The sequence below is a fragment of the Treponema sp. genome, assembly GCF_017430385.1.
Classification (GTDB): domain Bacteria; phylum Spirochaetota; class Spirochaetia; order Treponematales; family Treponemataceae; genus Treponema_D.
Map to the genome: position 1 here is coordinate 1 of NZ_JAFRNB010000105.1, position 57,671 is coordinate 57,671.

The following is a 57,671-nucleotide window of genomic DNA, read 5'->3' on the forward strand; positions in this document are numbered from 1 at the left end:
ATCTTCGTCATCATCGGCAATCAGCATGAAAGCACATGACTTATATTTTGGATTTGAAAGACAGTAATTGTGCATTGCAGCATCCCCGCCACTGTTTCCAAAAGAAAGTACCGGAACTTTTCCTATTTCCTGTGCAATCTGTTTGACCTTATTTGTCTTGAGATTTTTGATAAGGAGCGTGTCTGTTCTAAGCAATTGCTCATCAGTTGTGTAAGTGTAATTTACGCCTTCTACGTCCCCCTGATTGCTGGATTTTAAAAGAACATCCATTCCGATAACATTTTCTGGCTCTATATTAATAGAAGAAACAAGTGCACGAGCAATAAAGCGGTCTGAACCTGTAACGACATACGAAGTAAAACCTTTGCTCTTAAGATAGTCAAAGACTTCCAGCATCGGTTTATAAAATGATTGGAAATAGTTCATGCCGGTAAAGCCGTTCGGAGACTTTTCGCAATATTTTTTGACGTAAGAATCAAATTCTTCAATGCTCATTCCCGAATAGGCTTTTGCAGCGGCATGTGCATGAATCATGTCAAAATGCGGCGGCAGTTTTTTGCCACTTCTTACAAAATCCCTGATTGCATTGGCGGCCTCAAGTTCGCTTTCAGAAGCCTTTCCTTTGTAAGAAGGATCTTCAAGAACACGGTATTCAAGCATATTGTACTCTAAATATGTAGGATACAACTCGCCCAAAAAAGTTCCGTCCATATCAAATGTGGCAATCCGGTCTTTTTGAGGAATGAAGTTAGGCGATTTTTCGTTGGTGACATCTTCCACAAATTCAATCAGAGCACTTAGGGATTCACAGTCATTCCAGCAGACAAAAGACTTTTTCTCACTTCTTCTGCAGCCGGCAAAAGAAAACATAAGAATAGTCAGAATCGTTAAAAACAGAATTTTTTGAATGCGTTTCATAAAAACCTCTTTAATTAGTCTTAATTTTAACTTTATTATAATAAATAAGCGGACAATTTGCAAATTCGCAAAAAAAAGACCTGTACGAACCGGACAGTTTTCCGCTTCATACAGATCTTTTTAAACGGAGGAATTCTATGAATTAGTCTCCAGTTACGATTGTTGTTACTGATGTGTAAAGACCGAGAAATGAGAAATATTTCTGATCAACAGTGGCAATGTGCTCGATACCACCGTTCTGAGCAGCCTTGAGCATTGTGTTGTCGCTGCTCAAAGGAATGAATCCAAAGAGTTTTGCAGCAGTAGCTTCACCGTGCTTAGCTCCTACACTACCTGCCCCAGCTGAAACCGGTCGGTAAGATGAGCATGACATAAAGGCAAGTCCCAAAGCGACAGTTGCGATCGCAAAAAGTTTTTTCATTTTCTACTCCTTTTTTTTTAATGAAATGAACAGTTCCATTATAAAAAAAAAAAAAAAAGTCAATAATTTTGTCATTTCAACGCATATTCGTATCAGTATAGCTTTTTACGGACAAAAAAAAGGGCGGAGCACCGCCCTTCGTTCGCACTTCGTTGCGCCCTACCCACCCTGCGGGCTCAAACGCCGCCCGCAACGCCTGCTTAAATTATTCCTGCATTATTTTACTCTTATCTGGAGCTTTCCAGCTCGTGGGATTCCCTGAAGATTTTCCTTTTACGGTCTGGCTTTTTAAGCCGCGCTGTATTTGCCTTACATTTATTTATACAATGAGCTGATGAAAAGGACTAAAAATTTTTAGATTTTTACTATCTTGATAAGGCATCGTCATTTTTTACCCTTCATTGTCTAAGATGCCGTTTTTTACTATAATATTGAAAAATCTGAATATCAAAGGAATCTTTATGTCACGAGACCCTAAAGAATTATGCCACTGGGCTGACCAGCAGGCTGAACGAATTATCAAACAGAAGGGCGATTTGCCTTCATACACTTGTGCTTCGGGAATCACACCTTCAGGCACTGTTCATATCGGTAACTTCCGCGAGATTATCACGGTTGATCTGGTTGTACGAGCATTGCGCGACCACGGAAAAAACGTCCGCTTCATTTATTCATGGGACGACTACGATGTATTCCGAAAAGTTCCTGGAAATATGCCAAAACCAGAGATTCTTGAAAAATACCTCCGCTACCCAATCACAATGGTTCCGGACACTTTTGGCCGCGACGAAAATTATGCGCGCCACCATGAGGTCGATATTGAGACTCAGCTTCCACGAGTCGGAATTCACCCGGAATTTTTGTATCAGGCAAGCCGCTACCGTGCAAACCGCTACACAGAGGGCATGAAAATCGCCATGCAGAAGCGGGACGTTATCAAAGCTTGTCTCAACGAATACCGCGACGACGAGCACAAAATGAAGGACAGTGACGTTTACTGGCCTGTAGCCGCTTTCTGCTGCAAGTGCAACAAAGACGAGACAGAAATCCTCGAATACGATGGCGAATATGGAATCACTTACAAGTGTAACGCTTGTGGTCATGTCGAAAAGGGCGATCTTCGCACATCAAAAGAATTCAAGCTGGGCTGGCGCGTTGACTGGCCAATGAGATGGAACGAAGAAAAAGTCTGCTTTGAGCCGGGCGGAAAAGATCACATTTCTCCGGGCGGAAGCTACGACACTGCAAAACTCGTCTCAAAACGCCTTTACAACTGGGATGCGCCTGTCACAATGAAATACGACTTCGTTAAGCTCAAGGGCGTTCCTGGCAAAATGTCTTCTTCAAAAGGAAAGGTAATTTCTCTGGTTGATGCCCTTGAAGTTTATCAGCCGGAAGTTTTGCGATACATCTTCGCTTCAAACAAAGTTGACCATGAATTCTCAATCAGCTTCGACCTCGATGTAATCACAATCTACGAGGCTTACGACCGCACAGAGCGACTGGTCTGGGGCGTTGAAGAGCCAAAAGAAAAGGATCCGGCTAAACGAGAACAGCTCCTTCTCCGCGAAAAACGTCTTTATGAGCTTTCTCAGATTGGCGAGATGCCAAAAGTAATGCCGTATCAGGTTCCGTTCCGCCTGCTCACAACTTTGCTCCAGACATATTCTGGAGACGTTGATGCCGTAATCAAGTCTTTGGGCGACGTTAAGCCTGAGCAGGAAGAAACTTTGCGAAAAAGAGCTGCCTGCGCATGGTACTGGATTAATGAATCTGCTCCTGACTGCGCTCCTGACATGTGTTTCTCTCTCCGTGCAGAAGGAAGCCGTGCACAGCTCGCCGAAGACATGGTAGCTGCTGTCAAAAAAGTTCTTTCTGATGTCGTTCCAAAAATCGACACTTTCCAGACCGACAAGGACTGCCAGCAGGCAATTTACGATGTCGCAACAGCTTTGGGACTGGACGCAAAACAACTCTTTCTTGCCCTTTACACAGCCCTCATCGGAAAAGACCAGGGCCCGCGTTTGGGAAGCTTCATGCGAATCATCGGAAAAGAAAAGCTTACAAAACTTCTCTCAACAGTTGATGCCGTTTCTGCAGAAAAACTCGCAAAAAAAGCATCGAGCAAAAAGCTTACTCCAGCTGAAATCGACCAGCTTCCACTGGCAGAGCGATTCAGCCGCCGTGTAATCCTCAAAGTCAGCAAAATCGAAAAGGTTGAGCAGCACCCGGGCGGTGAATTCCTTTACATCCTTACTCTCAACACAGGCGACGCAGAGCCACGCCAGATTGTAAGCTCTATCGTCAAATTCTACAAACCGGAAGAACTTCTCGGAAAGAACATCGTCCTCGTTTACAACCTCAAGCCGGCTAACTTCCGCGGAGTCCGCTCAAACGGCATGCTTCTTGCTGCAAGCGACCCGAACACAGCCGAAGACACTTGCGAAGTGATTTTCGCGCCTCAGTTCGAGCCAGGCACAATCTTGGAGCCGGAAGGACAGTGCGTTCCTGAAGATGTCGCAGAAATGTGCTTCGTTAAGGCAGACAAATTCGCCGAAATGGGACTTTGCACAAAGGACGGCTTCGTTCAGCTTGACGGAAAGAAAATCGGAGCTGAAGGCAAATTCCTTTCTGTCGAAAAATACAAGGACGGCAAGGTAAAATAAATCGAACCGAAAATCCAAATGAGCACGAAAATCCAAGTGCTCAATCCTTGGATTTTCGGATTCATAACATTTACCGCACATCCCTGTGCGGCAATTTCTATAGTTATAATCGCAGCAGGATTCGAAGTACATTTCAGTCCTGCCGTTTTTTTTCGCGCAAGGGTATGGAGCACCTGCGAAGCAGTTCCGAAACGAACGAAGTGAGTGCAGGAATGAGCGTTAGCGAAGTGCGGAACACCCGACCCGAAGGGATGCGCCCAACTGCTAACTCTTAACTTCTAGCTATTATAACACTATATCTAGTGCACTTTTACATTGAATCAAAAATAAAAACACTATTTTTCAAAATTCTATTGTCTAAGTCTAACATTTCCGTTATATTATTTATAACAAACAAGACATTGCTTGGAAAATACAAGCCCTTTTAAGTCAGTTTTGGTTACATCCATTCACTTCTCTTTCCTTCTGGAACTTTTGTGTTTCGGTGTGCCCATGCGCTTTTCAGGCTGTATCTTTGCCAAGTGATTTCAAATAAACACACTAAGGAGATTTTTTATGGCAGAACAGGAAGCCTGGAAAGGATTCTACGGACGGCTCTGGAAAGAGGAAGTAAATGTACGCGACTTCATCCAGGAAAACTACACACCGTATGACGGCGACCAGAAATTTTTGGCTGGTCCAACAGACGCAACAAACAAATTGTTCGCAGAGCTTCAGAAGCTTCAGAAAGCAGAGCATGACAAAGTTTCTATCGGCAAAGACGGCAAAAAACGAACTGGCGTTCTCGACATGGACACAGACATCGTTACAGGCCTTACATCACACGGTGCAGGCTATATCTGCCCGGAGGGAAAAGAGCTTGAGCAGGTCGTAGGTCTTCAGACTGACAAACCTCTCAAACGCGCTTTCATGCCTTTCGGTGGAATCAAAATGGCAGAGCAGTCATGCGAAATGTACGGCTACACACCAAATCCTGAGCTCCACAAAATCTTCACACAGTATCACAAAACACACTCAGACGCTGTATTTGACATCTACTCACCAGAGATTCGCAAAGCACGCAAAGCTCACATCTTGACAGGTTTGCCTGATACATACGGCCGCGGTCGTATCGTTGGTGACTACCGCCGTGTTGCTCTTTACGGTATCGATTTCCTTATCGAGCAGAAAAAGGCTGACTTCGCTAACATCGGCGACGGAACAATGACAGAAGAAGTTGTACGCCTCCGCGAAGAAGTTGCAGAGCAGATCAAGGCTCTCAACGGCATGAAAGAAATGGCTAAAATCTACGGATTCGACATTTCTAAACCAGCTACAAACGCAAAAGAAGCTGTTCAGTGGCTCTACTTCGGCTACCTCGCAGCTATCAAAACACAGAACGGTGCAGCTATGTCTATCGGTCGTGTTTCAACATTCCTCGACATCTACATCGAGCGCGACTTGAAGGCTGGAATCATCACTGAGGCACAGGCTCAGGAGCTCATCGACCATCTCGTTATGAAGGCCCGCATGGTTCGCTTCGCACGAATCGAGTCTTACAACCAGCTCTTCTCTGGAGACCCAATCTGGGCTACTCTCGAAGTTGGTGGTTTGGGACAGGACGGCCGCTCAATGGTAACAAAGAACGACTTCCGCTTCCTCCACACATTGGAGAACATGGGCCCAAGCCCAGAGCCAAACATGACAGTTCTCTACTCAAAGAGATTGCCAGAAGCTTTCCGCAAATACGCTGCAAAGATTTCTATCGATACATCTTCTATCCAGTACGAGAACGACGATGTTATGCGCCCAATCTGGGGTGATGACTACTCAATCTGCTGCTGTGTTTCTGCAACTCAGACTGGTAAAGAAATGCAGTTCTTCGGCGCTCGTGCTAACTTGGCTAAAGCACTTCTCTACGCTATCAACGGCGGAAAAGACGAGGGCGACGGTCTCACACCATACGCACAGGTTGGTCCAGAATATGCACCAATCACTTCTGAGTACCTCGACTACAACGAAGTTGTTGCTAAGTATGACGCAATGCTTGAATGGCTCGCTGACATCTATGTTAACTCTCTCAACGCTATTCACTACATGCACGACAAATACTACTACGAGGCAGCTGAGCTTGCTCTCGAAGATACAGATGTTAAACGAACATTCGCAACTGGTATCGCAGGCTTCTCTCACGTTGTTGACTCACTTTCTGCTATCAAATATGCAAAAGTCCGCGTAATTCGTGACGAGAAAGGCTTGGCAAAAGACTTCGAGATTGACGGAGACTTCCCACGCTACGGCCAGGATGATGACCGCGCTGACGACATCGCTGTATGGCTCTTGAAGACATTCATGACAAAAATCAAGAAGCATCCGACATACCGCAACGCAGAGCCAACAACATCTATCCTCACAATCACTTCAAACGTTGTTTATGGAAAAGCAACTGGTGCTCTCCCAGACGGACGAAAGGCTCACGAGCCATTCTCTCCAGGAGCTAACCCAGCTTACGGCGCAGAGACAAAGGGCCTTATCAAATCCCTCAAATCTGTTGCAAAACTTCCATATCACTACGCTCTCGACGGTATCTCAAACACACAGACAATCAACCCGTCTGCTTTGGGACACGATGAGAACGAGCGAATTGACAACCTCGTAAACGTCCTCGACGGATACTTCTCACGCGGCTCACACCACTTGAATGTAAACGTCTTCGGCGTAGAGAAGCTCAAGGACTGCCAGGCTCACCCAGAGAAACCTGAGTACGCTAACTTCACAGTACGCGTTTCTGGTTATGCAGTTCGCTTCATCAACCTTACAAAAGAGCAGCAGGACGATGTTATCGCTCGTACTTGCCACGCTTCGTTGTAATACTGGAATAAAAATCACATCCTGTAATTTTTATTCCTACGAGAAAGTTCTGTTCACCTAAAGGCAAACAGAACTTTCTCTCTTTGCTTTTCTGCCGCATCCGTGCGGCAAATTTTTTATTTAAGGGGCTCCCGTCGAGGACCTGCCATAAAAGTCGCGGTGAACAAGTTCATAGGGAGCGGCCCCGCTTGCGGGGCAAAAACTCACGAGGTGAGTTTTTAGCGATTCTCCCGAAGAGCTATGCTCGTAGGGGCGACTTTTTGTCAGAACCCCGACTACGCCTCTTTTTTTATAGATTTTCTTTCTTTTTTATAGACAGGCGTGATTTTGTTACAACGAATCATGCTCGGTTTTTATAATTCAGAGGTGCTAATCATGACTTTGCAGGGATATATTCATCAGCTGGAATCTTTTGGGTCAGTTGACGGACCTGGAGTACGATTTATTATTTTCTTTTCTGGGTGTCCTTTCCGATGCCTTTACTGCCACAATCCTGACACTTGGGAAATGACTCGCGGCAAGCTTTACACCGCAGACGAGCTTTTGGACGAAGCGGAGAGCTGCCGGGATTACTGGGGCAAAAAGGGCGGAATCACAGTTTCTGGCGGAGAGCCGCTTGCTCAGATAGATTTTTTGATTGAGCTTTTCACAAAGGCAAAAGAGCGCGGAATCAACACCTGCATCGACACGGCTGGAGGACCTTTCAAACGCGAAGGCGAATGGTTTGAGAAGTTCAAGAATCTCATGGAAGTAACGGACACATTGCTCGTAGACATCAAGCACATCAACGAAGAAGAGCACAAAAAACTCACCGGCTGCTCAGGCAAAAATGTTCGCGAAATGTTCGCTTACCTTGACGAAATCAAAAAGCCAATCTGGATTCGCCATGTTCTTGTTCCGGGAATCACTGACAACGACGAATATCTCACGCAGACCCGCGATTTTATCCGCACGCTAAGCAATGTCGAGCGCGTGGAGATTTTGCCTTATCACGGACTTGCAATCAATAAATACAAGGATTTGGGCATCGCCTACCCGCTTGAAAAGGCTGAAAGCCCGACTCAGGAACGAGTAGAAAATGCACGAAAAATCCTTGAATGTGAAAAATACACTAAATGGAAGGAATAGCATCAGAAAACGCTGATTAATCACGAAAAGGTTAATCAGCACTTTCCTTATTTCTTTGACAGACGACCATATTCTTCTGTTGTCTGCTTAAGCCATTTCCAGTCTGCTGCGGCAAGCTCGGTCTCGGTTGCACGCCACTGCCAGTTGCCGCCCAAAGTAGACGGAATGTTCATTCTGGCATCAGAATCTTTTCCGAGAATATCCTGCATGGTAAGAATACAAGTGTTCGACTTGCTTTCCATTGCGGCATTCATCATGGCACGCACAAGCGCACTCTTGTTGTCAATTTCAAAATATTTCAGGGCATTCTCGACATCCGCGTTCGGAGCAGTATGTGACCAGCCTAAAATTGTGTCGTTGTCATGAGTTCCTGTGTAAACGACAGAATTCTCAGTGTAATTTTTTGGAAGATAATCGTTCTCATCACGAGAATCAAATGCGAACTCAAGGACTTTCATTCCAGGGAAGCCGGTCGCCTTCAAAAGCTCACGAACTCCGTCCGTCAAAAATCCCAAATCCTCGGCAATAATCGGCTTGTCCTGTAAGCCTGCGACAGTAAACAAATCCATTCCAGGACCTGGCCGCCAGACACCATTCTGAGCAGTTTCAGCATCAGCAGGAATACAATAATATGCCTCGAATCCGCGGAAATGATCAATTCGGATAACATCATAAATCTTAAGAGTTTTCTCAAGCCGGCGTTTCCACCACTCATAGCCTGTAGATTTCAGATGTTCCCAATTATAAACAGGATTTCCCCAGAGCTGGCCAGTTGCAGAGAATCCATCAGGCGGACATCCCGCAACCTCGACAGGACGAAGAGCCGAATCAAGCGCGAAATTGTCAGGTGAAGCCCATACATCAACACTGTCAGCAGAAACATAAATCGGCAAATCTCCGATTATTTTTATTTCTTTTGAATTTGCATATTTTTTAAGACGATTCCACTGTCTGAAGAAGAAATACTGGAGCATCTTGTAATACGCAATTTCTTCCTTGTGGCTGGCCGTAAAAGCATCTACAGCCTCAGCTTTTCGCAAACGAAGATCATCGTTCCATTTTGAAAGCGCAACTCCGCCGAAACTGTCCTTTATAGACATGAACACGGCATAGTCATCAAGCCAGAATGAATTTTCATCACAGAATTCATTGTAATCTTTCGGAACCTTCTTGAAAAAATTCTTCTGAACAATCTTAAAAACTGTTTTTCGCTTCTGGTACAACAAGCCGTAATCGACTACACTTTCATTGCTACCCCAGCTAATCAGCTCAAAATCCGAATAATTCAAATAGCCGTCCTTAACAAGCTCGTCAAAATCGATGAAATATGGATTTCCTGCATAAGTCGAGAAGCTTTGATACGGAGAATCCCCGTATCCTGTAGGACAAATCGGAAGAATCTGCCAATAAGTCTGTCCCGCCTCACTTAAATAATCAACAAAATCAAAAGCAGACTTGCCTAAAGTTCCAATCCCGGTGTTTCCCGGCAATGACGAAATATGCATCAAAACTCCAGATGCACGTTTGTTAAGAATAGCCATAGTTAAATCCTTTTTGTTTAACTTTATTAATTTATTTTTCGCACGCTTTCTCCCCTGATAAATTCAAAAGGAAGAAGAATATGCGTGCTTTTTTCCTGCGATTCAATACATTCAAGCAAAGCAGAAATTCCCTGCTGAGCAAGAAGCTCCATTTTCTGGCGGATTGTCGTAATTCTCGGAGTGCAATAATCTGCCAAAGGAATTCCGTCGAATCCTGTCAGGGATATGTCTTTCGGAACGGAATAGCCCATATCATTCAAGCTGCGCACGGCACCAATAGCCATGACATCAGCCATCGTAAAAAATGCAGTCAGCCCAGGAGATTTTTCCATCAGCTCCTTTGCGGCCTTTGCCCCACCCTCAAATGAATATTTAGCCACTGAATAATTTTTGTCAAAATCAAAAGGAAGATTATGTTTTTTCATGACGGCAAGGAAACTCTCATAACGGCATCTTGTTACCTCAGAACTTTTCATGTCACCGCCAATCACGCCGATTTTTGTATGACCATTCTCTATAAGATGCTCGACCAAGAAAGCAGTCGCCTCAGTGTCATCTGTACTTACGCTCGAAAGATTTTTGTTCTCGACTTCATGCGCCTGGTTTGCAATCACGACGCACGGAATCTGAACTTTTGTAAAATCTTCTTTATATATATCCGGGTTTCCGCCCAAAAATACCATTCCAAGTGGTTTCTGCTCGTAATAAATCCGACACGCTTCCTGGGCCTCGTTGTCATATTCATCAAGAATCACGACGCTTGTATTGTAAGGAAGCCCCTCAAATCTTTTCTGAATGATTTCCAGAATCGAATTAAGCATGATGTTTGAGGTTCCTTTTACAAGAATATAGACTGTTTTTCTGTCCTGTTCTTTTAAAAGCCTCGCATTCTGATTGACGACAAAGCCATATTTATCGATAACAGCCTGAACCCTCTCACGGGTTGATTCCTTAACTCCAAGCTGACCGTTAAGTACCCGTGAAACAGTTCCAAGCCCTACTCCACATTCTCTCGCAATGTCCCGGATTGTCATAAAATTACCCCTTTACAGCTCCTGAAATTACGCCGCTGATTATATATCGCTGGGCGAACAAATAGAAGCCGATAATTGGAATTATGGCAAGGACAAGCATAGCCATGAATCCGCCGTAATCCGTTGCACCGTAAGCACCCTGCATTGCAATCTGAATTGCGACAGGAACGGTTTTATCATCAGTACCGAGAACAAGATATGGAAGAAGATAGTCATTCCAAATCCACATTGCGTTAAGAATCGCGACAGTGATTGCCGTCGGTTTCAAAACTGGGAAAATTACAAGGAAGAATGTCTGCAAAGGTGAACAACCGTCAATCTCAGCAGCTTCCTCAATATCCAAGGGAATTGATTTTATGAATCCAGCGAACATGAAGACTGAAAGCCCCGCGCCGAATCCAAGATATACAAAATTGATTCCAACCACATTGTCGAAATTCAAGATATTTACGATATAAGTCATCGTGTACATTACCATCTGGAAAGGAACAATCATGCTGAACGCAAAAAGATAGTAAAGACCGCGAGTAAATTTATTTTTTACGCGGACGATGAACCATGATGTCATGGAAGTGCATACAAGAATCAGACCGACTGACATCAAAGTGATAAAAACCGAGCGCAAGAACGCAAGGAAGAAGCCAGAACTTGTAAGGCCTGCAATATAATTCGTAAATCCAACGAACATTTCTCCGCGCGGAATGGCAAACGGATTGCTCGAAATAAAAAGCCTTGACTTGAAAGAATTGACAAGAACCAGCAGAATCGGGATAAGGAAAGCTGCCGAAAGCAGAATCAAAAATATGCTTGTCGTGTTTTCAGTTTTTCTGTTTCTCATTGCTCCATCTCCTTTTTACCGGTCAATTTAAGCTGCAAGAACGCAAGCAAAGCTACAATAAGGAAGAAAATTACGGCCTTTGCCTGACCGACTCCCTGCCAGCCCGTCCTGCCATAGAATGTGTTGTAAATGTTGAGAGCGAGCATTTCCGTGCTGTTCTCTGGTGCTCCCGCCGTAAGGGCAAGGTTCTGGTCAAACATTTTGAAAGTGTTCGCCAAAGTAAGGAAAGTACAGATTGTGATTGACGGCATTACAATCGGAATCTTAACATGGAACAAGACTGAAAGAGCCGGAGCACCGTCAATCTCTGCGGCCTCCAAAAGCTCATCAGGAACATTCTGCAAGCCGGCGATGTAAATTACCATCATGTAACCGACAAGCTGCCAGTTCGTGAGCAAAACCAGTCCCCAGAATCCGTACTGAGTTTTGAAAGTGATATCCACGCCAAAATGAGCAAGGACACCGTTAATCAGAAGATTCCAGATGTAACCGAGGACAATTCCGCCGATAAGGTTCGGAAGGAAGAATACCGAGCGGAAAAATGTCGTTCCACGGATGCTTTTTGTAAGCATGAGTGCCAGCGAAAAGGAAATTACATTCACCGTCACCATCGAGACGAGAGTAAACAAAGATGTAAATCCAAGTGCATGGACAAATTCCTTGTCAAAAGTAAAAGCTTTAATATAATTTCCCAGCCCGACCCATTTTGCATTTGTCACAGTCGTGAACTTCGTAAAGGAGAGTCCGATTCCCATGAGGAAAGGAACCACGAAGAACAAAGTGAACGCAAGCAGAGTCGGGAGAACGAAAATCGGAAAGTATCGTGCAGATTTTCTCATAAGTTTCTCCCGTCTGTTATTATTCCTATATTTTTAAATTATTGATTATTACTGAATTACTCAGCAGATGCGCTTTCTTTAGCCCAGCTTGCAACTACATCGCTAGCAACTGCGCTCCACTCTTTTGAGCCCTGAGCGTAGCGGAGCAAAGATGCACCGAAGTCGTCCTTGAATTTCTGTGATGGGAACAAAGTGAAGTTCCACGGTACAGAATTGATTCCAGGTTTTGAAGTCCATGCAGTAACTTCTTTTGCCAATGGGTCAGTAGGACGCTCGCTCTCAGAGAATGTGTCGAACGGAGCGATGAAGTGGAATTCGTTTGTAACATAGTTTTTGCCCATGTCGCTAGAGAACATCCAGTAAACGAAATCAGCGGCAGCTTTCTGGTCAGCTTCAGAAGCAGTTGAGTTGATAGAGAAGAAGTTTTCTGTACCAACGCACAAGCCCTGTGATTCCTCACCGGCAGCACCTGTATAAATAGGAAGATATTTTACATTCTCTGGAAGAACTTTGTTTCCAGAAACGCCGTCAATCTGTCCCCAAGCCCAGTTACCGTTCTGAACCATGATACAGTTCTCAAGAGCGAACTCAGACATTGAATCAACAACAGTTTTTGTACCAACAGTCTTGCGGTCAACTACAGAATAGTCTAGGTAAAGGTCGAGGATGTTTCGGAACTGATCGCCGAATGAGAAGTCGATCTTGTTTGTTGCGTCAGAAGCCAAGTCTGTGTTGTTTGTTTTGAATTCGTAGTAAACAGGAAGGTTTGCAAGGTGTGTCTGCCATCGCCAGTCCTCACCAGCTTTGAGTGATGTTGAAGCGAAAACGCCTTTTACACCGAGTTTCTCAGCATTTTTCTGCATGTCAGCTACAACTTCCTTGAGTTTTGCGAAGTTGTTGATTTCATCCATGCTGTTGTATTTTGTAGCTTTTTCAGCGAGAGCAAAATATTTGTCTGTCAAAGCCTTGTTGTAGATGATTCCGTAGCCTTCAATTGCGTAAGGGATTCCGTAAACTCCGTCACCGACAGTAACGGCGATTGATTTGTCGCTCAAATGATTGTAAAGCTCTGTATTTTTGAGGTCAGCACAATAATCCTTCCATCGGGCATAGCCTTTTGGTCCGTTAATCTGGAAGAGAGTCGGAGCCTCTTTTGTCGCCATTTTTGACATGAGTGTCTGCTCGTAAGAATTGTTTGCGGCAGTCTCAACAATGACTTTTACGCCAGTCTGTTTCTCGTACTCAGCAGCAAGAGTCTTGTACTGCTCAGTTACCTCTGGCTTGAAGTTGAGGAAGCGGACTGTAGCTCCCTTTTTCTCACCACAAGATGTAAACATTGCCGCAGCTCCAGCCATCATAAGACCAGCAGCAAGAGCTGATACGATTTTGTTAGTTCTTTTCATAGTTACTCCTTTAAGATTGTTTTTGGAACCGTTTCCAAAACTTTCATTATCAGTATATGAGCAAAAAAACAAATTTGTCAAACGCTTTTTTTCATTTTTTCCAAAAAAGGAGAATTTTTTTATAAGAAATAGTGAAATTCGTCAGAAAAAGTAAAAGCTTCCGGCTATATACCGAAAGCTTTTTTTTGTTTATGCAGAGAAATTTCCAAGGATTTCCGTCAGCATCGGAATCAGCTGCTTTTTTCGGCTGACCACATCCTTCAAGAAATAAACATGCTCATCCTGTTTAGGAAGGTTGAGGAACTGCAGGAACCTCTCTTCCCCTGCCACAAGCATGACAGAGCTGAGCGTGGAAATGTCCGTAACCAAAAGCGAAGCGAACATCGCCCCATGCTTATTGCGCTCATTCTCCAGATTTTCAAGGAATTCTTCCTTACGGTCAAGAACCTCTTCGGTACCATCAACCTCAATCTGGCTCACGGTGAATGTAACGCTGCCCTCTTTGTATTCCTTCATATCCTGATTAATGACTTCAACGGAAGAACGACCACCAATCCGGCTTCCGGCCTTGATGATTTCCTCACCAAGTTCCTTGTAATTTAGCCCTGTCATCTCCGAAAGGAAATTGACGGTATCAACATCAACGCTGGTCGTAGTCGCACTCTGCAAAATCAAAGTGTCGCTCAAAATTCCACAAAGAAGCAATTTCGCAACATCAAGCGGAATCTCAACGCTCTGCTCGCGGAAAAGCCTTGCGATAATCGTGGAAGTCGAGCCAAGCGGAAAATTGATGAATGTAATCGGAGTTTTCGTGCTCACGGAACCAAGTCTGTGATGATCAACGATGTCCATAAGCTTGTAATTCTCAAATCCATCGACCGCCTGAGTTTTTTCGTTGTGGTCAACAAGGGCGATCCCGACTTTTGCCTCGCGATGAACATCAAGTTCACTCAAAACACCGATAACCTTGTTGTCATCATCAACGACAGGCAGAATCTGGCTTGCGACGCCCTTCAATCTTGGCATAATCTGCTGAATCGAATCTTCCGGCTTAACCGGCTGGATTGTCTGGTCACAAAGAACGCGCACTGGGGTCGAATAAAGCACGAGCATTGAGGTTGAAGCCGTGTCATATTTACTGACAATAATGCTTGTTCCGCTCTTTTTTGCTTTTTCGATAATTTCATCACTTGGAACACGCCCCGCACTCAAAATCAAAGCCCGCACCCGGCGGTCAAGAGCAAGATTCTGAATATCATCGCGGTCGCCTGTAACGACGACAATGCTTTCCTTTTTACTGTGAGCCTCCAAAGTCTGGCGGAACGAGTCGAATTTTGAAGCACCGGAAATAATCGTGTAAGTATGGAGGACATCAGCCTCATCACCCTTGCACAAAACCTTGCCCTGCAGAGTCTCCTTCATCAGATTTACATTCGTGACAACCGAAAGATGATGCTCAGGATTCAATATGTCGAAAATCTTGTTCGTAAACGCATTGTAATTGAGGACAGCCTTGTAATGTCCCTCATCATCAACTACAGGAAAGACTTTGCGGCCCTTTTCGCGCATGAAAGCAGAAGCTTCCCAGAACGGAGTCATCTGATTGATTACATCAGCCTTGTCGTTCATGTAGAAAGCAACGCGCGGATTCATGTCCGGGATAAATTCCGGCGGAGTAATCCCGAATTTTTTGTAAATGTACTCAGTCTGAGGATTTAATTTTCCAGCCCTGCAAGCCTTGTACTCGGAATATCCTTGTCCATGCTTAAAAGCAGCATAAGCCGTAGCCGAAACCACTGAGTCCGTATCAGGATTTTTATGTCCGAAAACAAAAATTGTGTTCTGCATCGCTATTTTCGCCTGCTCTTTTTAAGAATTGGCTCCATCGTGACATTCACGCCGAGTTTCTTGAAGATTTTTCGGTCAACTTCGGAAAGCATGACCGTTGTATGAACCTGGCAGCCGTCCAATTTCGGAAGCTGCTCGATTGCTTTTTTACAGTTCTCGCTTGTGTTTGAAAGCATTGCGAGCGCAACAAGAACTTCGTCCGTGTGAAGACGAGGGTTGTTGCCTTTGAGATAATTGACCTTCATGTTCTGAATCGGCTCTATCATTTCTGCAGGAATGAGCTTGACCTTGTGATCTATTCCTGCCAAGTGCTTGGTGGCATTCAAAATGAGAGCCGCACAAGTTCCCAAAAGGCTTGAAGTTTCGCTCGTGATGATAGTTCCGTCACTAAGCTCGATTGCGGCGGCAGGAGCGTTTGCCTTAGCCCCGCGCTCATTTGCCGGAATAACGACTTTTCGGTCTTCTGGAGTAATTTTTGCCTGCTTCATGAGAAGGGCAATCTTGTTGACTTCGTTTTCAGTTCCTTTATCTTCTATTAAATTGTCAAGCGCGGTGAAATAACGGCGGATAATTTCCTGGTTTGAAGCCTCACGACAAGCCTCGTCATCAAAAATACAATAGCCCGCCATGTTTACGCCCATGTCAGTCGGTGATTTGTATGGATTCTCGCCGTAAATTCCTTCAAAAATCGCGTTCAAAACCGGGAAAATCTCGATGTCGCGGTTGTAATTTACTGTTGTCTCACCGTAAGCCTCAAGATGGAACGGGTCAATCATGTTGACATCGTTCAAATCAGCAGTTGCGGCCTCGTAAGCAAGGTTAACCGGGTGCTTTAATGGAAGATTCCAGATTGGGAAAGTCTCAAATTTTGCGTAACCGGCTTTTATACCCCTTTTCTGTTCCTGATAAAGCTGGCTCAGACAAACAGCCATTTTTCCGCTACCAGGACCAGGGGCAGTGACAACGACGAGCGGGCGTGAAGTCTCAACATAATCGTTCTTTCCGTAGCCTTCGTCCGAATCAATCAATGCGACATTCTGAGGGTAGCCTTCAATCATGTAGTGATAATAGCAGTTGATGCCCATTCTTTTGAGCTTGCTCTTGAATGCCTTTGCGCTTTCCTGACCTTTAAAATGTGTGATTACGACCGAACCGACCATGAGACCAAGATTCTGGAACTCATCTCGCAATCGCAAAACATCCTTGTCGTAAGTGATGCCCAAATCTCCGCGAACCTTGTTTTTTTCGATGTCAACCGCACTGATAGCAATAACAATTTCTGCCATATCAGCGAGCTGCATGAGCATTTTGAGCTTAGAATCCGGCTGGAAACCGGGAAGAACGCGGCTTGCATGGTAATCATCAAATAATTTGCCGCCAAATTCCAGATAAAGTTTATTGCCGAACTTGGCAATCCGTTCCTTAATGTGTTCCGACTGTATCCGCAGATACTTCTCATTATCAAATCCGTTTTTCATAACGGAAATTCATTGTAACAGAATTTATAAAAACAAAAAAGAGGAAACGCAACCTTTTGCAAAGGTTTCTTTTCCTCTTTCAATCTCTTTTTCTTCCAAAAACTAAAGGCTTTAGTTCCAGAGTTTTTCAGGATCAACCTGCTTGTTGTTCTTGAAAACAGTGAAGTGCAAATGCGGACCAGTGCTCATACCAGTGCTTCCGACGCGGCCAATTCTAGTGTCCTGAGTAACATAATTTCCTTTATGACAAAGAATTGCGCTCATGTGGCCGTAAAGCGTCTTGTAGCCCGAATGATGTGCGATGATTACATAGTTTCCGTATGTTGAGTTGTAGCCGGTTGCAGTTACTCTTCCTGGCAAAGCGGCGTAAATATTTGTGCCTGTAGGACAAGCCATGTCAACTCCAGAGTGATAAGAGCGGACACCGGTGAAAGGACTTGCGCGCCAGCCGAATCTTGAAGAGCGGTACCATCGAGCGCGGATTGGCTTTCGGAACAAGTCACCGTTGATTTCCTGACGAGTAACCCAGTCAAGCTCAGCATCCGGAACGAAAACCGTGGAACCGGCTGTGATTGCCGAAGCAAGCTCGATATGATTTACTGCGGAACATTTTGTCGCATCAATCTTGTATTTCTCGGCGATGGACTCAATTGTCTCACCGTCTTTTTTTACATTGTAAAGGATTCCTGGCATCGTAGGAATTTTAAGATAATCGCCAATCTGAAGAAGGCGTGAATTTCGGATATTGTTTACAGAAATGATAGTATCTGAAGTGATGTCAAACTGCTCGGCAATGCGGCCAATCATGTCTCCAGAACGAACTCGGTATGCAAAGTATGAAAGGTTGTAAGTGTCTTCAAAAGTTACAGGAAGAGCCTCGCCGCCGACATTCTGATATTGCGTTTCGGTGATTCCATCCAAAACTTCTTCCGTAACAGGGATTGTCGGGCTTTCAAAACCACCCTGACCATTATTCTCAGGCTCAACAGCACGATTCGCAAAGACGACAGTGCCAGTCAAAACAAGAGCACAGACTCCGAAAGTGACGGAAAAACACTGAACCGCACTTTTGACGGACATTTTTTTGATTGTTTCCTTGAATCCCCAAAAAACTTTTTTCATTACTTTTTACCCAACCCAATCAAGTATGTTTCAAAAGACTCCGAGCGGCATGCCTGCGGCTTGAACCCCTTTGCCGTCGTGAAAACTTCACGCATTTTTTTAAGCAAAGCCTGCTGATCCCCATTTTGGAAAATCTTGACGGCGAAATTACCACCAGTCTTGAGCATCGTCTCCGCATACCAGATTGCCATTTTTACAAGCCCCTGGGAACGGGCTGTATCAACGACACGATTTCCTGTTGTAAGAGGAGCTGCGTCACAAACCACGAGGTCAAACGGACCTTCCGCCTTGATCTGGTCAAAAATTTCTTTTTGCTGCAAGTCGCCCTGAATGAAGACAAGATTGTCGCCCTTCACGCTCTTGGAAAGCGGATTCAAATCGCACGAAACGACCTTACCGCTGCCCTCCATCGCACGGAGCAAAAAAGTTGTCCAGCTTCCCGGTGCCGCACCCAAATCAAGGACCTTGTAATTCTTCTTAATCATGCCGAATTTCTGGTCAATTTCCTGCAATTTATACACGGAACGAGCCGGATAGCCCTCCGAAAATGCTTTTCGAGACCAGAAATCAGGTTTTTCATAAGAATTTGCCATATACTTGATTGTCGGTCTAAATTAAATCAGATTTTAGCGAAAAAGTGAAGGGAATTCTTCATTTGACAACACCGCCCTGTTGTTGTATTATAGAAGTAATTGATTTCATAAACTAGGGGAAGTCTAAATGGACAAGAATTTGATTATGTTCATCAGTCTCCCGGTTGCAGGAATCGTTCTTGGATGGATTATTCGATGGTGTTATGCCAGATTTCAACTATCTGCGTCAGAACAAAAAGCTGAACGCTTAAGACAGGATGCAATAAAGGAAGCAGAAGCACAGAAAAAAGAAATTTTGCTCGAAGCAAAAGATCAAATCATTCGTGAACGAAAACAGCAGGAACGGGAAGATCGTGAGCGACGCGCCGAAGTCCAGCGATATGAAGCGCGTGTCAGCAAAAAAGAAGAGCTGATTGACAAACGAGCCGAAGAATTTGATAAAAAAGAACTCGAATTCACAGATCGTGCCAATGCAATGAAAAAGCGTGAAGAGCAGCTTCGCACTCAGGAAGAACAGTACCGCAAGGAATTAGAGCGAATCTCTGGACTTTCGGCACAAGAAGCAAAAGATTTGATTATCAAAAATCTTGAAAACGACGCTCGCCACGACGCACAGGCTCTCTTGAACAAAATTGAGCAGGATGCTCAGCTTTCAGCCGAGAAAAAAGCTCAGGAAATCCTTATTTCAACAATCCAGAGGATTGCAACAGAGACAACCGGTGATTTAACAGTCACTACAGTTTCATTGCCGGGCGACGAAATGAAAGGCCGAATCATCGGTCGCGAAGGACGCAACATCCGGGCACTTGAAACACTCACAGGCGTTGACATCATCATCGACGATACGCCAGAAGCAGTAGTTATCAGCTGTTTTGATCCAGTTCGCAAGGAAATTGCAAAGCAGTCACTTGAGCGACTTGTTACGGACGGACGAATTCATCCGGCCCGCATCGAGGAAATCGTTCAGAAAGTTACGCGTGAGATTCAGCAGAAGATTTATGAAGAGGGCGAAAAGGTTCTCTTCGATCTTGGAATCCACAATATGAGTCAGGACGGAGTTCGTGCTCTCGGAAGATTGTATTTCCGAACAAGCTACGGCCAGAATGTTCTTACTCACTCAAAAGAAGTTGCCGAAATCGCTTCTTTGCTTGCAGCCGAAATCGGAGCAAACAAGGAGCTTGCAAAACGAGCAGCCCTTCTTCACGACATTGGTAAAGGTGCTGAGAACGACTCTGACCAGAACCACGCAGAAGTCGGTGCTGAAATGGCTCGCAAAATGGGTGAAGATCCAAAAGTCATCAATGCGATTGCCGCACATCATAACGATGTCGAGGCAAACACAATCGAGGCTGTCATCGTCCAGATTGCAGATGCAATCTCAGCTGCTCGCCCAGGAGCACGCCGCGAAACGGTTGATAACTATGTCAAACGACTGGAGAACTTGGAAGAAACTGCTGAAAAGTTCAACGGTGTTGAAAAGGCTTATGCAATCCAGGCTGGTCGCGAGCTTCGCATTCTCGTCAACAACGAGAAGATTCCAGACAGCGAAGTCAAAGAGCTTGCACAAAAGATTGCAAAGCAAATCGAAACGGATATTCGTTATCCGGGCCGCATAAAACTGACAATGATTCGCGAAACCCGAATCGTAGAATACGCCAGATAAACCGAAAGAGCTTCCTGTTTAGGGAGCTCTTTTTTTGCCTCGTGAGTTTTGCCGGCTTCGCCCAGTCGCTCGCTGCGCGGAAAAATCGCAGATTTTTCCGAGACTCGCTCAAAACTCACCTCGTGAGTTTTGCCGGCTTCGCCGTCGCTCGCTACATATGAAATCCTTCACCCAGGTAGATTTCTCGGGCTTCGGGGCTGTCGATGATTTCTTGTTTGGTGCCTTGAATCAGGATTTGGCCGGTGCTTACTATGATTGCCCGGTCTGTGATTTCAAGCGTATCTCGGACATTGTGGTCTGTGATAAGGACTCCGATTCCGCGGTTTGCAAGAAGCTTAATCATGCCCTTGATGTCGGCTACGGCAATCGGGTCAATTCCTGCAAAAGGTTCGTCCAGAAGCAAAAATTTTGGCTCAATCGCAAGAGAACGGGCAATTTCTGTGCGGCGTCGCTCACCGCCCGAAAGAGTGTACGCCAGCTGCTTTCGGATTCGTCCGATTGCGAATTCTTCTATCAATTCTTCAAGTTTCTGCTTTTTTTCGGCTCTGGTCAAATCCGGCCGAGTCTCCAAAATCGACCAGATATTTTCTTCGACAGTAAGTTTTTTAAAAACACTCGGTTCCTGCGGAAGATATGAAATGCCTAGCTGGGCACGCTTGAACATCGGCAACGGAGTGATTCTTTTGTTATCAAGAAAAATCTCGCCAGAAGTCGGCTTGTAAAATCCAACTATCATATAGAAGCTTGTCGTTTTGCCCGCACCGTTCGGGCCAAGCAGTCCGAGGACTTCTCCCGTGTGCATTTCAAAATCAACACCCTGCACGACCTTCTTTTTTCCGAACGCTTTGTAAAGAGAACTTACCCTTAGAGTATGTCCAGATTCAGATTTTTCGCTTTGACTTTCTGAAACCGCACGAGAATCTTCTTCTTGCATTACTTCATTTTCAATCGGTTCGTCACTCATGACTATTCTCCTGCCTTTTCAGTTTTCTTTTCTTCGGAATCACTGTTCAAAATTTCCGTAACGGATGGAAGTTCTGGTTTTTCTTCAAGGCCATCTGCAGGCTTCTGATTTTCTTCTTCATTTTTAGTCTCTTCTTTAGGCTCTTCCTTGGCTTCTTCTTTTTTTGAATCAGTAACAGTTCCCGAAACCCGACCTGAAAGCGTAATTTCCTGAGATTTTAGATTCAGAATTATTTCCTGAGCACGAAAAGTATCGTCTCCCTGAATGATTTTTGGATTTCCACTCATTTCAAGCATCTGCGCAGTTTTGCGGTAAATTGCAAAAGCTGCCGTACAGGTGTTGTTTTTTTGCTTTAGGCTGACCCCAATCTGCATGATGGCAATTTCTTTGCTCTGATTGTACTCGATAATCTGAGCATCCGTGCTTACCTCATTCTCCAAATCAACCATGTGAACTGAATCTTCGAGCCGAGCAAGCTTTGTCTGACGGTCAAACCGAAGTTTTCCGCAAGAAAAATCCATTTTAGTCTCAGTATTTTTTCCTTCGACATTTCCCTCTGCCGTAATGTAACGGAAATCTTCACCGTCAAGCGTTATTGAATCCGCCTTGATTTCCATGGAAGAAGTCTTTACGAAAGCATTTCCCATAAGTTTTGTTTCATCGGTTTTGCTCCCGGAAACCCCGGTCATCGAATCAGCCTGAAATTTTATTTCTTCAGAAAACACAGGCGCGATAAGAGAAAAAATAAAAAAGAGCCGGAAAATCACCCCAAAGAAGATTCTAGTTGTTTTCATCTTTTTGACCGCCCTTTTCATCGTTTGTCTTTATGACTCCAGAAACCGTATCGATAAAAGAAAATGACTTGCTGACACCGCTCGCACTGAAGCCGTAGCCTGACATTGAAATATCTTTTTTGGTGAGCCGGACTTCGCCAGTCTTTCCGCTTGTAATCTGCTCTGTTTTTTTGTTGAAATTTAAAGAATCCGCGCAGATTGTCATTTCCTGCTTTGGAAGCGTGAGGTTGATGTTTCCATACAAAGTGTAAATCTTCCGCTGGGTATTTGCTGAAACTAAATCGCACTGTCCTTCGGTCTCAGGCTTACCTTCCGAATCAAAAGTCTCAAAGCTGGCATTTTTGGCAAACACAGCTCCGTCAATCTTGTACTGCTCCATTTGCTCGGCCTTAAGGGAAACCTTTTTTTTATTATCCTCGAATTTTTGATAAGAAGCATTTTTAAAGCAGAATTCAGGTGTTGAGTCTTCGGAATTCTCGCCGTTCAAGTAATTCAGCGAGCAAGAAAATGAGAACAACATGGAAATCATAAACAGCAAGAAGTACGATTTTTTCATTATTGAATAAGATTCTACCATATAATATTTATTTGTTTCAATTTGTTTGCTTTCCATAAAGATTTTTTAACATAAATTTAATTTTATTTACAATTCAAAAACAAGGGTGTATAATATTATCTATGGCAGATTTATTAACCGATGCAGAATTTGATATGTTCCGAAAAGTCATTTATGACGAAAGCGGAATCACCTTCTCGGCTACGAACCGCTCGATTCTCGACAGCCGTTTGAAGGAGAAGTTACGAGAAAAGCAGCTGGACTCTATCGAAGAATATTATCGTCTTGTTATGTCTAACAAAGAAGAGATGAAAATCATGCTCGACTCTGTTACGACAAACCTTACGCGATTCTTCCGAAACCAGCCGCATTTTGATGCGCTTGTAAATTATGTAATTCCTCATGTTATCGAGAACAAGAAAAAAACAGGCGACACAACTATCAGGATTTGGAGTGCGGGCTGTTCAACTGGCGAAGAACCATACACAATAGCAATGATTCTCGCAGATGTGCTCCCTCCGCCATACAAATTTCAAATCACGGCATCTGACATTTCACTCAAATGTCTTATGACTGGTCAGGCTGGTTTCTACCCCGAAGCACGAATTACAGGTATTCCGCAAAAATATCTTGACCGCTTCTTCACAAAAAATGACCGCGGCTATCAGGTAAAACCTGAACTTATGCAGACTATCAAATTCGATTACCATAATCTTCGCAACGATTCAGGTGCAAGGAACCTCGATGTTGTATTCTGCCGAAATGTTCTCATCTATTTTGATGAGCCTGCGCAAAAGAATGTAATCGATCGCTTCTGGAATTCAATGGCTCCAAAATCTTATCTGTTCATCGGGCACTCAGAAAGTTTGTTTGGAATGGACACCAAATTTGAATTCTTGAAGACGGATTGGGCTTGTCTGTATCAAAAACAAGTCTAATCTCAATCAAAGGGAGGATTTTACATGGAAGATATTTCAGTAGCAATTTGTGATGACTCTGCGCTCATGCGCAATTTGATTTCTCGTGTTATCGAAGAAACAGAGGGCTTGTCTGTCGCCGGCAAAGCGATGAACGGAAAATTCCTCGTTGACAAACTGGCTCTTTTTAAGCCAGATGTAATCGTCCTCGACATTGAAATGCCAGAAATGACTGGCGTTGAATTCCTGCGTTGGCGCAAACAGAACAAAGTTGACGTTCCTGTCATCATCCTTTCGAGCATTGCCGAAAAGGGAGCTGCCGTAACAATCGAATGTCTCGAATTAGGCGCAGCCGACTTCATCACAAAGCCAAACGGTTCTATTTCTGCCGACATCAGCTCAGTTTCTGACAGGCTTATTGAACTTATCGCTTCTTATGGTGGTTCTTATGCACGCCGCCACGGAAAGCAGGTTCGAGGAAGCGATTTCTTCTCAAATCTCGGCTCAGACCGTCTCGTAGAACGCAAACTTGCTACCGCAATGGGCAAAGAAAAAGCACAAGAATTCCTTGCGAACAAATCTGCCGCTTCTCAGGCAAACACATCTTCATTCCTTGCATCTTCCGGACCAAAAGCGCCGGCCGTAATTGAACCTCTAAGAAAACCTGGCAAAATCGAAGTCATTGCGATCGGTATTTCAACTGGCGGTCCGAACGCACTCCGCGATGTATTCAAGATGATTGACCCGCACTTAAAGCAGCCAGTTCTCGTCGTACAGCACATGCCTGCGGGCTTCACAAAAGAATTCGCAAATTCGCTCAATAAAATCTGCGCGCTCAATGTAAAAGAAGCAGAGGATAATGAGCCAATCGAAAGCGGCAACATCTATATTGCACCGGGCAACTATCACATCTATGTCGAGCAGACAAATCTTGGAAAAAAAATGCTCCGGCTTTCACAGGAGCCTCAGCGAAATGGACACAGACCTTCTGCCGATGTACTGTTTGAGTCTGTCGCCAAAGTTTATCAGAACAGGGCTTTGGGCGTAATCATGACTGGTATGGGTAAAGATGGTGCGGTTGAGCTTGCCGAAATGCGCAAGCAAGGTGCATGGACTCTCGGTCAGGACGAAGCCACGGCAATCGTTTACGGTATGCCAAAGGTTGCTTACGAGCTGGGCGGTGTCCAAAAGCAAGTTCCGCTCGAAAAAATGGCCGACGAGATTTCAAAACTCGCAAGAGAAAACGCATAACAATTAACAGCTGATTAAACAAAAAAATGACTAATGGGTCCCAGTGACGATGAAAATCAAGGAAACTCCCTACGAGGGTACCCCCTTAATTTTCATCTACGTCCCATTGGTCATTTTTTATCTAAGTAGAACTAATTTTCTACATTTGCCTTATGCCAGACAAGCGTCCAGTTCTGCGGAAATCTGTTTTTTGTCGAGATTCTGACCGATGATGCAGAGTTTTACCATGCGGTCGCCGACAGTCTCATCCCACTCTTTTTTAATCTGTGGGTTAGAAGCAAGGATTTCTTCCTGCTCTTTTTTTGGAGCACAGGCAATCCATTGTCCTGAGTAGCCGGCCTGAATCTGTCGTCCACTTGTCTCAAAGACATAAGCCATTTCTTCTTCATCGCTGAACCAGAGCAAGCCTTTGCAACGGATGATGTTGCGAGGCCATTTGTTAGCATATTCGTCGAGCTTCTGGCGGTCAAACGGCTTACGGCGGTAGTAAATGAATGTTCCAATTCCGTACTCGTCTTCATCGGCACCGCTGTCTCCGTCATGTTTGTGCTCGTGGTGATGGTGGTGGTGGTCGTGTCCTTCGTGATGGTCATCATCATCATCATCGTCATGGTGGTGTTCACAGTGCTCGTCACAGACATGGCCTTCCTCTCCGTGTTCCGGGTGGTCGTGATCATGGTGATGTTCGTGTTCGTCCTCGTCATCATCGTCAACTTCGCCTTCTTCAAGCTGTTTGCACCAGCCTGCACTAGCATAGACGCTCTCAAAATCGAAACTTCCTGTAGCAAGAATATCTGCAACTGGAACATCACCGTGACTTGTCTCGATGATTTTTACACCTGGGTGCAAAACTTCGATAACTTTGCGGACTTTCTTGAACTGATCTTCTGTTACCAAGTCCTTTTTGTTGATTACGAGAGTTGAGCAGAACTCAATCTGCTGAACCAGAAGCGATTCAATATCTTCCTCGCCGATTTTGTCTTTGGCAAGGAGTTTGTCTCCGCCAGCAAATTCGTCAACAAGGCGGGCTGCATCAACAACGCCTACAACATTGTCAAGCTTGCCATTTTTAATCAATTCAAGTTCCTGAGCGATTGGCATTGGCTCACAAACGCCAGAAGCCTCAATCATGATGTAATCATATTTGCCAGTCTTGATAAGATTTTCGATATTCTGAGCAAGTGCGCTCTTGAGTGTACAACAGATACATCCGTTTGTAAGAGGAACGATGTCGCTTGTGTCAGTGATTTTTGCGCCATCAGCAATCAATTTTGCATCAACATTGACTTCACCGATATCATTTACGATAACAGCGACCTTGTAGCCTTCCTGATTGTTGAGAACTTTATTAAGCAATGTGGTTTTACCTGCGCCGAGATAACCACAGAGCAATGTCATTGGGGTAAGTTTTTTTGCCATTTTAAACTCCTAACAGAATAAATATAGTGATTTTTTCAAGAATCGACTACATCAAATTTGAGAATATTTTGCAAATCAAGCGTAAAAAAGCCGCTCCCAAAAAGGAACGGCTTTCAAAAATCAATTATTTACACGCTCGGAGCAACTTCTGGAGCAGCTGTCTCAGAGGCCGGGGCTTTTTCCGGCTTAGGCTCTTCGACCGGCTTTTTAAGGTCTTCTGCCTTGACGGAACACTTCTGTCGCAAAGCACCACTTGCAAGGTAGATTTCGCCTTTTCCGTTTATGCGGATGTAGTTCTGCTGACCGCCAACCGCATCTTTTCCGATTTCAAGGTTAAGATATTCTTTTCCGTTGTCGCTTACTTTTACAGTGATTTTCTGCGAATCCGTGAATCCGTATCGTTCGATTGCATCCTCGCTTGATGATTTTGAAATCACGCTCAAAGTTTTGATTGAAATGAGCGCATCAGAAATTGACTTCGCTTTTGCAGAATCAGCTTCCTCGTCGTTTACTTTCCAAAAATCACCGTATCGTTTGAGGCTGACATTTCCGTTTTCAGAAGAAGAAATCTCAATCGTGTCAAAAGTCTTGTCAATCACAAAATTCTTTGCGCTGGAGCGGCTTCCAGAAATCAGCTGCACGATGTAAATCAAAGCAAGAACAGCCACAGCAGCAGATAGTATCAGTTTTCTAAGTCTTATATTTTTGTTCATAATAAACTCCTTTTTATAGAACCACAGATGTCACAGATTTTCACAGATTATATATTTTCTAAATCGAAGGTCTTTCATCTTACACGATAGATTTTCGTATATCATGCATAGCTAATCTGTGTACATCTGTGTTAATCTGTGGTTTATTTTTCAATCCTGCTGTCATTCGGATTGTATCGCTCTCGGATTGCCCGTTTTTTGGCTTTAATTTTGAGCAATACAAGAAGTCCACAAACAGCTACAATCACAACAAGGCCAATTTCGTTGAAGTATTTTGCAACGGTTGAAGCCGCAACGCTTTTTACAGTGAGAGTGTTCAAAGACAAGCCTTTCGTGCGCATCGTACACAAATCTTCTTCACCGTTAAGATAATCAACAGCGTTACGAATGAACATTGAGACCGGCTGATTTCCTTCAGCATCCAGAAGCTGTGCGTTGTTGAACATCGGAATTGTAGCACCGCCCAAGATAGAGCTTCCGATTACGATGATTTTTGAATTCTGAACTGATTTTGACAAATGTTCGTTTGAAGAAATTGAACTCTGTGCATTGTCGGCCTCAGCCTTTTTCTCGACATTCTCGCCCTCAGCTGTTTTTGATTCCGGTTTTCCGCTGAAAGCAGAAGAGAATTTGCCTTCAACCAAAACAGCAAGATTTTCGCTCGCCATTGTTGATTTGTCGCTCGGAACGGAGATAAAGCGCGGATCCGGGCTGATGTTTGAGTCAACTGTCCATGATTCTTTTGAAGATTTTGCAAGAACCGTGACCTTTGCGTTCGAATTTTTCTTTGCGGCAGAAATATCAAGCGGTGCGTTCTGGAAGAAAATCACATAGCCCAAATTTTTTGTAATCGGATTTTTCTGTTCGAGAGTGTTTTTCTGCATCATCGGAGCGATGTAGAAATTCATCTTTCCATACTGACGATCGGTCTGGCTGAAACAGTTCAAATCGTAAACATATTTTTTACCGACAGCAACGCCGAATTTTTCAAGATTCTTTTCGAGGCCTGTGTTTACAGGTTCATAAGTCGGCTGAGAATATGGATTTGACTGTTTTTCTTCAAAAGGATCAACGAAAACAAGAAGATTTCCGCCCTTCAAAACATACTGGTCGATTTTATAAAGTTCCTCGTCTGTGAATGAAGATTTCGGGCCATTGATGATTACGCTCGCATATTTCTGCGGGATTTCTTCTTCTGAAAGTTTGATTTCTTTGAGAGTGTAGCGGTCTGAAAGGAGTTTAGCAAAAACTGACTGTGTAGGCTGGCCGTACTGAGACTGTCCTTCAAGTTCAAGCTCGCCGTGACCTGTGATGTAGCCGATTTCCTGTGATTTTGAAACGATTGACTTAAGGCTTTCTTCAATTTGAACATTCAAATCTTCAAGGCCTGTAATCATATTGCGGCCAAAGAAATCGCGTGACATTTTTACAGGGAAGAGAGTTGCTTTTTCGCCGTATTCAAGCACAAGGCCGACAGCTCCAGTTCCGCTTCCGAGGTTCGGGTCGTTCCAGTTGAGGCTCTGGATTCCATATTTTTCAACAAGCTCCGGGATTTCAGCAGGAGCAGGATCAATAGAAGCAAAAGAAATTCGATTCTTGTTCTTTTTGTTTACTTCGGCCAAAGCTGAGCGGATTTCATCTTCCATCTGAGAGAAACCAATGATTTTGAAATCAGCAAGTTTTTTTGAAGCGTACAAAGTGAGTTTTACCTCTCCAGAAAGTCCTGAAAGTGCGCTTGTAGTTGAAACCATGTTAGATATTGTTGTGGTGATTCGGTACTCCAAGCCGTCTGTTGAAGTGAGTGCGTCCAAAGTTTCGATTCGGTCTGCGTAAAGGAGAACAATTCCCATCCAGACGCGCTTCATTCCGACTTCATTGTTTTTGAGTTCCTGAATCTGAATCTGGTTCAAGCCGTAAGTGCTGGCAAGGCGCTCGTTTTCAGGCTTTTTCATGTCAACGAATTCATAGCTGAAATTGTCGTTGGCAGCCGACTTGTACTCAACCAGAATATCTTTAATATACTGATAAACGCTTGAATAAGGTGCATTCAAGTTGTCACTGAAGAAGACTTTGACCGAAAGTGGCTCTTCCAAAGTTTTTACAACCTGCTCACTACCTTTTGAAAGCGAGTAAGACTTTGGGGACGTGAGGTCGATTCGGAAATAAGAGCGTGAAACGACCAGATTGGCGAAAATCAAAAGAAGAACGAACAAAAAGAAGTCGCTCTTCGGGCTTTTAAGGTAATTGATGAACTTTTTCATAAGAATTAGCGAGCCTCCCCTGTTGATTTAAGAGATTCAACGGTCAAAACGAAGAACAAAGCTGTAAGCGAGATAAAGTAAACAAGGTCTCGCAAGTCAATGATTCCTCGTGAAATTGACTCGAAGTGAGATTCTGCAGAGAAGAAATTGAAGAATGTAACAACGCTTGCAGGCATGAAAATCAAGAAGCTTGAAATCAGAGTGATGACGATACAGATTGCGAATGCAATGAAAAAAGCGATAATCTGATTTTTGGTAAGGCTTGAAGCGAACAAACCGATTGCAGAAAAAGAAGCAATCAAAAAGAGCGCGCCAAGATAACCACCAATCATCGGACCTGCATCCGGCTTTCCGAAAATGAAACATGTGATTGCATAGAAAAGGGTCGGAACAAGCATCACTGCCCCTGCCACGAAAGCCGCAAGGTATTTTCCAAGGACAATCTCAACTTCTGTAACAGGAAGAGTGAGCAAAGTCTCGTAAGAACCGCTTCGTTTTTCTTCGGCAAGAAGACGCATGGTGAGAGCCGGAATAAAGAAAGAAAGCACAATCGGCAAAAGCCCGAAGAACTGCCTCAGCTCGGCACGATTATTCAGGAAGAATGTATTAAAGAACAAAAATCCCGAAGCCAGCAAAAAAAGCCCCGTAACAATGTAAGCAATAGGACTTGCAAAATACGCTTTTATTTCGCGCTTGAATATTACGATTGATGAACAAGTTTGTTTCATAAAAACTCCATGTTTTAAATTTCTCACAGAGAGCACAGAGTTCACAGAGAGATATTTTCATAAAATCAAATACCTCTGTGTCCTCCCAAGCTCTGTGAGGAACTATTTTTCTTCCACTGTAAGTCCGTGGAAGATGTCTTCGAGACTGTTCTTTCGGACGGCCAGTTCGTAGATTGTCCAGTTTTTGCCTGCGCACAGACGGAAGAGTTCCGGACGGATTTCCTTGCCGTCTTTTGCGCTCACAAGAAGTGAAATTGCATTTGGAGCCACTTCAATCTTGTCGCCTTCGGTTACTGTGCAAGAATCTACTGAATCTATAGAAGAAATTGCTTCTTTTGCTTCATTTTCACCGGTTCCGTCAAGCTGAATGTAGACAGTCTCTGAGTGTCCGTATCGCTCGCGGAGCTCGGCTGTAGGACTGTCGGCAACAACCTTGCCTTTTGAAATGATGATAACCCTGCCGCAAAGCATCTCTACTTCGCTCAAAATGTGGGTTGAGATGATTACAGTTCGTGTTTTTCCGATTTCGCGGATAAGAGAGCGGACATCCTCAATCTGGTTCGGGTCAAGGCCGCTGGTCGGTTCGTCCAGAATCAAGATTTCCGGGTCATTCATGAGAGCATGAGCCAGGCCGACTCGCTGCTTGTAACCGCGTGAAAGCTCCGAGATATTTTTGTGCATGACTTCTTTGAGCCCACATTCCTCGCACAATTTTGGGATTTTTTCGTCTGCATTTTGATTCTGCATGAGAGCCACATAGCGAAGATATTCCTCAACAATCATATCAGCATAAAGAGGAGCAGACTCCGGCATGTAACCGATTTTCTGCTTGGCTTCGACAGGATTTTGAGTGATGTCGATTCCGTCGATAAGGACTGTGCCACTGGTCGGCTTAAAAAAGCCGGTAATCATTCGCATTGTGGTTGATTTTCCGGCACCGTTCGGGCCCAAAAGACCTACAATCTGCCCCGTCGGAATAGAAAAGCTGACATCATCGACAGCCTTGAACTCGCCGAAGCGTTTAGAGAGATGTGAAACTTCAATCATTTTTGTGATTTTCCTTGCAAGTTTTTATTCTAAAATATAAAACAAGTTTAATGAAAATAGGTTATACTTTTTCCATGAAAAATTCAATTTAATATGAAGGAAGGGAGAAGTTTCTCCCTACGCGCCCACTTTGTTGGTCGCTACCCTCTCTGCGGGCTCAAACGCCGCCCGCAACACCCGCTTGAGATTATCGGATTTTAGGCAGAGTATTGTTATTGATGTTGTCGATGAGGCTTTCGTTTTTTTTTCGCTCTTCGCACTATTTCGTACAAACATCAGAGGTATCACTTAATTTTTACAAAGAAAAGAAATGTTGACAAATCGCACAATATAATATACAACTAATGTATGGAAAGAGAACATCCTTTAGCTACAGCATTTTTTCAAACCGAACAGGGAAATCAACCTTGCAGAGACTTTATCTTAACTCTTTCGCGAGATGATAAACGAGAAGTCGGTGCGAAAATATTTGAAGTACAAAAAGGCTTTCCGATGGGTTTGCCACTTGTCAGAAAAATGGAGACTGATTTGTGGGAAATCAGAGTGACCATAACGGATGGAATCTGCAGAATCTTCTTTACAATTGCCGAAAATATTATGATTTTGCTTCATGGATTTGTAAAGAAATCACAAAAAACCCCGCAGAAAGAACTTGAAACCGCGCAGAACAGATTAAAACTGTTCAAGGAAATGAACAAATGAAAGGCATCGGACAGGATTTTGACGATTTTATGATTGAACAGGGGCTTTATGAGGAAGCACAGGAACTTGCAACAAAACGCCTCATAGCTCTCCAGCTGGAAGAAGAAATGAAGCGGCAGAATATCTCTAAGTCCGCAATGGCAAAAAAAATGCACACTTCTCGCACTGCCATTGATAATGTACTTAGTTTTACGCACAACACTTCAATAGGAATTCTCGAACGCTTTGCGGCCGTGCTTGGAAAGAAAGTGCAGATTGCGTTGGTGTAAGAAGACTTTCTGCATTATCGGAACAAGAGCACAAGTACACCTGCAAAAGTGCCGAGTGCCGCGACTGCAACAAGACTCAAAGCAACAACGACCACAGGCAGGATTTTGTTTACTCTTGAAATCATTTCGTTCGTATATTCAAGTGTTTTCTGTACTTCGGTAAGAATACCATTGTTCACTCTTCCAGAAATCTCATTCACATTCTTGAGAGTCGCTTGAATATCTGGCAGTGTTTTATCATTGATATTGTCGATGAGACTTTCACTCTTTTCGATTATGTCTGGTTTCAAGTTCATTTCTACCCTCCAGTTTTTTATGCTATTACTTCTGAATAATGAGCATCGGTATTTTGTCATTCATAAATAATGAAAGTTGATCTGCCATCACAGAATAACCATCCCGCTCTAAGTCGTTTATAATTGACTGCAATACACTTGCCCGTTTGATAGAATTTACCTCTTTTTCAGGGAATTCCGTTCCACCAGTACCAACCGGGTTATTCCGAAATACAAGTTTAGTTCTAAAATATTCAAAGTATTTTATATCGCCACTTGGATATTGAACTCTAAAACCATACAAACGATATTTTATATCAGAAAATCCTTCTCCCCAAGAAAGAAACAAGAATTTTCCTGCATCATGAACTTTTTCGCGAATTGAAGTATCCTCACAAACATCATAGATTGTCAATGTTTCCGACATATATGCTTCTCCAAGTTTTTAATATAAAGAGCAATAAACTTTTTCATTGAAAAAGCTTATTGCTTTTATCATCTTATTCACCACTCCGTTTTGTTGCTTCTCGAATTTTAGCTTTTATTTTTTCTTTTAATGCTTTTGTAATTGGATATTTTTCAATTTTCTCACACATTTGATCTTCCGTAAGGTTTTCTTTTTGCATAATTTTTTTACAAGTTGCCATAATAATAGCAGAATAACCATACTTCGCAATTAGTGACGAACCAGCTCCAATCACTATCAAAGTAATAATTCCACCAATCATTCCACCCGGACCAAGCAAGGACAGAGCAGCTGTTATAGCTGCCGCACCTACTAATCCTGTAGTACTCATGATAATAAGAAATACCAACGCGGGGATTCCGATTCCAGCCAAACGTTCAACAAATTCGTCCATAACATTCTCCTTATATTATCCCAATATTTTTACATTTTTATCGTATACTATTATTTTAGTTTTTGCAACAAAATTATACCAAAATAATGGTATTCTACTGATATGTTCAGGGACAATCTTAAAGATTTAATTGAATATAAGGATTTACGCACAAAGGAATTATCTGTTCTGACAGGAATAAACAAGAGAACTCTTGATTCATATCTAGACAGTCGTGCAATTATTCCAAATGCTGAAATTGCGGTTAAATTGGCACACGCATTAGACACGACTGTGGAATTTTTAGTAACAGGAACAAGTTCCACAAATCCAGAACAGCATATTTATGAAGATTTTGAGATATACCGAAAATACAAAAATATTACATTGGAACTGGAGTCTCTTCCGCCCGAACTGTTAAAACCGATTACAGCAATGATTCACACGGCAGCAGAAGAACTAAAAGCATAATATTTTCAGCAAAAAATAACCATTACTAAACTTAAATCGTATGTCAGGCAGAAAAATAAACCAATTCCATTGACAAATTTTCCTTGTTTTACGCTATACTCTCCTCCATGAAAAATTCAATTTTAGACAACATGAAATGTGCAATTTTTGACATGGACGGCACGATTCTGGACTCAATGCCAATGTGGCACACAATCGCAGACCGTTACCTCGAAAGCATTGGCAAAGTCCCGCGCAAAGATTTGTGGGACAACGTAAAACGCCTGAACATGGTTGAGACAGCACAGTATTTTATTGATGAATACGGCGTACAAAAAACTATTGAAGAAATCGGCGTGGAAGTCAAAGAACTTATCATGAAATTTTATGCTGAAAGCCTTGAACTAAAAGAAGGTGCAAGAGAATTCCTTGAAAAACTGAACGAAAAAGGAATCCCCTGCGTGCTCGCCACTGCCACCGAAAGAAGCTGCGTTCTTGCCTGCATGAAACGCCTCGACTGCGAAAAATACTTCAAGGAAATCATTACCTGCCTGGACTTGAACACGTCAAAATCAAGCCCGCTGATTTTTGAGGAAAGCGCAAGAAGATGCGGTGCAAAACCAGAAGAATCAGTCGTTTTTGAAGACGCACTCCACGCAATCAGAACAGCCCACAAAGCAGGCTTCAAAGTGTGCGCCGTCTACGATGCAAGCGATGAAGAGCGGACCGAACCGCCGCTGACAGACTGGGAAAGGATTCTGGAAATCTGCGATACAAGCTGTTCAAATTTGATGGAATTGATTTAGTAACAAGACTTGTAAATTATACATTTATATAGTATATTACAATTGCACCACGGTGGTGGTAGGCTGAACCTCCGAATTCATTAGAACGAGGAGGCCTGCGTTGACAGGATACGAAAGCATTATGCTTCTTTGTACAGTTGTGACAACTATTGTTACGGTTGTATCGTTTGTCTTTGCTATATGCAAGGCTCTCGCAAAAAAAGATAGAGACAGCAAGTAGAAAAAAAGAAAGCCTACACTGACTTCCACTCAAGTAGGCTTTTCTAACAATTAGCTTACGGAGGTTCAGCCACATTGCTGTGGTGCGCTTCCTTTATCACAAATATATCATATTAATTTAAAAAGTCAACATCATTTTCAACTTTTCGTTTTCCACTTTCAACTTTCCAAAATATCTGCCCAGGAGCGGGAATCCCTCTTTTTGGGGTCAACTCCGAGGGCAAGCAAAATCTGCTCCAGGCTGGCACGAACCTGGTCAGCGGGTAAATCTTCTTTTGTGTACTCGATTTCAATATACGGAAGAGAATTGACCTTCTCAAGCTCCAGGTGCGCCTCAAAATCCGGCTTTTCCGAAAGAGTTGCGTAAACAGAAATCGCGTCCTTTTTCTTCTCGAACCATTTGATAAATCCGCTCGCCTCAAAAAAAGCACGGAGAACATCCGAATCCTCGACAAAAGTTTCTTTTTCGGAATTGAACTCCACGCCGTTTTCGATTGACTTTCGCTTGATGCAGAAAAATGCCTTTTCGCCATTTCCGTCATTTTCGGTGCGAAGCCTGATTACACGAAGCTCGTTGTTCTTAATCCGTTCCTCGTGAGTGTGGTAGCGGGAAAAATATTCGTCAGATTTGAGAATATGAGACAAACCGCGTATTTTAATAGAAGAAAGTTGTTCTTTTTTGGTGAGGATTTTTTCGATTCGGTCAAACTGCTCGCAAGTGAGCGGAACTTTGAGTTCGATTTCTCGTGACATACGGAAATTATACAAAATATAAAGGGGGAAGTCTCCCCCTGACTACAAACGCTTCGCGTTTTCCGTCACCCTCTCTGCGGGCTCAAACGCCGCCCGCAACGCCTGCTCCAATCAGCGAGAGCGACATCATGATAATTCCTGCAAGAAGAACGCCTGAGATTACCGCGATACAGGTCTTTTTCCAGTTCATATCGAGAAGACTTGCCGCGAGAGTGCCTGTCCAAGCTCCAGTACCCGGCAGCGGGATTCCTACGAACAAAAAGAGCGCGAAATACAAGCCCCTGCCCGCCTTTTCTTGCAATTTTGCACCGCCACGATGACCTTTTTGGAGGAAGAAACGGCAGATACCGCCGATGAGTTTTTGATTCTGTCCCCATTCCAGGAATTTTCGTGCGAACAAAAAGATAATCGGTACCGGGAGCATGTTCCCGACCATGCAAGTGACAAAAAGAAGAACGAGCGAAAACGGAGTCATCTCAATGTTCTGAGCGGCAAAAATCCCCACGCCAATAGGAATCGCGCCGCGAAGCTCAATCAAAGGAACCATCGAAACCAAAAATGAAATCAAAAGTGCTTTAGACATGGGGAATATTATAATAGAAAAAAATCGCGTGAATCAATCACCGGGAAAAATGAAGGAACTTAGGAATTTAATTTTTTTTTAATTTTTGCTATAATTTTAAGCATGGAAATCAAATATATTTCAGACTTAGACGAAGATTTTGAAAAAACTAAAAATAATAAAAAAAAGCCGGCTGAGCAAAAAAAATCAGAGAAATCAGCTGAATCAAAAAAACTAGGGAATATTTTCAAGACTTTTATGCGGATGTCCACATTCGGAAAGGCTTTCGTACTTTCTGTTCTCGGAATCATCATTTTCTGCGCTCTGCTTTTCGCATTTATTTCCTATTCCTCATCTTTTACAAAAATCGAGAATGTTCGTCCTCTCTCAACGGATCAGGAAAGAGAATTTTCTGCGCTTCTCAATTCTCTTTACCCGGAAAAACGCACTTCAATTTTAAAGGAACTGCCTTATTCAGTTTCAAAGGCAAATCTTGATGTTTGGGCAGGTTCTGCAATACTCATTGATGCCTCAAACGGCTGCGTTCTCTATGAAAAAAATGCCGACGCTGTCATTCCTCCGGCGTCCATCGCAAAACTTTTTGTAATGTATATTGTTTTTAAGGACGTCGCTGAAGGCAAGGTTTCCCTTGACGATGTGGTTCCACTGCCGGAGCGAAGTTGGGCTGTCAACATGCCGTCCGATGCCTCGCTGATGTTTCTGGGGCAGGGGCAGATAGTCACTTTAAGGGAGCTTTTAAAAGGCCTTGCGGTTGCTTCTGGAAATGATGCCGCACTCGCCGTCGCTGATTACATTTCTGGAAGCACAAAGGCTTTTGTCGCCAGAATGAATGAAGAATGTGAGGCACTTGGGCTTACTCACACGCATTTTGTCGAGCCAAGCGGTTATGACGAGAACAATCTTACTACAGCTCGCGAACTCGCAGCATTCTGCTGTGAATACATCAAACGATTTCCGCAATCAGTCGAAGAATTTCATTCCTCACCAAGCATAAAATATCCGCTTCAAAAGAATCTTCCGAGCTGGCAAAAAGACAGAGGCGATTCTTCCGCGATTTATCAGAAAAACACGAATCCGCTTTTGGGCGTAATGGAAGGCTGCGATGGAATCAAAACAGGATTCATCTATGAAAGCCGGTACAATCTCGCGCTCACCGCAAAACGAAACGGCGTGCGATATATTTCAGTCACGATGATGGGAACTGGTGTCGGAACAAAGCAAGGAAATGCTGGCAGGGTTCACGACGGAACAGAGATGATGGAATGGGCTTTCCAGAGTTTCGCCGATTTCAATCCGCGGGAAAATCTTCCTGAATTCTACGCAATTCCGTCGCTTGGCTCAAAAAATACTAACGGTGGATTCGTAAAACTTGTTCCTGCCTGGAATATGCCTGTCACGGTACCGCACATTTCCGGCCCGACAGCCCTTGATGATGCAAAAAATGTAACTGCCACGGTAAATGTTCCAAAGTTCATATATGGCGGCGTGGAGATGGGAAAAGCCTACGGCCAGATTCAGTACAAACTAGGCGATACCGTTTTGGAAACAGTGCCTTTGGTAGCAGACAGAAGCTACGCAAAAGCAAACCCATTCGGCCGAATGTTGGGCGCACTCGTAAGCTGGAGACTTTAGATTCGGCTTGCGCGGTTTTGAAGCATCAAATCCGCAAGGACAATCGCCGTCATTGCTTCGATTACAGGCACAATTCGCGGGCAAAGGCACACATCATGCCGGCCTTCAATCACGAGGTCACAGTCAGTGTATTTGCCTGCCTCGTCAACGCTGATTGTCTTCTGGCTCTGGAAAATGCTCGGAACAGGCTTTACGGCGACACGGAAGAAAATATCGTTTCCGTTTGAGATTCCGCCGATAATTCCGCCGGCATTGTTGCTTTCAAATTTAACTTTTCCGTCACTGGCAACACGCATATTGTCGTTGTTTACGCTGCCAGTCAAATCTGCGGCAGCAAAACCGGCTCCAAATTCAATTCCTTTGACAGCACCAACGCTCAAAATCGCTTTGGCAAGTTCGGCATCGAGCTTTCCAAAAACCGGCTCGCCCAATCCAGCTGGAAGCCCCGAAACACGGCAGGCAATGATTCCACCCGCACTGTCTTTGTTAGCCCTGATTTCTTCGATTTTTTCGTTCATTTTGGCAGCGGCTTCATTGTCCGGCGCACGCAGAGCATTCTGCTCAATCTCAGAAAAATCTACTTTGCCGATAGAAACGCCAGCCGCCCGTTCTGTGTAAGCCGTAATTTTGATATCGCCCAAAGATTCAAGCACCTGGAGCGCGATTGCACCAGCCGCAACTCGTGCCGCAGTCTCGCGCCCGCTTGATCGGCCACCGCCCCTGTAATCACGGAAGCCATATTTTGAATAGAAAGAAAAATCCGCGTGTCCAGGTCTGAAAGTCGTAGCCAGGTTTCCGTAATCTTTTGAATGCTGGCTTGTATTCTGAATCACGATTCCAATCGGAGTGCCTTCGCTCTTGCCTTCAAAAATTCCGCTCAAAATCTGAGCCTTGTCGTCTTCCTTGCGTGCTGTGACTGAAGCATTGTTCTTGCCGCCAAAACTCTGCCCCGGCTTTCGTCTGTCCAAAGCGGCCTGAATGCGGGCCTCGTCGATTTTGACTCCGGCAGGAACGCCGTCAACGATGCAGCCCAAGCCAGCTCCGTGACTTTCTCCGAAGGTTGTTACTTTAAAAATTGTTCCGATTGTATTCTGTGCCATACAAAATTCCTTTTTTTATTTTATATTCCTGACCAGAGTAAAATCGTAGCCTAAATCCAAGAAGTTTCCAATCAGTAGCGATAGTTTTTCGTAAAGATAATCCGTGCGGGTTCCGTCAGAAATTCCGACATTAATCGGAATAATCATGTTCGGGGAAGCCGCATCGACATAGAGTTTGACCAAATCTTTTGCTCCAAGATACCATTTGTTGCCGTCCGCGGCCTTTTCGAGCGTGTAAGAGTCCAAGGAAAGCCGTCCTGCCTCAATGTAACGGTAGCCACTCGCCTCGCCAGCCTTTTTTATCTGCGCATTTGCCTTGTAAAAAGGAGCGTGCCACAAAAGCGAAAGTTCCCGCCCGGTCGCCGCATAAAATTCATCTTCATTACGAGCCAAACCACGGCGGATAAACTCTTCGTCAATGATAAAGCCCTTTTCGGTCAAATCAGCTGTAGAAAAATACATGGAGCAGCAGTCGTGCCCGCTTTCAATAATCTGCTTGCACTCCAATGGATAACGGCGGATAAATTCTCCGTTCAAAAAGAAAGTCGCCTTGATGTTATAGCTTGCAAGCACCGCAAGAATGTGCGTGAGTCCATCGGCTGTGTCCAAGGCATCGAAAACCAAAGCAATTTTTTTGCGCTCATCGCCAGGCTTCACAGTTTCCGGGTAAACAGCGTAAGAAGTGCCGCTCCCTGCAAAATTTCGGATATAAAGGGCGTTCTCAAAAAGCTTGTTGTCAGTCAGTCCCGTGTAAACACGATATTTTGCATTTTGAACCGCATAGACCGAAACTTCGGCTTTTTTCATGTACTCGAATGAAGTGCGGGAATCCTCGACACTCGCCTGCCACACATTTTTGAAAGAATCGTAGTCGTAAAAAGTTGCCTTGTTACTCGCGCTCTGTGCACAAACGATGTTCTCAGCATTCGGTTTCCAGAAAGCAGCCTGTGCCGCAGAAAGGAAAAGCACCCGGCCAGTGTTCGGGAATCGGTTGTTCTCAGCAAGCTTCCACTCGCGAACAGTGGATTCACCACCTACATATAGAAGAGAATTGCTTCCCCAGACATAAGAATAAACATTCTCGCCGGAAAGCCTGCCAAGCTCGAACCATGAGCCGAGATCGTAGATGTAAGCCATTTTTTGCGAAGCGAAGACAACCTTGCGGCCATCAGGAGAAAGAAGGGGGTGCGTTGCATTTTCGACGCGGTTAAGTTCCTTAAGCTCATCGGAAAGCCTGTAAACCGTGGAATTGCGCTTTCCGTCCTCAAGGCCAATTAAATTGACCCAGAGAATCTGACTTCCGTCCGTGCAGAAAAACACGTCATAATCAACAGGCGAGCCTTTGATGTCCTTGAAAGGCTTTGAATAAACGCTTGTAAGATAAGAAGAAGCCGTTCCGTTTACGCGGTAGCTTGAAATCACAGAATTTGAATTGATTGTTACAATCTGATTTATGAGCGGGTTGACCCAGAATTTATCTTTGCGGCCATCGAATCCGAGCGGTAGTCTGCCGATTACGATACCGATTCCGACCATCTGGGAATAAAGCGTGCGGGTGTAAAGCTCTTTCGCGCTGATTTTGTAGACTAAATCCCGGTTGATGTAAATGAGATATTTTGAAGAAGCCCATGTGACGCAGTTGATTGTGCCCTCGCCGATTTTGCGGAATTCTTCGTCCATCTGAACTTTTTGATAAACTGCCTTTGGGTCGCCGAAGTAAAGATTGCCCGCCTTTTCGTATACGAACACGCTTCCATCGCCAGCCCATTTTGCAGGAACTTCATCAAAATCGAAGTCACATTTGTCGTTGAGAAGAAATTCTTCGAGCGTGGACATATTTTTGAGATAAAGTTTTCCAGTGGCGGCATCAGTTTTTTTGACATAGCAGGCCCATTTTCCGTCGGGGCTTACGGCCTGCGGGAGCATCGCCTTTGCATCGGCAGGAATTGAATCTTCGCGGCTAATCCAGCTCAAAGTTGAATCGGCAACAGAATATCGCGCTGAGCCGTAGCGGTTCCTGACTTGAAGTACAGAGCCGCCCGCAAGCATTTCCATGCGCTCAGGAAAGCAGGTGATGATTTTGGTGGCATCGGTCTTTGTGGCATCAGCCAGAAAAAGTGTTTTATAAGGAATAGTTCCGCCAAGATTGTGACTCACGGTGAACAAAAACTTGCTGTCAGCATTTATCTGCGGATTTTCAAATTTGACCTGAGCAGCAAGGGAAGTGAGGAATGAGGAATTAGAAATGAGAAATGCTGATAATAAAAACGCAAACTTTCTGTTCATGCAATCCATTATATTGCCACACAGATTCGATTTTGCTACGCAAAACCACAAAACAGAGATTCCGTAGGAATCTCGAATCAGTGTGACTTTTTTATTTACCAAAGAAACCGTCTAAACCACGTTCAATTTCTTCGATTTTTGATTCGATTTTCTTTACTCGGGAAGAGCGGTCGCTGGCCTGCTTTTTTTCGAGCTGGCCAAAAACATTGTCGAGGACGGCTTTGTCGCTTGGTTCGGCGTTTTCTTTGCCGCACCACGGACAATACAAGAAATCACGCTCGATTGTCTTTCCGCAATGATTACAAACGCAAACAAAATCCATAAACGAACCTCTGACAAGTATTATATCACATAAAAACACGAATTTACACGATTTTTTTCTAATTCATGCAATTCGTGAAGTCTCATTTTTTCAAGAGCGAAAGCGGGTCAACAAGATTTCCGTTTTTGTAAACCGTGAAGTGCAGGTGCGGGCCTGTTGAATAGCCAGTTGAGCCGACCAGACCAATCTTCGTGTTGTGGTCAACTTCCTGTCCTTTTTTCGCCAGAGTCTGAGACATGTGTCCGTACAAGCTCTGATATCCGTTTCCGTGATTGATAATCACATAGTTTCCGAAGATGTTCGACCAGCCGACATACACAACTTTTCCGCTCATCGCAGCCTTAATCGGCGTGCCAGTCGGACAAGCCATGTCGATTCCAGTGTGATTTGAAGCAACGCCTGTAAACGGGTCTTTTCTCGGCCCGAATTTTGAGGTGAGCCTCCAGCTTGCTGTAATCGGATATGAGAAAAGCTCGCCCATAGCCTTTTTCAGCTCGCTTGCATCCATTTTCGCGCCAGGAATGAAAAGTTCACTTCCTTTTGAAAGAGTCTCGCTCGAAAGATCGTTCGCATCAAGAATTTCCTCGACACTCACATGATATTTTACTGAAAGAGAATTGAGCGTATCGCCGGCCTGAACTTTGTAAACCAAGCCGTCCACAGAAGGAATCCGTAATTTCTGCCCAGAACGAAGCGTGCGGACATTTGAAATATCGTTCACAGCAATCAGAGTCGAGATATTTGAAAGCCCGAATTTCCGTGAAATCGTGCTGATTGAATCTCCCGCGCGCACGGTGTAAGTCTGGAAAGTCACCGCCTCGCCGATTCCAACGCTCTGAGCCGTAAGAACCGAGCCGTCCTCAGCAAGAACATTTCCGTTTTCGTCAACTCTGTCCGACAATCCGACCATAGCAAAGCGTGACATCGCCCCGCTCAAAGCCTCAAATTCATAATTGGAACTTGCATCCAGGACAAGCGGAGCCGTGTGATTCTCAACAAAAGAAAGAAGATTGAAAATCGTGTACGGAACAAGCACGAAAACCGCAAAAAGCACTAAAATGGAGAGAATTTTTGTGATTCCAACAAAAGTAAACTGCCGCTCAGTTTTTGAGTATGCTTTGTCCAAAGCAATTGCAATCGCAGGCTGAGAAGCAAGAGACGGAGCAAAGCCAGTGTAGCTAGAAGAAGACACCGCCCCCTTAGAAGAATTTAAAACTCTATTTTTTGCGACATTTTTAGTCAGCCGAGGAATTGTAAAACTACCGGATGAACTTTTTTTAACGGCCGCCGATGAACCGACAAAACTAATTATCTCCATAAGTCTTTTATCGGCGAAAAAAAAGCGGAATTTAAGAAAATTAGAAGAAGTTATTCAGCCGGAATTTTGGGATAACAGCCCGCAATCTTAAGCACCGTAAAATAAATGGCCTCAGTCGCCGAGGCAATAGACGGAGCCGGAATTGCCAGCTTGAAAACGCGGTTCAAATAAGCGTCAAGCGCGGAAAGAGACTGTTTATTTGCATTTTGCTCGGTTTGCGCAGTTATAATATAATCTTAATAATACACCACAAAATCCATTCTGTCCAATTTTATGTGATAAATATAAGGGATGGGGGAGTTTTATTTTTGGGCGTGCCCCCGCTTTCGCGGGGTCGGGCCTTCCGCCATTTCGCTTTCGCTCCAGCCTCTTCCCTCGCTCGTCACTTCGTTCCTCACTCAGTCCAGTGGCCGCCTTCGGCGTGGCTCCACGCCCTCACGCAGCAGCAGACACAATTTTTTTTTGGATTTTTCCGACCAGTTTTCATTTACATTGCCAAAAATGCAAAAAATTTGGAAATACCTATATGTAAGAAATAAGGCTTACAAATACAGGAGTGTTTATGAAAAGAAATCAAGAAAACAACCAAAAGCGCGACTACAAAAGCTCGCTGTTCGTGAACATGTTCGGGCGCAATGTGAACGCGAAGGAGCATTTCCTTTCGCTCTACAACGCGATTCACGACACGGACTTCAAAATCGGCGAGGTGGAAATCAAGCCCGTCATGTTGGACAATGTGGTTTACAACAACATCGAGAATGATGTTTCGATGGAAATCAACGGCAGCATCGTCGTGCTCGCTGAGCACCAGAGCACGATAAACAACAACATGCCGTTCCGCTGCCTGGAGTACTTGGTCGCACACTACAACCGATTCTTCACCGACAACGACAAGTACAACACAAAGGAAATCAAGCTTCCCCGCCCTGAGTGTTATGTCTTCTACAACGGCGACGCGGCATATCCGCAGGAAAAAATCATGAAGCTTTCCGACGCGTTCAAGGATGTCAAGGAATCTACGGAGCTGAAAGCCTTGCCAGAATCCATCTCACTCGACCTGACAGTGAAAATCTACAACATCAACAAAGAGGCGAACCACCCGATTCTCAAAAAATGCGAGGCGTTACTTGCATATTCAAATTTTACGGAGTATGCTAGAATAGGAAAGAGGAAAGGTGAGAAGAACCCGCCGAAGTACGCGCTGGACAAGTGCAGGCAAGGCCCGTTGCTCACCGACTACTTCAACAATCTGAGCAAAGAGGAGCAGTCCATGATTTTCGGTGAATGGGACCAGGATAAGTTCATAGAAGTGCAGAAGCGGATTGCCGCAGAAGACGCAACGGAAGCAAACAAAATCGCCAACGCGAAGAATTTTCTTTCCTTGAATAAACTTTCTGATGAAGAAATTGCTCGTTGTTGCTCTCTCCCATTGGAGCAAGTTCTTGCACTCAAAGAAGAGCTTGCTTCTGAGTCTGTTACGGCAAAATAAGAAAATTGCGGTCTATCGTACAACCATTAAATTTTCGTTATAATATTTTCATGGAAAATCTTCCGGAGCGGGTGAAATTCTCCCGCCAAAACAAAATTCTCTGTCTCATCGTTTGTATCGGGCTTCTTTTTGGACTCATTCTCAAACTTTTCGTATTTGAAATTCTTACGGTTTCCGGCGAATCCATGTTCCCGGCTATCAATGACGGAGAGCGGCTTTTTGTTTCAAAATGTGCTTACGGACTCTGCGAGCCTTACGGTGAAAAACTTTTAGTCCAGTGGAAAGGCCCGGAGCGAGGAGATGTGGTCATCTACCTGTATAACAATAAAATAGTTGTAAAAAGATGTGTCGCGCTCGGTGGAGATAAACTAGAAATTTTAACAGATAGCGATTATAATTATATTTTAAAGGCAGGGGATTTTTCGATTCCTTTGAGTCAGAGTCAATATCTCAATCTCAAAGATTCTGCCAGCGTGCCTCAGGGCTACATTCTCGCAATCGGGGATAATCACGAAGTTTCGGTCGATTCCCGCACTTACGGTTTCGTCTCTGAGCGAAATATTCTTGGAAAGGTTTTATGCAAGTAAACGGCTACATCAAAAAAGGCCCTCTCATTTTTCTGATTGTCTGTGCAGTCCTCTTGTCGGCTTATGTCATCGTTGAATACGGATTTTTTGCTTTCACCGAGCCTCCTGCCCCACTCACGGAGCGTGCCGAAGTTCAGCGCGGCTCAATTCTTGACCGTAACGGAAAGGCACTGGCTGTTCCGGCCGCATTCTACGACTTTGGTGCATCTCCTCAGTCAATCAAAAACAAAGAAAATTTCGCAGAAGTCATAGCACCAATCATTGGCGAAAGTGAATCTTCAATTCTCTCGCTCATTTCCAAATCAGAAAACGCTTCATTCATCTACATCAAAAAAAATATTGACTCAAACACTTACGCTGAATTGCGCAAAGCCTGCTCTCACAACGGTTTTTCATCTGTCGTTAAATTTGACAAATTGCAAGGGCGTGTTTACCCGGAGAACGAACTTGCGAGTCAGCTGATTGGTTTTGTCGGCAAAGAAGGCAAAGGTCTAGCAGGAATCGAATATTCTATGGAAGACACTTTGTTTCCGCCGCAAAAAGAAGCCGGAAAAGTCGTTCAGGGCAAAAATATTTATCTCACAATCGACGCAAACTTGCAGTCCAATCTTGAAAAAATCGCACACGAAGCAATGGAAGACACTCAGGCCGAATCCATGATGCTGATTGCAGCCGAAGCGAAAACCGGCGAAGTGCTTTCTTACATCAGCTTGCCCTCCGCAAACCTCAACGACTTTTCAAGCGCGTCAAAAACCGAGCTTAAGAACAAGCCTGCGAGCGACAGTTACGAGCCAGGTTCAGTATTCAAGATTTTCTCGGTAGCCTCGTTCATTGACACTGGGGCTATCACCACAAAAGACATTTTCCTCTGCGACGGCATTTTCTCCAAAAAAACTGGCCGCGAGACAATCCGAATCACATGTCTTGACCATCACGGATGGGAAACAGCCCGCGAAGCACTCAAATATTCATGCAATGACGCGCTTGCCCAAATGAGCGAAAAAATTGACTCAGAGCCTTTTCTTGCCAAACTTCATCAGCTCGGATTCGGTGAAAAGCCTGGCACAGAAATCTCTGGCGAAACTCCGGGCGTTCTCAGGAATCCGAACGACCGCCTCTGGTCAGCACGCTCAAAACCAACCATTGCAATCGGCCAGGAAATCACAGTCAGCGCATTGCAGATGGTTCAGGCCGCAACAGCAATCGCAAACGACGGCGTGCCTGTCCAGCTCACTTTCGTCAATAAAATCACGGATTTTGAAGGCAAAGAAGAATTCGTTCATGTGCCGGTTTTGCGCGACAGGGTTTTTGCGAAATCAACCACGGACTACATTCTCGAATGTATGGAAACAGTTGCCACAAGCGGAACAGGCCACCGGGCAGACCTCAAAGACGTTTCTCTCGGCGTAAAAACAGGAACAGCCCAAATGGCAGACCCGAACACAGGCGCGTACTCAACAACGGATTTCGTTTCTAACTGTATGGCAATTTTCCCGATTGAAAACCCGGAAATCATTCTCTACATCGTAATCGAAAAGGCAAAGGGCGAAACTTACGCAGGCCGAATCGTAGCCCCTGTTATCGCAAAGGCCGCCGATGTAATAATTGACCATCTCGGTATGGCACGAGGAAAGGCTTCAAGCTTGGCTCATCCAGGCTCAGTCTCAATCGCAGGCACAAAGCCAATCGTCCTCGAAGGAACTGTACCTGATTTCCGTGGAGTCTCAAAAAGGCAGCTTCTTCCATTATTGAATTACAGAAATATCACGATAAAAATCAACGGTGACGGCTGGGTTAAAAATCAGGAGCCTCCGGCAGGAACGCCAATCACGGAGAACATGGAAATTGAACTCTATCTGGAATAAAAATCTCCGTCTTTTCATGAGCCGTTTCCCAGGCTTAGCGAAAATGTTCTCGCTTCAAACTGAATCTGACATACCAGACGACATTCCACAGCATCTTCTTGCACCGATTGAAATTCTTCCGTCAAAATCAAATTGCCCCACGGCAAAAGAAGGCGGAAAATTTCTTCACTCGGCATACAATCCGCTCCGTGAAGCAGAACAGGCGGCAAAAGCGGCAAAATCTTCTGTTCCAGATTGTTCTGGATGCACTTTTTTCTCATGCGGACTTGGCTATGCTCCGATTTCCTATGCGAATCTTTTTCCGAACGACACCATTATAATAGTAGAAAGTGATCCGCGATACTTTTTTACGGCACTTTCTCTCGTTGACTGGGAACCGCTTTTCAAGCACGCAAATTTCATCATTGCGCTCGGAACAGGAATCGACAGCGTTGTGAGCCTGATTGAGCACACGGCAGGGCTTAAGCACACGGCAATTTCCGAAAATGCCGCGCAAAACCAGCACGCCGCCGACTACTTTCAGGCACTCCGCTCGCTTATTGAACGAAACAAACGAAAAGTCGAAATAAACGCTTCCACGCTCGAAAAATTCTCAAAGCTCTGGCTCAAAAACACTTGCCGGAACCTTCATTTTCTTGCAGAGACTGACGGCGTGAATATTTACAAAGATTCTTGCCCAAAAGATTTACCGTGCGTAATTCTAGCGGCCGGTCCAACTCTCGAAGAAGCTCTGCCCCATCTTGCAGAATTAAAAAAACGCGCAATTTTAATCGCTGTGGACACGGCTTTGCGAGCCTGTTTGCGAGCCGGAGTCGTGCCGGATTTTGTAATTCTCGCTGACCCGCAGTATTACGCTTACCGCCACATCGCAGGCCTCGAAAGCCCTTCCAGCATCCTGATTACAGAAAGCGCGGCTTATCCCGCAGTTTTCCGCTTTAAATGCAAAAAAATCGTCATGTGCGCTTCTCTTTTCCCGCTTGGGCAATACATCGAAAAGCAAATCGGCAGCAAGGGAGAGCTTGTTGCGGGAGGCTCAGTCTCAACGACAGCATGGGATTTCGCGCGTTTTATCGGAGCAAAAGAAATTTTCTGCGCGGGGCTGGACTTGGGCTACCCAAGATTGCAGACTCACATCAAAGGCTCAACTTTCGAGGAAGCGATTCACACAAAATCCACTAGGCTTTCCACCGCTGAAAAACTCGGCTCGCAGATTCTTTTTGGAGCAGGCATGAGCCGGGAATCAGACTACGAAGGACAGCCAATTCTGACCGACAGCAAAATGAAAATGTTCGCCTGGTGGTTTGAAAGCAAGCAAGAAGAATTCAAAAACTCAATAAAAAGCTACACTCTCTCAAAAAAATCACTGAAAATCCCAGGATTTCAGGTCGCAAGCCTGGACGCAATTCTCAACCAGAACGAAAAATCCGAGCAAAAAGAAAGATTTTTGAACTTAGCTCACAGGGGCGTTGCGGGGATGTGCCCCGCTGATAGGGGTATCAGTGCAACGGAGTGCACTGTAGGGGGAAGGCTTTCCCCCTCTCCCTTCACCACAGCCCTCACAAATCTCAAATCTGGGCTTGAAGAACTTTACGCCACCGCAAAAAAAGGATTCCGGCTCGCTGATGACGGCATAAAATCCGCTCTTCCGGCAAAGTTCCTTCCTGAGCTAGAAAAAATCGACTCAAAAATCCTGCACTCCGAGTACAAGGAAATCGCCTCGCTGGTGTTCCCGACAGAAAAACGCCTCTCTGAGCTTTTCCAAAATCTCCCGCCAATGAACAACGAAATCAAAGAGTCTCTGCAAAAATCCCGCCTGATTTACAAAGAATTAATGTCGGGCATCGCACAGTATCAAAAATATCTGTAAACGCAACTTTTTTCTAAAGTCCGTCGCACAAAAGGCCGAAAATAATAATGTACCGCGCAGTACAGGATGTGTTCTGACTTTAGGACACAACATCCAGACACCCTGTACCGTGACAAATGAAAGAAACTTGTAGCTGTGAAATGCAAGTGGACAACATTTATCGGTCTCCATGATTTTGAAAGACAAAGAGCGTGTAAGGCTTTTTGTCTTTTTTTTGCTTTCTCCCCCGCATCCATGCGGGGCATGTCCGTTTAATCGTTTCTATTCAAGTTTTTCACCTTTTCTGCCGATATTATGAACGGAGATATTATATGACTTCGTTTAATGTAGCAGAATTGAAGGATGGGCAACGATTTGGCGCACCGCTTATCCTCGACAAACATTTTATAGTCCTCGATAATAACATAGGTTTCTCAAAGGCATTGCAGTCTCGGCTCGTGGAATGGGGATTCAAAGCCCTCTATTCAGAATCAGAATCAGTTCAAGAGCCACAGAAAACAATCGTCTCGCCACAGCCTGAGCAAAGCGCATCTCCAGCTGCTGCCACGCAAAAATTCGAGACAGTTGACATTGACATCGAAACGCTCAACGAAGAATATAAAGACAAATCTGCCACACTAAACGCACATTTAAAAGAAGTCCTTGATGATATAAACCGCAAAATCCGCAATTTCCCGAACAAAGACCGCATGGAAAATGTAACGACGGTTTACAACGAGTTCCTGAACTACACTCAGCTTGTTTTCACAAGATATGTCACACATCAGGAAATGAAATTTGAAGAGCTTTCGGAGACAATCACTCTGCTCATCGAGTTCATCAAGAACAACAAGAACTATCTTCTCCGAATTCAGCCGACTGCCGAGCACAAACTGGACAAAAACTTCCTCACAAGCCATTGTCTTCGCTCAACGATAATCGCAATTGTTATCGCATTGCAAATCAACATGCCACCAAAAAAGATTGTCGAGCTTGGCGTTGCAGGATTGATTCACGAAATCGGACAGATTAAACTTCCGCCTCAGCTTTACCTTACGGACAAGCCGCTTTCACCACAGGCACGAAATCTTCTCGCAACGCACACCGTTCTCGGATTCAACATCGTGAAGGAACTGGGATTCTCTCTCGCAATTCAGGTTGGTCTTCTGGAGCATCACGAGCGTGAAAACGGTCAGGGTTATCCGCGACATCTTGAGGGAACAAAAATCTCAGCTTTCGGAAAAATTCTTTCGGTCGCATGCAGTTATGAGGCTATTACTTCTCCGCGTCTCTACAAAGAAGCAAGAAGCCTTTACGAGGCAACAATCGAAATGCTTCTCAACAGGAACAAACTTTACGATGAAGTCGTGATCAAGGCTTTGATTTCAGCCGTATCTCTTTTTCCTATCGGAACTTATGTCTATCTCGCAAACGGAAAAATCGGCCAGGTCGCAGAAAGCAATCCGAATGACCCGCGGCTCCCGATTGTAGAGCTTGTCGGCGAAAAGAACGAGCTTGGGAATCCAAAGACAATCATCACCGACAATGAAAAAAGCAAAATCGTGCGCGTCCTGAACAAAGAAGAGCTGAAAGGCGTTCAGGCGTACATTAAGTAATTAGAAATTAATTAAAGAACTGTTCGAACAAAAAATCCATCAATGGATTTTTTGATTCGTACGAGAATTTTTTCAAAAATTCTCTCTCTGCTTTTGTTCCGCATCCATGCGGAGTCTACTTGTTTTTAATTAAAGAACTGTCTTATCTTATCCGCTTCGGCGTAGAATTGTTCGTCTAGCCGGGGCGGATTTTTTGTGAAGTAGAGGATTTGCTGAAGTTCATCGGGATTTCTTGCTCCCCACAATGGAACTACATTTTCAAAAGGAAGGAAATAGCCGAGCGCGAGAGGAAGGTTTGTCAAAACGCCGCCGCACAAAGGCTGCCGCGCGATAAAACCTATGTCCTTTTCATAAAAACGCTTGGTAAGATTTTCAACGGCCTCGGAACAAAGCATGTTGAACGGAAACTGAATCGTCTCCCAGCCCGCATCGGAATAAAGAACACGCTCCGCAACATCAAGGTCTTCGGTAACAATACCGAAATGCCGCACAACGCCAGCAGACTTTAATTCAATCAATTTTTCAAGGATTTCCGTTCCGTCATTGATTTTTGGAAGATTCTCAGGATTTTCGAGCTGATAAAGGTCAATGTAGCCTGTTCCAAGATTACGAAGGCTGACATCAATATCGATTGCAAGCTCGCCACCATTTCGGGGAGAACTTTTTGTGGCGATGAACACATTTTCGCGCACATCGGCCAAAGCTTTTCCAAGGCGACGCTCGCTTTCCGGTGCTTTTGTTGAAGTATCGAAAAAGTTCACGCCGTCTTCATAAGCCATGCGAATCATCTGGAAAGCAGTCTCCGGGTCGTCAATCTCCCCGATTCCCTGCGCACCAAACGCCGTCCGAGAAACCAATAAATTAGACTTACCAAGCGCAATGTAGTCCATGAAAAAGTGAGGAGTGAGGAGTAAGGAGTGAGGAGTAGGATTTAACTCCTAACTCCTAATTCCTAACTTCTAACTCTTATTTACCTCTCTACAGGCTTGTAGTTTTTGATGGCTGCGAACAAGAATGTGTGAAGGTCCTCAATCTTCACTCTCTCCTGCTCCATGCTGTCACGGAAGCGGACTGTGACTGTACCGAAGTTGTTGTTTACTGAGCCGTCGTCGTTCTTTTCGTTGATTGTGTCGTAGTCAACTGTAACGCAGAACGGAGTTCCAACCTCATCCTGGCGGCGGTAGCGCTTACCTACAGTGCCAGAAACGTCGAAATCAGTTACGAAATCTTCTTTGAGCATGTGCTGGATTTCTTTTGCCTTTTCTGCAAGGCCGTCTTTCTTCATCAATGGAAGGACAGCAACTGTGATTGGTGCCAGCTTTGGATGCAGGTGAAGGACTGTTCGGTAGTCTTCTTTGCCGTCTTTTCCGACATTCTCTTCTTCGTAAGCTTCGCAAAGGAACATGAGGAAGTTGCGGTTAAGACCGGCAGAAGTTTCGATTACGTAAGGAATAAACTTTTTGTTTCCGTCTTCCTGATCGATGTAGCTCATGTCCTTTTTTGAGTATTCCTGATGCTGGCTCAAATCGAAGTCTGTGCGGGAGTGGATACCCTCAACCTCTTCAAAGCCAATCGGGAAGTTGTATGTAACGTCGTAAGCGTCTTTTGCATAATGAGCCAGCTTGTCATGGTGATGCCATTTGAGGTTCTTCTCGGCAATACCGTATTTGAGGTAGAAGTTCCAGCGATCCTGACGCCATCGCTCGAAAGTCTCGTCCTCAGTGCCCGGCTTACAGAAATATTCCATTTCCATCTGCTCGAATTCGCAAGTGCGGAAAATGAAGTTCTTGAAGATGATTTCGTTTCGGAATGATTTACCAACCTGAGCAACACCGAAAGGAACCTTCATGCGGTTTGACTGAACGATACTCTTGAAATCAGTGAAAATACCCTGGCAAGTCTCCGGGCGGAGATAGATAAGGTGTGATTCGTCTGCGATTGGTCCCTGATATGTTTTGAACATGAGGTTGAATTCGCGGACAGCTGTGTATTTGCGGTTCTCGCTCTTACATGTCGGACAGTTGATGTTGGCATCGATAAAAGCCTTCATTTCTTCGTGAGTCATTGTATCAACTGGCTTTCCAGGATTTTTGTCTGGATTTGCGGCAACAAAATCCTCAATCAATTTATCTGCACGGTGGCGAGCCTGACATTCAAGACAGTCAACCATTGGATCTGAGAAGTGGTCAACGTGACCAGAAGCCTTCCATGTGGTGTGGTGCTGGAAAATTGCAGAATCCAAGCCTACGACATCATCGTGAAGCTGAGTCATTTCCTTCCACCAAGCGTTCTGGATATTGCGCTTGAAGTCTACACCCAAAGGACCGTAATCCCATGCGCCTGCCTGACCGCCATAAATTTCTGATGCCTGATAAACAAAACCGCGTCGCTTGCAGAGCGAAATGATTTTGTCCAAAGTACATGCGTGTGGGTCAGCCACAACCTTTTCATTTTTTGCCATTTTTTTCTCCTTAAACCTTCGCGGTAGCGATGTTGCACGGATGCAACAAATGGCAAGTTTTTTCGTAAGGAAAAACTTGGCCACATAAAAATTACACGGAGGTAATTTTTATGTGCTACTCCTTCAATCCACCCCTGGCGTGGAGCAGACGGATATAAAATAATTGAAGCAATTTTAACATAAATCAGATTTTCCTACAATAATATAGAACAAAGCAGAATTTTTTGTTATAATTAATTCCGGATTTTTTAATGGAACACAAGATTCAAGAAAAAGCGAGCGTGCTCATCGAACATAAAAAAGAGCAGGCAATTGACATAATCGAAACAAAAACAAGCCTTCTCAAAAAACTTTTCTGCATCGCACTCGCAATTACAGTTCTTGGTGGCGGGGTATGGTTCTTTCACGAATATAGAACAGGCACATTCCGCGACGTTGAATCCTTTAAGATTTTCATCAATTCTTTCGGCGTTTTAGGCCCCATCCTTCTCACGGTTTTTCAGTGTGTCAAAACAGTCTATGCCGTCATTCCAAGCACTCTCGGCTGCATCGTCGGCCCTACTCTTTTCGGTCCGTGGGTCGGCATCATCTGCAATTACATCGGAATCTGCACAGGCTCTTTCCTCGCATTCGCACTGTCACGCAAATTCGGGGTCACGCTCGTAAAACAGATTTTCTCCGAGAAGAAATACAAACGATACATCAAAAAAATGGAAAAATGGCACCGAAGCTACCCTGTTTTTTTGTGGATTGCGATTTTTCTTCCAATCTCTCCAGACGACTTTTTGTGCTACTTCACAGGCCTTACAGAAATGAAATTCAAAAAGTTCGCCATCATAATTCTTACATCAAAACCATTCACAATCATCACTTACGGCTTGATTTTTGGCTATGGTTTCAATTAGTATTTAATAGAAGGTAAAAAATGGATAAAAAACAACTTCATTTGCTTGGTGTTTACAATTACACGGTCATTCTCACTTATGTCGGAATGCTTTTCGCTTTCGCCGGAATCCACTTCGTTTTCTCGAACAATGACCGGAGCTTCATTCTTGCCCTGCTCTGTCTTATGGTAGCAGGTCTGATGGACATGTTTGACGGCAAGGTTGCCTCAACTAAAAAAGACCGCACTCCATCTGAAAAACTTTTCGGAATCCAGATTGACTCAATGGCCGACATCATCAGCTACGGAGTTTTTCCATCGCTCATCGTTTACAAGCTTGCAATCGGCGACAAACAATATCCTGTCGAGCATCCGTGGCAGGCACGAATCGTAATCTGCATCTGCGCACTTTATCTTTTATGCGCGCTCATCCGCCTTTCATATTTCAATGTTGACGAAATGGAGCGACAGAACAAAACTTCCGAAAGCCGCCACGAATACCGTGGCCTTCCTGTAACAAGCGTTGCAGTCGTCCTTCCGGCTGTATTCATCATTTCATATTTCATGGGAAATTCTCGCCCTCCAATCAACGCTGCGGCTATCCTTCTTCTTATCATGGCAATCGCTTTCGTCACCTCGTTCAAGCTGTTAAAGCCTCATTTCATCGGCAAATGCGTCTTGATTCTGGTTGGTCTTGTAGAGCTTGCGCTTCTTCTTTTGGGAAAAGCATATTGTGTTCCAACAGCCGAAAAGGATCCTTCAATTGTTTTTGAGAACAAGGCCACAATTCAGGAAATCGAAACTAAGACCGAAGAGGCTTTTTAAGGAATAAAAATGGCAGAAAACGCAAACGACAAGTCAGTTCAATTTCTTTACGGCACAAAAGGCGGGCGGGTGCTTCTTCACGCGATTCTTGCCCTTCGTGTTCCAAAATTGCTCGGAGTCGTCTTGCGCTCTCCTTTCTCACGTTTCTACATCAACAGTTTCGTCAAAAAGAATAAAATCGACATGACAGGCTTTGAAAACGCAAAATTCAAGTCTTTCAACGATTTTTTTACTCGCAAAAAAGAAATTTCCTTCGATGCAGAACTTTCACACTTAATCTCCCCGGCAGACAGCCTTCTTTCAGTTTACGAAATCACCGAGGATTCAAAATTCCACATCAAAGGCTTCGACTACACTCTCCAGGATTTTTTTGAGCCGGAACGATTCGGAACTTCACAGGAAGAAACAACAAAGCTTTTCAAAGGCGGATTGTGCCTCGTGTTCCGCTTGTGCGCGACTGACTATCACCGCTACTGCTATGTTGATAACGGCTCTCAGAACGGAAATCACTTCATTCAAGGCTCGCTTTACTCGGTTCAGCCACTGGCCGCCGAGAATTTCCGCTTGTACACAAAAAACCGCCGCTCATGGACAATCATGGACACCGAAAATTTCGGCAAAATCGCCCAGGTTGAGGTCGGTGCGTTCAGCGTAGGCGGAATCAAAAACAATCTCGAAACAGGTTCCTTCAAAAAAGGCGACGAAAAAGGCTATTTTGACCTTCACGGCTCAACAATCGTCCTTCTCATTCAAAAAGACAAAGTTCAGCTTCTCGAAGAAATCAAAAAAGTCACGGCCACAGGTCAGGAATACCGCGTAAAAATCGGCCAGTGCGTAGGTGAAAAGAAGTAAGGGCTGTCGCAATCAATAACTTTTACCGTAAAATCAATAATTTCTCTTAAAAAACAACGATAATATTCAAATTTTGGGAATTTTCTGCTATATTTTAAATATGAAAATTATCTCATGGAATGTAAATGGCATCCGAGCCGTAGAAAAAAAAGGCTTCACGGACTGGCTTTTGTCAAGCGATGCCGATGTAATTTGTATTCAGGAAACTAAGGCGCATCCGTCGCAGCTCACTCAGAATCTTCTTGCACCTGGCACCGAAGAGAATGTTCTTTTCCCGATTCCAGAAAAAGCTTCGGCTTCACCTGTCGCAGTAACGGACAGCACGGCCGCATACAAATCTTACTGGTCTTCCGCAAAAAAAGCCGGGTACTCAGGAACCGCAATCTACGCAAAAAAAATTCCTGACAAAGTTGAGCTTCTTGGAAATCCAGAATTTGACGATGAGGGGCGCGTTCTCTCAGCATATTTCGACAAAACTGTCGTAATTTCAGCATATTTTCCGAACAGCCAGGACAAGGGCGCACGGCTGGACTACAAGCTAGGATTCTGCAAGGCAATGTTCGAATATCTCAACAAACTCGTTCAGGGCGGCTACAATATCGTGCTCTGCGGTGACTACAACATCGCACACAAGCCAATCGATCTTGCAAATCCAAAGGCAAACGAAGGAAACGCCGGCTATCTTCCGGAAGAACGGGAATGGATGGAATTTTTCACCACGAACGGATTCGTTGACACATTCAGGAAATTCTGTGCCGAGCCAAAACAATATACATGGTGGAGCTACCGTTTTCATGCCCGCGAAAAGGACATAGGATGGCGCATCGACTATCAGTGCGTAAATCAGTCTTTTGCAGACAAAGTAAATTACAGCAAGATTTTAAAAGATGTAATGGGTTCAGACCATTGCCCGATTGAAATCGAAATTAAAGAATGACTTTTGAAAACTTCTTCATTATATTTATATCATCAATTCTCAGGAGAATTCTATGAAAAAATTCACAACAAAAACTTTGGTAACACTTATCGTGCTTGCAGTCATAGCAGCCTCAGCTTATGAATCAGTAGCTGTCGTTGCCCCAAACGAGCGTGGCGTTCAGGTAATGCTTGGTGAAGTCACAGGCGATGTTCTGGAGCCGGGAATGCACTTTCATCCGCCATTCGTCAGCGTAATCAAGAAATACTCAATCGTTCCAAAAGGAATGAACGTAACTTTCTCCGTTGGCAAGGACGGCGCAATCACAAAGGACATGCAGACTGTCGGCTCACAGGTCACGGTTTTCTACCGCTACGACGGGGCCAGAATCATGGATGCGGTCAAAAAATACAACGAGAACATCCTTGAGAACGCAATCACCCGAAGCCTCGTGGCAAGCGTAAAGGAATCGGTCGGAAAATATTCAATCTACGAGCTGGTCGAAAATCAGGACAAAATCACAACAGATGTCACGACAGCCCTCAATGCAAAGCTTTCTGAATATCCAATCGAAGTCACCCAGCTTACAATCTCAAACTGGGACTGGAGCGAGGACTTTGACAAAAACATCAAGGAAACAATGAACCGCACGCAGCAGGTTCGTCAGGCAGAGCAGGACTTGAAGCTCGCCGAGACAAACGCGCAGAAGCAGGTAGCCGAAGCCGAAGCCCAGAAAAAGGCAGCCGAGCAGACAGCCGAAGGTGAGCTGATTAAGGCTCAGAAAGCAGCCGAGGCAAAACGAGCCGAAGCAGATGCCCTCGCCTACTACAACGCAAAGGTCGCCCAGAACTATCAGGTAGAAATCAAGCTCAAGGAACTCGAAATCGAGCTTGAAAAGGCAAAAAAATGGGACGGCCGTCAGGTTCCGGAATATGTTCCATTAACAGCAGCCGGCGGCATCGTAACACTCCCAGAAGCAAAAAAATAAAAATTCCTCACGGAGCTTAGGAGTACACAGAGAGCATTGAATATAATATTTCTCTGTGTCCTCTGTGCGCTCTGTGAGAAACTGATTGGAAACCAATTTATGATTCAAATATTCGACACAACAGACAAATATCCACTTCAGAAAATCGGCAAGATGGCCGGCGTTTGCTGGAACAGCCCGATTGACGATGCCGAAAAGAACATCAAGCGCGCAAAGGACTGCATCACGAGCGGGCACGGACGCGTTCTTGAATATGTAGACATCGAGCTGTGCATTGCAGGCTATTCTGCGCGCGCAATCCGCGAATATTACACGCACATTGGCGGAGGTCCGACAAGATTGCAGGAAAGCACCCGCTATGTAAACTGCGAGAAGTTTGACTATTACCTTCCCCCAACGGCCGCAAAATCTGAGGAAGCAAAAAAAGCATACGAAGGATGTATGGAGAATATCCGAAAAAGCTATGCCTCGCTCATGGATTTAGGAGTCTCAAAGGAAGATGCCGCGAACATCCTTCCGCTCGGAATGATGACAAAAATCGTGGATAAGCGAAATCTCCGCAACATGATTAATCTCATGAACCAGCGGCTTTGCACAAGAGCCTACATCGAAATCCGCACAATGGCAAACGAAATCAAAAAAGAACTGAGCGAATATTCCGAAGAATGGAAGTGGATTTGCGAAAACCTGTTCACCCCCAAATGCGACATAACCGGCTTCTGCACCGAAGCAAAATGCTGTGGAAGAAGACCGAAGAAAGAAGCCGCATCCCCTATGTCAAAATAAAGCGCGTCAAC

The 57,671-nt window shown here is 44.4% G+C and carries 52 protein-coding genes and 1 pseudogene; 23 read left to right on the forward strand and 30 right to left on the reverse strand.

The genetic code is table 11. The annotated features are described in order from the left end of the window. A partial coding sequence (locus tag IJJ71_RS07255; RefSeq protein ID WP_296846163.1) for an HAD family hydrolase occupies positions 1-918 on the reverse strand: 918 nt, incomplete at its 3' end. A 142-nt stretch (positions 919-1,060) separates the two neighbouring features. Further along, complete coding sequence (locus tag IJJ71_RS07260) at positions 1,061-1,339, reverse strand: TRL domain-containing protein (protein ID WP_296846164.1); 279 nt, start codon at positions 1,337-1,339, stop codon at positions 1,061-1,063. A 461-nt stretch (positions 1,340-1,800) separates the two neighbouring features. Here IJJ71_RS07260 and lysS point away from each other — a divergent pair. The 4 genes and pseudogenes from lysS to pflA all read left to right on the forward strand — a co-directional run. Beyond that, positions 1,801-3,411 (forward strand): annotated as a pseudogene (gene lysS, locus IJJ71_RS07265) (lysine--tRNA ligase); the annotation flags it as partial. A gap of 117 nt (positions 3,412-3,528) precedes the next feature. Continuing rightward, on the forward strand, positions 3,529-4,005 hold the full coding sequence (locus IJJ71_RS07270) for a hypothetical protein (protein WP_296846227.1): 477 nt from the start codon (positions 3,529-3,531) through the stop codon (positions 4,003-4,005). Positions 4,006-4,560: 555 nt separating this feature from the next. Next, complete coding sequence (pflB, locus tag IJJ71_RS07275) at positions 4,561-6,855, forward strand: formate C-acetyltransferase (RefSeq protein ID WP_296846165.1); 2,295 nt, start codon at positions 4,561-4,563, stop codon at positions 6,853-6,855. Positions 6,856-7,230: 375 nt separating this feature from the next. Further along, a complete protein-coding gene (pflA, locus tag IJJ71_RS07280) occupies positions 7,231-7,983 on the forward strand; it encodes a pyruvate formate-lyase-activating protein (RefSeq protein ID WP_296846228.1) in 753 nt (250 codons plus the stop codon). Positions 7,984-8,030: 47 nt separating this feature from the next. Here pflA and malQ read toward each other — a convergent pair whose 3' ends face one another. The 9 genes from malQ to IJJ71_RS07325 all read right to left on the reverse strand — a co-directional run bounded on the left by malQ (position 8,031) and on the right by IJJ71_RS07325 (position 18,679). Further along, entirely contained in the window at positions 8,031-9,524 is a 1,494-nt protein-coding gene (malQ, locus tag IJJ71_RS07285) for a 4-alpha-glucanotransferase (RefSeq protein WP_296846166.1), read from the reverse strand. A gap of 26 nt (positions 9,525-9,550) precedes the next feature. Next, positions 9,551-10,558, reverse strand: coding sequence for a LacI family DNA-binding transcriptional regulator (locus IJJ71_RS07290; RefSeq protein WP_296846167.1), 1,008 nt, complete (start codon positions 10,556-10,558; stop codon positions 9,551-9,553). A gap of 4 nt (positions 10,559-10,562) precedes the next feature. Then, positions 10,563-11,396 (reverse strand): carbohydrate ABC transporter permease, encoded by an 834-nt coding sequence (locus tag IJJ71_RS07295; RefSeq protein ID WP_296846168.1) that lies wholly within the window; start codon positions 11,394-11,396, stop codon positions 10,563-10,565. Then, positions 11,393-12,235 carry a carbohydrate ABC transporter permease gene (locus tag IJJ71_RS07300; RefSeq protein WP_296846169.1) on the reverse strand — a complete coding sequence of 281 codons (843 nt, stop codon included), beginning with the start codon at positions 12,233-12,235 and terminating at the stop codon, positions 11,393-11,395. The genes IJJ71_RS07295 and IJJ71_RS07300 overlap by 4 nt, the downstream gene beginning before the upstream one ends. A 56-nt stretch (positions 12,236-12,291) precedes the next feature. Beyond that, a complete protein-coding gene (locus IJJ71_RS07305; RefSeq protein ID WP_296846170.1) occupies positions 12,292-13,638 on the reverse strand; it encodes an ABC transporter substrate-binding protein in 1,347 nt (448 codons plus the stop codon). Positions 13,639-13,827: 189 nt separating this feature from the next. Beyond that, positions 13,828-15,486, reverse strand: a complete 1,659-nt coding sequence (locus tag IJJ71_RS07310; RefSeq protein WP_296846171.1) for a putative manganese-dependent inorganic diphosphatase — start codon at positions 15,484-15,486, stop codon at positions 13,828-13,830. A gap of 2 nt (positions 15,487-15,488) precedes the next feature. Continuing rightward, positions 15,489-16,964, reverse strand: a complete 1,476-nt coding sequence (locus tag IJJ71_RS07315; protein WP_296846172.1) for a DUF1846 domain-containing protein — start codon at positions 16,962-16,964, stop codon at positions 15,489-15,491. Positions 16,965-17,075: 111 nt separating this feature from the next. Beyond that, on the reverse strand, positions 17,076-18,086 hold the full coding sequence (locus IJJ71_RS07320; protein ID WP_296846173.1) for a M23 family metallopeptidase: 1,011 nt from the start codon (positions 18,084-18,086) through the stop codon (positions 17,076-17,078). Beyond that, positions 18,086-18,679 carry an SAM-dependent methyltransferase gene (locus IJJ71_RS07325; protein ID WP_296846174.1) on the reverse strand — a complete coding sequence of 198 codons (594 nt, stop codon included), beginning with the start codon at positions 18,677-18,679 and terminating at the stop codon, positions 18,086-18,088. The genes IJJ71_RS07320 and IJJ71_RS07325 overlap by 1 nt, the downstream gene beginning before the upstream one ends. A 127-nt stretch (positions 18,680-18,806) precedes the next feature. Between IJJ71_RS07325 and rny the strand changes: the two genes are divergently transcribed. Beyond that, entirely contained in the window at positions 18,807-20,342 is a 1,536-nt protein-coding gene (rny, locus tag IJJ71_RS07330; RefSeq protein WP_296846175.1) for a ribonuclease Y, read from the forward strand. A gap of 151 nt (positions 20,343-20,493) precedes the next feature. Here rny and lptB read toward each other — a convergent pair whose 3' ends face one another. Genes lptB through lptC form a run of 3 tightly spaced genes read right to left on the reverse strand, consistent with a single transcriptional unit; the run spans position 20,494 to position 22,656 of the window. Next, positions 20,494-21,276 carry an LPS export ABC transporter ATP-binding protein gene (lptB, locus tag IJJ71_RS07335; protein ID WP_486389618.1) on the reverse strand — a complete coding sequence of 261 codons (783 nt, stop codon included), beginning with the start codon at positions 21,274-21,276 and terminating at the stop codon, positions 20,494-20,496. Between the two features lie 32 nt (positions 21,277-21,308). Continuing rightward, complete coding sequence (locus IJJ71_RS07340) at positions 21,309-22,100, reverse strand: LptA/OstA family protein (protein WP_296846177.1); 792 nt, start codon at positions 22,098-22,100, stop codon at positions 21,309-21,311. Beyond that, positions 22,087-22,656, reverse strand: a complete 570-nt coding sequence (gene lptC / locus IJJ71_RS07345; protein WP_296846178.1) for an LPS export ABC transporter periplasmic protein LptC — start codon at positions 22,654-22,656, stop codon at positions 22,087-22,089. Before lptC ends, IJJ71_RS07340 begins: the two co-directional genes overlap by 14 nt. Before the next feature lie 122 nt (positions 22,657-22,778). On the opposite strand from lptC, the gene IJJ71_RS07350 reads away from it, so the two are divergent. Further along, entirely contained in the window at positions 22,779-23,594 is an 816-nt protein-coding gene (locus IJJ71_RS07350; protein ID WP_296846179.1) for a CheR family methyltransferase, read from the forward strand. 24 nt (positions 23,595-23,618) lie between these two features. Further along, on the forward strand, positions 23,619-24,824 hold the full coding sequence (locus tag IJJ71_RS07355; protein WP_296846180.1) for a protein-glutamate methylesterase/protein-glutamine glutaminase: 1,206 nt from the start codon (positions 23,619-23,621) through the stop codon (positions 24,822-24,824). Between the two features lie 150 nt (positions 24,825-24,974). Here the strand turns inward: IJJ71_RS07355 and IJJ71_RS07360 are convergent, their stop codons facing one another. From IJJ71_RS07360 to IJJ71_RS07380, 5 genes are all read right to left on the reverse strand, one after another. Beyond that, positions 24,975-26,243 carry a CobW family GTP-binding protein gene (locus IJJ71_RS07360; protein WP_296846181.1) on the reverse strand — a complete coding sequence of 423 codons (1,269 nt, stop codon included), beginning with the start codon at positions 26,241-26,243 and terminating at the stop codon, positions 24,975-24,977. A gap of 128 nt (positions 26,244-26,371) precedes the next feature. Continuing rightward, positions 26,372-26,956, reverse strand: a complete 585-nt coding sequence (locus IJJ71_RS07365; RefSeq protein WP_296846182.1) for a DUF4340 domain-containing protein — start codon at positions 26,954-26,956, stop codon at positions 26,372-26,374. A 143-nt stretch (positions 26,957-27,099) separates the two neighbouring features. Beyond that, positions 27,100-29,217, reverse strand: a complete 2,118-nt coding sequence (locus IJJ71_RS07370) for a GldG family protein (RefSeq protein WP_296846183.1) — start codon at positions 29,215-29,217, stop codon at positions 27,100-27,102. A gap of 5 nt (positions 29,218-29,222) precedes the next feature. Continuing rightward, a complete protein-coding gene (locus IJJ71_RS07375) occupies positions 29,223-29,945 on the reverse strand; it encodes an ABC-2 transporter permease (RefSeq protein WP_296846184.1) in 723 nt (240 codons plus the stop codon). A 102-nt stretch (positions 29,946-30,047) separates the two neighbouring features. After that, a complete protein-coding gene (locus IJJ71_RS07380; protein WP_296846185.1) occupies positions 30,048-30,992 on the reverse strand; it encodes an ABC transporter ATP-binding protein in 945 nt (314 codons plus the stop codon). Positions 30,993-31,340: 348 nt separating this feature from the next. On the opposite strand from IJJ71_RS07380, the gene IJJ71_RS07385 reads away from it, so the two are divergent. Then, the gene (locus IJJ71_RS07385; protein ID WP_296846186.1) at positions 31,341-31,694 is read left to right on the forward strand and encodes a type II toxin-antitoxin system RelE/ParE family toxin; all 354 of its coding nucleotides are present in this window, start codon (positions 31,341-31,343) and stop codon (positions 31,692-31,694) included. Further along, positions 31,691-31,963 carry a helix-turn-helix domain-containing protein gene (locus IJJ71_RS07390; RefSeq protein ID WP_296846187.1) on the forward strand — a complete coding sequence of 91 codons (273 nt, stop codon included), beginning with the start codon at positions 31,691-31,693 and terminating at the stop codon, positions 31,961-31,963. Before IJJ71_RS07385 ends, IJJ71_RS07390 begins: the two co-directional genes overlap by 4 nt. Before the next feature lie 14 nt (positions 31,964-31,977). Here the strand turns inward: IJJ71_RS07390 and IJJ71_RS07395 are convergent, their stop codons facing one another. The 3 genes from IJJ71_RS07395 to IJJ71_RS07405 all read right to left on the reverse strand — a co-directional run bounded on the left by IJJ71_RS07395 (position 31,978) and on the right by IJJ71_RS07405 (position 33,098). After that, the gene (locus tag IJJ71_RS07395) at positions 31,978-32,259 is read right to left on the reverse strand and encodes a hypothetical protein (protein ID WP_296846188.1); all 282 of its coding nucleotides are present in this window, start codon (positions 32,257-32,259) and stop codon (positions 31,978-31,980) included. A 25-nt stretch (positions 32,260-32,284) separates the two neighbouring features. Beyond that, positions 32,285-32,665, reverse strand: coding sequence for a hypothetical protein (locus IJJ71_RS07400; RefSeq protein ID WP_296846189.1), 381 nt, complete (start codon positions 32,663-32,665; stop codon positions 32,285-32,287). 73 nt (positions 32,666-32,738) lie between these two features. After that, entirely contained in the window at positions 32,739-33,098 is a 360-nt protein-coding gene (locus tag IJJ71_RS07405; protein ID WP_296846190.1) for a hypothetical protein, read from the reverse strand. 102 nt (positions 33,099-33,200) lie between these two features. Here IJJ71_RS07405 and IJJ71_RS07410 point away from each other — a divergent pair, with 102 nt between their 5' ends. Both IJJ71_RS07410 and IJJ71_RS07415 read left to right on the forward strand, forming a co-directional pair. Continuing rightward, positions 33,201-33,548 (forward strand): helix-turn-helix domain-containing protein, encoded by a 348-nt coding sequence (locus tag IJJ71_RS07410; protein WP_296846191.1) that lies wholly within the window; start codon positions 33,201-33,203, stop codon positions 33,546-33,548. Between the two features lie 107 nt (positions 33,549-33,655). Next, positions 33,656-34,333, forward strand: a complete 678-nt coding sequence (locus tag IJJ71_RS07415) for an HAD family hydrolase (protein WP_296846192.1) — start codon at positions 33,656-33,658, stop codon at positions 34,331-34,333. A 378-nt stretch (positions 34,334-34,711) separates the two neighbouring features. Here IJJ71_RS07415 and IJJ71_RS07420 read toward each other — a convergent pair whose 3' ends face one another. Next, positions 34,712-35,305 (reverse strand): CYTH domain-containing protein, encoded by a 594-nt coding sequence (locus tag IJJ71_RS07420; RefSeq protein WP_296846193.1) that lies wholly within the window; start codon positions 35,303-35,305, stop codon positions 34,712-34,714. A gap of 82 nt (positions 35,306-35,387) precedes the next feature. Further along, complete coding sequence (locus IJJ71_RS07425; protein ID WP_296846194.1) at positions 35,388-35,888, reverse strand: COG2426 family protein; 501 nt, start codon at positions 35,886-35,888, stop codon at positions 35,388-35,390. A gap of 102 nt (positions 35,889-35,990) precedes the next feature. On the opposite strand from IJJ71_RS07425, the gene IJJ71_RS07430 reads away from it, so the two are divergent. Further along, positions 35,991-37,520, forward strand: a complete 1,530-nt coding sequence (locus IJJ71_RS07430; protein ID WP_296846195.1) for a D-alanyl-D-alanine carboxypeptidase family protein — start codon at positions 35,991-35,993, stop codon at positions 37,518-37,520. On the opposite strand, the gene aroC is transcribed toward IJJ71_RS07430, so the two are convergent. The 4 genes from aroC to IJJ71_RS07450 all read right to left on the reverse strand — a co-directional run bounded on the left by aroC (position 37,517) and on the right by IJJ71_RS07450 (position 42,546). Beyond that, positions 37,517-38,620: a chorismate synthase gene (gene aroC, locus IJJ71_RS07435; protein WP_296846196.1), complete on the reverse strand. Its 1,104-nt coding sequence runs from the start codon at positions 38,618-38,620 to the stop codon at positions 37,517-37,519. The genes IJJ71_RS07430 and aroC overlap by 4 nt on opposite strands. A gap of 15 nt (positions 38,621-38,635) precedes the next feature. Next, entirely contained in the window at positions 38,636-40,906 is a 2,271-nt protein-coding gene (locus IJJ71_RS07440) for a polysaccharide deacetylase family protein (RefSeq protein ID WP_296846197.1), read from the reverse strand. Positions 40,907-40,997: 91 nt separating this feature from the next. Beyond that, positions 40,998-41,228 carry a zinc ribbon domain-containing protein gene (locus IJJ71_RS07445; RefSeq protein ID WP_296846198.1) on the reverse strand — a complete coding sequence of 77 codons (231 nt, stop codon included), beginning with the start codon at positions 41,226-41,228 and terminating at the stop codon, positions 40,998-41,000. A gap of 82 nt (positions 41,229-41,310) precedes the next feature. After that, positions 41,311-42,546: a peptidoglycan DD-metalloendopeptidase family protein gene (locus tag IJJ71_RS07450; protein ID WP_296846199.1), complete on the reverse strand. Its 1,236-nt coding sequence runs from the start codon at positions 42,544-42,546 to the stop codon at positions 41,311-41,313. A gap of 562 nt (positions 42,547-43,108) precedes the next feature. Here IJJ71_RS07450 and IJJ71_RS07455 point away from each other — a divergent pair. The 5 genes from IJJ71_RS07455 (at position 43,109) to IJJ71_RS07475 (ending at position 49,949) form a co-directional block, all read left to right on the forward strand. After that, entirely contained in the window at positions 43,109-44,035 is a 927-nt protein-coding gene (locus IJJ71_RS07455; protein ID WP_296846200.1) for an Rpn family recombination-promoting nuclease/putative transposase, read from the forward strand. A gap of 50 nt (positions 44,036-44,085) precedes the next feature. Then, on the forward strand, positions 44,086-44,622 hold the full coding sequence (gene lepB, locus IJJ71_RS07460) for a signal peptidase I (protein WP_296846201.1): 537 nt from the start codon (positions 44,086-44,088) through the stop codon (positions 44,620-44,622). Beyond that, positions 44,613-46,487 carry a penicillin-binding protein gene (locus IJJ71_RS07465; protein WP_296846202.1) on the forward strand — a complete coding sequence of 625 codons (1,875 nt, stop codon included), beginning with the start codon at positions 44,613-44,615 and terminating at the stop codon, positions 46,485-46,487. Before lepB ends, IJJ71_RS07465 begins: the two co-directional genes overlap by 10 nt. Next, positions 46,468-48,354 carry a motility associated factor glycosyltransferase family protein gene (locus IJJ71_RS07470; RefSeq protein ID WP_296846203.1) on the forward strand — a complete coding sequence of 629 codons (1,887 nt, stop codon included), beginning with the start codon at positions 46,468-46,470 and terminating at the stop codon, positions 48,352-48,354. The genes IJJ71_RS07465 and IJJ71_RS07470 overlap by 20 nt, the downstream gene beginning before the upstream one ends. A 311-nt stretch (positions 48,355-48,665) precedes the next feature. After that, positions 48,666-49,949: an HD-GYP domain-containing protein gene (locus tag IJJ71_RS07475; protein ID WP_296846204.1), complete on the forward strand. Its 1,284-nt coding sequence runs from the start codon at positions 48,666-48,668 to the stop codon at positions 49,947-49,949. A gap of 125 nt (positions 49,950-50,074) precedes the next feature. Here IJJ71_RS07475 and IJJ71_RS07480 read toward each other — a convergent pair whose 3' ends face one another. Then, entirely contained in the window at positions 50,075-50,839 is a 765-nt protein-coding gene (locus tag IJJ71_RS07480; protein WP_296846205.1) for an aldo/keto reductase, read from the reverse strand. An 80-nt stretch (positions 50,840-50,919) separates the two neighbouring features. Next, positions 50,920-52,410 carry a glycine--tRNA ligase gene (locus tag IJJ71_RS07485; protein WP_296846206.1) on the reverse strand — a complete coding sequence of 497 codons (1,491 nt, stop codon included), beginning with the start codon at positions 52,408-52,410 and terminating at the stop codon, positions 50,920-50,922. Between the two features lie 251 nt (positions 52,411-52,661). On the opposite strand from IJJ71_RS07485, the gene IJJ71_RS07490 reads away from it, so the two are divergent. The 6 genes from IJJ71_RS07490 to IJJ71_RS07515 all read left to right on the forward strand — a co-directional run bounded on the left by IJJ71_RS07490 (position 52,662) and on the right by IJJ71_RS07515 (position 57,660). Beyond that, positions 52,662-53,315: a TVP38/TMEM64 family protein gene (locus IJJ71_RS07490; protein WP_296846207.1), complete on the forward strand. Its 654-nt coding sequence runs from the start codon at positions 52,662-52,664 to the stop codon at positions 53,313-53,315. A gap of 20 nt (positions 53,316-53,335) precedes the next feature. Continuing rightward, entirely contained in the window at positions 53,336-54,118 is a 783-nt protein-coding gene (locus IJJ71_RS07495; protein WP_296846208.1) for a CDP-alcohol phosphatidyltransferase family protein, read from the forward strand. A gap of 9 nt (positions 54,119-54,127) precedes the next feature. Continuing rightward, entirely contained in the window at positions 54,128-54,970 is an 843-nt protein-coding gene (locus tag IJJ71_RS07500; RefSeq protein ID WP_296846209.1) for a phosphatidylserine decarboxylase, read from the forward strand. 100 nt (positions 54,971-55,070) lie between these two features. Next, a complete protein-coding gene (locus tag IJJ71_RS07505) occupies positions 55,071-55,907 on the forward strand; it encodes an exodeoxyribonuclease III (protein WP_296846210.1) in 837 nt (278 codons plus the stop codon). A 52-nt stretch (positions 55,908-55,959) separates the two neighbouring features. Further along, positions 55,960-56,874, forward strand: coding sequence for a prohibitin family protein (locus IJJ71_RS07510; RefSeq protein WP_296846211.1), 915 nt, complete (start codon positions 55,960-55,962; stop codon positions 56,872-56,874). A gap of 99 nt (positions 56,875-56,973) precedes the next feature. Then, positions 56,974-57,660, forward strand: a complete 687-nt coding sequence (locus IJJ71_RS07515; RefSeq protein ID WP_296846212.1) for an FAD-dependent thymidylate synthase — start codon at positions 56,974-56,976, stop codon at positions 57,658-57,660. Positions 57,661-57,671 lie beyond the last annotated feature (11 nt).

What these genes read in the sequence shown, in the direction of transcription:
- IJJ71_RS07260 (WP_296846164.1), bottom strand. Translation starts at nt 1,339, where the DNA reads ATGAAAAAACTTTTTGCGATCGCAACTGTCGCTTTGGGACTTGCCTTT.
- pflB (WP_296846165.1), top strand. Translation starts at nt 4,561, where the DNA reads ATGGCAGAACAGGAAGCCTGGAAAGGATTCTACGGACGGCTCTGGAAA.
- pflA (WP_296846228.1), top strand. Translation starts at nt 7,231, where the DNA reads ATGACTTTGCAGGGATATATTCATCAGCTGGAATCTTTTGGGTCAGTT.
- malQ (WP_296846166.1), bottom strand. Translation starts at nt 9,524, where the DNA reads ATGGCTATTCTTAACAAACGTGCATCTGGAGTTTTGATGCATATTTCG.
- IJJ71_RS07290 (WP_296846167.1), bottom strand. Translation starts at nt 10,558, where the DNA reads ATGACAATCCGGGACATTGCGAGAGAATGTGGAGTAGGGCTTGGAACT.
- IJJ71_RS07295 (WP_296846168.1), bottom strand. Translation starts at nt 11,396, where the DNA reads ATGAGAAACAGAAAAACTGAAAACACGACAAGCATATTTTTGATTCTG.
- IJJ71_RS07300 (WP_296846169.1), bottom strand. Translation starts at nt 12,235, where the DNA reads ATGAGAAAATCTGCACGATACTTTCCGATTTTCGTTCTCCCGACTCTG.
- IJJ71_RS07305 (WP_296846170.1), bottom strand. Translation starts at nt 13,638, where the DNA reads ATGAAAAGAACTAACAAAATCGTATCAGCTCTTGCTGCTGGTCTTATG.
- IJJ71_RS07310 (WP_296846171.1), bottom strand. Translation starts at nt 15,486, where the DNA reads ATGCAGAACACAATTTTTGTTTTCGGACATAAAAATCCTGATACGGAC.
- IJJ71_RS07315 (WP_296846172.1), bottom strand. Translation starts at nt 16,964, where the DNA reads ATGAAAAACGGATTTGATAATGAGAAGTATCTGCGGATACAGTCGGAA.
- IJJ71_RS07320 (WP_296846173.1), bottom strand. Translation starts at nt 18,086, where the DNA reads ATGAAAAAAGTTTTTTGGGGATTCAAGGAAACAATCAAAAAAATGTCC.
- IJJ71_RS07325 (WP_296846174.1), bottom strand. Translation starts at nt 18,679, where the DNA reads ATGGCAAATTCTTATGAAAAACCTGATTTCTGGTCTCGAAAAGCATTT.
- rny (WP_296846175.1), top strand. Translation starts at nt 18,807, where the DNA reads ATGGACAAGAATTTGATTATGTTCATCAGTCTCCCGGTTGCAGGAATC.
- lptB (WP_486389618.1), bottom strand. Translation starts at nt 21,276, where the DNA reads ATGCAAGAAGAAGATTCTCGTGCGGTTTCAGAAAGTCAAAGCGAAAAA.
- IJJ71_RS07340 (WP_296846177.1), bottom strand. Translation starts at nt 22,100, where the DNA reads ATGAAAACAACTAGAATCTTCTTTGGGGTGATTTTCCGGCTCTTTTTT.
- lptC (WP_296846178.1), bottom strand. Translation starts at nt 22,656, where the DNA reads ATGAAAAAATCGTACTTCTTGCTGTTTATGATTTCCATGTTGTTCTCA.
- IJJ71_RS07350 (WP_296846179.1), top strand. Translation starts at nt 22,779, where the DNA reads ATGGCAGATTTATTAACCGATGCAGAATTTGATATGTTCCGAAAAGTC.
- IJJ71_RS07355 (WP_296846180.1), top strand. Translation starts at nt 23,619, where the DNA reads ATGGAAGATATTTCAGTAGCAATTTGTGATGACTCTGCGCTCATGCGC.
- IJJ71_RS07360 (WP_296846181.1), bottom strand. Translation starts at nt 26,243, where the DNA reads ATGGCAAAAAAACTTACCCCAATGACATTGCTCTGTGGTTATCTCGGC.
- IJJ71_RS07365 (WP_296846182.1), bottom strand. Translation starts at nt 26,956, where the DNA reads ATGAACAAAAATATAAGACTTAGAAAACTGATACTATCTGCTGCTGTG.
- IJJ71_RS07370 (WP_296846183.1), bottom strand. Translation starts at nt 29,217, where the DNA reads ATGAAAAAGTTCATCAATTACCTTAAAAGCCCGAAGAGCGACTTCTTT.
- IJJ71_RS07375 (WP_296846184.1), bottom strand. Translation starts at nt 29,945, where the DNA reads ATGAAACAAACTTGTTCATCAATCGTAATATTCAAGCGCGAAATAAAA.
- IJJ71_RS07380 (WP_296846185.1), bottom strand. Translation starts at nt 30,992, where the DNA reads ATGATTGAAGTTTCACATCTCTCTAAACGCTTCGGCGAGTTCAAGGCT.
- IJJ71_RS07385 (WP_296846186.1), top strand. Translation starts at nt 31,341, where the DNA reads ATGGAAAGAGAACATCCTTTAGCTACAGCATTTTTTCAAACCGAACAG.
- IJJ71_RS07390 (WP_296846187.1), top strand. Translation starts at nt 31,691, where the DNA reads ATGAAAGGCATCGGACAGGATTTTGACGATTTTATGATTGAACAGGGG.
- IJJ71_RS07395 (WP_296846188.1), bottom strand. Translation starts at nt 32,259, where the DNA reads ATGAACTTGAAACCAGACATAATCGAAAAGAGTGAAAGTCTCATCGAC.
- IJJ71_RS07400 (WP_296846189.1), bottom strand. Translation starts at nt 32,665, where the DNA reads ATGTCGGAAACATTGACAATCTATGATGTTTGTGAGGATACTTCAATT.
- IJJ71_RS07405 (WP_296846190.1), bottom strand. Translation starts at nt 33,098, where the DNA reads ATGGACGAATTTGTTGAACGTTTGGCTGGAATCGGAATCCCCGCGTTG.
- IJJ71_RS07410 (WP_296846191.1), top strand. Translation starts at nt 33,201, where the DNA reads ATGTTCAGGGACAATCTTAAAGATTTAATTGAATATAAGGATTTACGC.
- IJJ71_RS07415 (WP_296846192.1), top strand. Translation starts at nt 33,656, where the DNA reads ATGAAAAATTCAATTTTAGACAACATGAAATGTGCAATTTTTGACATG.
- IJJ71_RS07420 (WP_296846193.1), bottom strand. Translation starts at nt 35,305, where the DNA reads ATGTCACGAGAAATCGAACTCAAAGTTCCGCTCACTTGCGAGCAGTTT.
- IJJ71_RS07425 (WP_296846194.1), bottom strand. Translation starts at nt 35,888, where the DNA reads ATGTCTAAAGCACTTTTGATTTCATTTTTGGTTTCGATGGTTCCTTTG.
- IJJ71_RS07430 (WP_296846195.1), top strand. Translation starts at nt 35,991, where the DNA reads ATGGAAATCAAATATATTTCAGACTTAGACGAAGATTTTGAAAAAACT.
- aroC (WP_296846196.1), bottom strand. Translation starts at nt 38,620, where the DNA reads ATGGCACAGAATACAATCGGAACAATTTTTAAAGTAACAACCTTCGGA.
- IJJ71_RS07440 (WP_296846197.1), bottom strand. Translation starts at nt 40,906, where the DNA reads ATGAACAGAAAGTTTGCGTTTTTATTATCAGCATTTCTCATTTCTAAT.
- IJJ71_RS07445 (WP_296846198.1), bottom strand. Translation starts at nt 41,228, where the DNA reads ATGGATTTTGTTTGCGTTTGTAATCATTGCGGAAAGACAATCGAGCGT.
- IJJ71_RS07450 (WP_296846199.1), bottom strand. Translation starts at nt 42,546, where the DNA reads ATGGAGATAATTAGTTTTGTCGGTTCATCGGCGGCCGTTAAAAAAAGT.
- IJJ71_RS07455 (WP_296846200.1), top strand. Translation starts at nt 43,109, where the DNA reads ATGAAAAGAAATCAAGAAAACAACCAAAAGCGCGACTACAAAAGCTCG.
- lepB (WP_296846201.1), top strand. Translation starts at nt 44,086, where the DNA reads ATGGAAAATCTTCCGGAGCGGGTGAAATTCTCCCGCCAAAACAAAATT.
- IJJ71_RS07465 (WP_296846202.1), top strand. Translation starts at nt 44,613, where the DNA reads ATGCAAGTAAACGGCTACATCAAAAAAGGCCCTCTCATTTTTCTGATT.
- IJJ71_RS07475 (WP_296846204.1), top strand. Translation starts at nt 48,666, where the DNA reads ATGACTTCGTTTAATGTAGCAGAATTGAAGGATGGGCAACGATTTGGC.
- IJJ71_RS07480 (WP_296846205.1), bottom strand. Translation starts at nt 50,839, where the DNA reads ATGGACTACATTGCGCTTGGTAAGTCTAATTTATTGGTTTCTCGGACG.
- IJJ71_RS07485 (WP_296846206.1), bottom strand. Translation starts at nt 52,410, where the DNA reads ATGGCAAAAAATGAAAAGGTTGTGGCTGACCCACACGCATGTACTTTG.
- IJJ71_RS07490 (WP_296846207.1), top strand. Translation starts at nt 52,662, where the DNA reads ATGGAACACAAGATTCAAGAAAAAGCGAGCGTGCTCATCGAACATAAA.
- IJJ71_RS07495 (WP_296846208.1), top strand. Translation starts at nt 53,336, where the DNA reads ATGGATAAAAAACAACTTCATTTGCTTGGTGTTTACAATTACACGGTC.
- IJJ71_RS07500 (WP_296846209.1), top strand. Translation starts at nt 54,128, where the DNA reads ATGGCAGAAAACGCAAACGACAAGTCAGTTCAATTTCTTTACGGCACA.
- IJJ71_RS07505 (WP_296846210.1), top strand. Translation starts at nt 55,071, where the DNA reads ATGAAAATTATCTCATGGAATGTAAATGGCATCCGAGCCGTAGAAAAA.
- IJJ71_RS07510 (WP_296846211.1), top strand. Translation starts at nt 55,960, where the DNA reads ATGAAAAAATTCACAACAAAAACTTTGGTAACACTTATCGTGCTTGCA.
- IJJ71_RS07515 (WP_296846212.1), top strand. Translation starts at nt 56,974, where the DNA reads ATGATTCAAATATTCGACACAACAGACAAATATCCACTTCAGAAAATC.